This is a genomic window from Aeromonas sobria (assembly GCF_050266975.1).
GTDB lineage: Bacteria > Pseudomonadota > Gammaproteobacteria > Enterobacterales > Aeromonadaceae > Aeromonas > Aeromonas sobria_B.
Window position 1 is genome coordinate 57,128 of sequence record NZ_JBKISU010000011.1, and the last position, 57,243, is coordinate 114,370.

Annotated in this window: 50 protein-coding genes (2 of these 50 only partly in view); 32 read left to right on the forward strand and 18 right to left on the reverse strand. The window is 63.4% G+C overall.

Translation table 11 applies throughout. From position 1 onward, the window contains the following. Positions 1-455, reverse strand: the 5' portion of a protein-coding gene (locus ACLHZ1_RS08285) for an SDR family NAD(P)-dependent oxidoreductase (protein WP_427261688.1). Its footprint begins 304 nt before the window's first position; 455 of the gene's 759 nt are visible here — the first part of the coding sequence; its start codon is at positions 453-455; its stop codon lies beyond the left edge, outside the window. A gap of 521 nt (positions 456-976) precedes the next feature. Here ACLHZ1_RS08285 and nfo point away from each other — a divergent pair. Continuing rightward, positions 977-1,819 carry a deoxyribonuclease IV gene (nfo, locus tag ACLHZ1_RS08290; RefSeq protein WP_427261689.1) on the forward strand — a complete coding sequence of 281 codons (843 nt, stop codon included), beginning with the start codon at positions 977-979 and terminating at the stop codon, positions 1,817-1,819. Between the two features lie 106 nt (positions 1,820-1,925). Here nfo and mfd read toward each other — a convergent pair whose 3' ends face one another. Both mfd and ACLHZ1_RS08300 read right to left on the reverse strand, forming a co-directional pair. Continuing rightward, entirely contained in the window at positions 1,926-5,396 is a 3,471-nt protein-coding gene (gene mfd / locus ACLHZ1_RS08295; protein WP_427261690.1) for a transcription-repair coupling factor, read from the reverse strand. Positions 5,397-5,497: 101 nt separating this feature from the next. Further along, positions 5,498-6,073 carry a PilZ domain-containing protein gene (locus ACLHZ1_RS08300; RefSeq protein ID WP_408792998.1) on the reverse strand — a complete coding sequence of 192 codons (576 nt, stop codon included), beginning with the start codon at positions 6,071-6,073 and terminating at the stop codon, positions 5,498-5,500. Positions 6,074-6,435: 362 nt separating this feature from the next. On the opposite strand from ACLHZ1_RS08300, the gene ACLHZ1_RS08305 reads away from it, so the two are divergent. The 3 genes from ACLHZ1_RS08305 to lolE are packed head-to-tail and all read left to right on the forward strand — an operon-like array spanning position 6,436 to position 9,696. Next, a complete protein-coding gene (locus ACLHZ1_RS08305; protein ID WP_427261691.1) occupies positions 6,436-7,716 on the forward strand; it encodes a lipoprotein-releasing ABC transporter permease subunit in 1,281 nt (426 codons plus the stop codon). A 40-nt stretch (positions 7,717-7,756) separates the two neighbouring features. Then, a complete protein-coding gene (gene lolD, locus ACLHZ1_RS08310) occupies positions 7,757-8,455 on the forward strand; it encodes a lipoprotein-releasing ABC transporter ATP-binding protein LolD (protein WP_408793002.1) in 699 nt (232 codons plus the stop codon). Further along, positions 8,455-9,696, forward strand: a complete 1,242-nt coding sequence (gene lolE, locus ACLHZ1_RS08315) for a lipoprotein-releasing ABC transporter permease subunit LolE (RefSeq protein ID WP_427261692.1) — start codon at positions 8,455-8,457, stop codon at positions 9,694-9,696. The genes lolD and lolE overlap by 1 nt, the downstream gene beginning before the upstream one ends. A 99-nt stretch (positions 9,697-9,795) precedes the next feature. Here the strand turns inward: lolE and yfbR are convergent, their stop codons facing one another. Together yfbR and ACLHZ1_RS08325 are read right to left on the reverse strand one after the other, a co-directional pair. Further along, positions 9,796-10,386, reverse strand: a complete 591-nt coding sequence (yfbR, locus tag ACLHZ1_RS08320; RefSeq protein ID WP_041996925.1) for a 5'-deoxynucleotidase — start codon at positions 10,384-10,386, stop codon at positions 9,796-9,798. A gap of 86 nt (positions 10,387-10,472) precedes the next feature. Further along, positions 10,473-10,907 (reverse strand): YccF domain-containing protein, encoded by a 435-nt coding sequence (locus tag ACLHZ1_RS08325; RefSeq protein WP_041996928.1) that lies wholly within the window; start codon positions 10,905-10,907, stop codon positions 10,473-10,475. Between the two features lie 440 nt (positions 10,908-11,347). On the opposite strand from ACLHZ1_RS08325, the gene tig reads away from it, so the two are divergent. The 6 genes from tig to ppiD all read left to right on the forward strand — a co-directional run bounded on the left by tig (position 11,348) and on the right by ppiD (position 19,784). After that, entirely contained in the window at positions 11,348-12,658 is a 1,311-nt protein-coding gene (tig, locus tag ACLHZ1_RS08330) for a trigger factor (protein ID WP_427261693.1), read from the forward strand. Between the two features lie 86 nt (positions 12,659-12,744). Next, on the forward strand, positions 12,745-13,368 hold the full coding sequence (clpP, locus tag ACLHZ1_RS08335) for an ATP-dependent Clp endopeptidase proteolytic subunit ClpP (protein WP_041996934.1): 624 nt from the start codon (positions 12,745-12,747) through the stop codon (positions 13,366-13,368). A gap of 69 nt (positions 13,369-13,437) precedes the next feature. After that, complete coding sequence (gene clpX, locus ACLHZ1_RS08340; RefSeq protein ID WP_041996937.1) at positions 13,438-14,712, forward strand: ATP-dependent protease ATP-binding subunit ClpX; 1,275 nt, start codon at positions 13,438-13,440, stop codon at positions 14,710-14,712. A gap of 141 nt (positions 14,713-14,853) precedes the next feature. Next, positions 14,854-17,208 carry an endopeptidase La gene (lon, locus tag ACLHZ1_RS08345; protein ID WP_408793014.1) on the forward strand — a complete coding sequence of 785 codons (2,355 nt, stop codon included), beginning with the start codon at positions 14,854-14,856 and terminating at the stop codon, positions 17,206-17,208. Positions 17,209-17,448: 240 nt separating this feature from the next. After that, on the forward strand, positions 17,449-17,721 hold the full coding sequence (gene hupB, locus ACLHZ1_RS08350) for a nucleoid-associated protein HU-beta (protein WP_005315375.1): 273 nt from the start codon (positions 17,449-17,451) through the stop codon (positions 17,719-17,721). Between the two features lie 149 nt (positions 17,722-17,870). Further along, positions 17,871-19,784 carry a peptidylprolyl isomerase gene (gene ppiD / locus ACLHZ1_RS08355; protein WP_427261694.1) on the forward strand — a complete coding sequence of 638 codons (1,914 nt, stop codon included), beginning with the start codon at positions 17,871-17,873 and terminating at the stop codon, positions 19,782-19,784. Positions 19,785-19,914: 130 nt separating this feature from the next. Here the strand turns inward: ppiD and cdd are convergent, their stop codons facing one another. The 5 genes from cdd to sbcB all read right to left on the reverse strand — a co-directional run bounded on the left by cdd (position 19,915) and on the right by sbcB (position 24,257). Continuing rightward, positions 19,915-20,793, reverse strand: coding sequence for a cytidine deaminase (gene cdd / locus ACLHZ1_RS08360; RefSeq protein WP_427261695.1), 879 nt, complete (start codon positions 20,791-20,793; stop codon positions 19,915-19,917). A gap of 217 nt (positions 20,794-21,010) precedes the next feature. Next, complete coding sequence (locus ACLHZ1_RS08365; protein WP_427261696.1) at positions 21,011-21,697, reverse strand: LrgB family protein; 687 nt, start codon at positions 21,695-21,697, stop codon at positions 21,011-21,013. Beyond that, positions 21,694-22,023 carry a CidA/LrgA family protein gene (locus ACLHZ1_RS08370; protein WP_427261732.1) on the reverse strand — a complete coding sequence of 110 codons (330 nt, stop codon included), beginning with the start codon at positions 22,021-22,023 and terminating at the stop codon, positions 21,694-21,696. The genes ACLHZ1_RS08365 and ACLHZ1_RS08370 overlap by 4 nt, the downstream gene beginning before the upstream one ends. A 191-nt stretch (positions 22,024-22,214) precedes the next feature. Further along, complete coding sequence (locus tag ACLHZ1_RS08375) at positions 22,215-22,736, reverse strand: hypothetical protein (protein ID WP_427261697.1); 522 nt, start codon at positions 22,734-22,736, stop codon at positions 22,215-22,217. A gap of 114 nt (positions 22,737-22,850) precedes the next feature. Beyond that, the gene (gene sbcB / locus ACLHZ1_RS08380) at positions 22,851-24,257 is read right to left on the reverse strand and encodes an exodeoxyribonuclease I (RefSeq protein ID WP_427261698.1); all 1,407 of its coding nucleotides are present in this window, start codon (positions 24,255-24,257) and stop codon (positions 22,851-22,853) included. A gap of 226 nt (positions 24,258-24,483) precedes the next feature. Between sbcB and ACLHZ1_RS08385 the strand changes: the two genes are divergently transcribed. The 11 genes from ACLHZ1_RS08385 to ACLHZ1_RS08435 all read left to right on the forward strand — a co-directional run bounded on the left by ACLHZ1_RS08385 (position 24,484) and on the right by ACLHZ1_RS08435 (position 36,500). Further along, a complete protein-coding gene (locus tag ACLHZ1_RS08385; protein ID WP_427261699.1) occupies positions 24,484-24,978 on the forward strand; it encodes a molybdopterin-binding oxidoreductase in 495 nt (164 codons plus the stop codon). A 1-nt stretch (position 24,979) separates the two neighbouring features. Beyond that, positions 24,980-26,878, forward strand: coding sequence for a putative bifunctional diguanylate cyclase/phosphodiesterase (locus tag ACLHZ1_RS08390; protein WP_427261700.1), 1,899 nt, complete (start codon positions 24,980-24,982; stop codon positions 26,876-26,878). 57 nt (positions 26,879-26,935) lie between these two features. After that, complete coding sequence (gene recR, locus ACLHZ1_RS08395) at positions 26,936-27,538, forward strand: recombination mediator RecR (protein ID WP_427261701.1); 603 nt, start codon at positions 26,936-26,938, stop codon at positions 27,536-27,538. 258 nt (positions 27,539-27,796) lie between these two features. Next, positions 27,797-29,710 (forward strand): molecular chaperone HtpG, encoded by a 1,914-nt coding sequence (gene htpG, locus ACLHZ1_RS08400; RefSeq protein ID WP_427261702.1) that lies wholly within the window; start codon positions 27,797-27,799, stop codon positions 29,708-29,710. Positions 29,711-29,931: 221 nt separating this feature from the next. After that, complete coding sequence (gene adk / locus ACLHZ1_RS08405; protein WP_408793077.1) at positions 29,932-30,576, forward strand: adenylate kinase; 645 nt, start codon at positions 29,932-29,934, stop codon at positions 30,574-30,576. A 73-nt stretch (positions 30,577-30,649) separates the two neighbouring features. After that, positions 30,650-31,624 (forward strand): ferrochelatase, encoded by a 975-nt coding sequence (gene hemH / locus ACLHZ1_RS08410; RefSeq protein WP_427261703.1) that lies wholly within the window; start codon positions 30,650-30,652, stop codon positions 31,622-31,624. A 53-nt stretch (positions 31,625-31,677) separates the two neighbouring features. Beyond that, positions 31,678-32,073: an MAPEG family protein gene (locus ACLHZ1_RS08415; RefSeq protein ID WP_427261704.1), complete on the forward strand. Its 396-nt coding sequence runs from the start codon at positions 31,678-31,680 to the stop codon at positions 32,071-32,073. Between the two features lie 197 nt (positions 32,074-32,270). After that, positions 32,271-33,575: an inosine/guanosine kinase gene (locus tag ACLHZ1_RS08420; protein WP_408793081.1), complete on the forward strand. Its 1,305-nt coding sequence runs from the start codon at positions 32,271-32,273 to the stop codon at positions 33,573-33,575. Between the two features lie 152 nt (positions 33,576-33,727). After that, positions 33,728-35,359, forward strand: coding sequence for a methyl-accepting chemotaxis protein (locus ACLHZ1_RS08425; protein ID WP_427261705.1), 1,632 nt, complete (start codon positions 33,728-33,730; stop codon positions 35,357-35,359). Positions 35,360-35,524: 165 nt separating this feature from the next. Then, entirely contained in the window at positions 35,525-35,887 is a 363-nt protein-coding gene (locus ACLHZ1_RS08430; protein ID WP_408793085.1) for a DUF2750 domain-containing protein, read from the forward strand. A gap of 118 nt (positions 35,888-36,005) precedes the next feature. Beyond that, the gene (locus ACLHZ1_RS08435; protein ID WP_427261706.1) at positions 36,006-36,500 is read left to right on the forward strand and encodes a hypothetical protein; all 495 of its coding nucleotides are present in this window, start codon (positions 36,006-36,008) and stop codon (positions 36,498-36,500) included. Here ACLHZ1_RS08435 and ACLHZ1_RS08440 read toward each other — a convergent pair. After that, a complete protein-coding gene (locus ACLHZ1_RS08440; RefSeq protein ID WP_427261707.1) occupies positions 36,494-38,074 on the reverse strand; it encodes an EAL domain-containing protein in 1,581 nt (526 codons plus the stop codon). The genes ACLHZ1_RS08435 and ACLHZ1_RS08440 overlap by 7 nt on opposite strands. Before the next feature lie 186 nt (positions 38,075-38,260). On the opposite strand from ACLHZ1_RS08440, the gene glgC reads away from it, so the two are divergent. Next, positions 38,261-39,544, forward strand: a complete 1,284-nt coding sequence (gene glgC, locus ACLHZ1_RS08445) for a glucose-1-phosphate adenylyltransferase (RefSeq protein ID WP_427261708.1) — start codon at positions 38,261-38,263, stop codon at positions 39,542-39,544. 83 nt (positions 39,545-39,627) lie between these two features. On the opposite strand, the gene ACLHZ1_RS08450 is transcribed toward glgC, so the two are convergent. Both ACLHZ1_RS08450 and ACLHZ1_RS08455 read right to left on the reverse strand, forming a co-directional pair. After that, on the reverse strand, positions 39,628-41,625 hold the full coding sequence (locus ACLHZ1_RS08450; protein ID WP_427261709.1) for a hypothetical protein: 1,998 nt from the start codon (positions 41,623-41,625) through the stop codon (positions 39,628-39,630). A 130-nt stretch (positions 41,626-41,755) separates the two neighbouring features. Next, positions 41,756-42,340, reverse strand: coding sequence for a lipoprotein (locus ACLHZ1_RS08455; RefSeq protein ID WP_427261710.1), 585 nt, complete (start codon positions 42,338-42,340; stop codon positions 41,756-41,758). Positions 42,341-42,588: 248 nt separating this feature from the next. On the opposite strand from ACLHZ1_RS08455, the gene lpxM reads away from it, so the two are divergent. From lpxM to ACLHZ1_RS08470, 3 genes are all read left to right on the forward strand, one after another. Then, a complete protein-coding gene (gene lpxM / locus ACLHZ1_RS08460; protein ID WP_427261711.1) occupies positions 42,589-43,578 on the forward strand; it encodes a lauroyl-Kdo(2)-lipid IV(A) myristoyltransferase in 990 nt (329 codons plus the stop codon). A gap of 168 nt (positions 43,579-43,746) precedes the next feature. Then, the gene (locus ACLHZ1_RS08465) at positions 43,747-44,733 is read left to right on the forward strand and encodes a lauroyl-Kdo(2)-lipid IV(A) myristoyltransferase (RefSeq protein ID WP_427261712.1); all 987 of its coding nucleotides are present in this window, start codon (positions 43,747-43,749) and stop codon (positions 44,731-44,733) included. Positions 44,734-44,894: 161 nt separating this feature from the next. After that, positions 44,895-45,755: a PA4780 family RIO1-like protein kinase gene (locus ACLHZ1_RS08470; protein ID WP_427261713.1), complete on the forward strand. Its 861-nt coding sequence runs from the start codon at positions 44,895-44,897 to the stop codon at positions 45,753-45,755. Positions 45,756-45,842: 87 nt separating this feature from the next. On the opposite strand, the gene ACLHZ1_RS08475 is transcribed toward ACLHZ1_RS08470, so the two are convergent. Continuing rightward, positions 45,843-46,721, reverse strand: coding sequence for a pirin family protein (locus tag ACLHZ1_RS08475; RefSeq protein ID WP_427261714.1), 879 nt, complete (start codon positions 46,719-46,721; stop codon positions 45,843-45,845). A 31-nt stretch (positions 46,722-46,752) separates the two neighbouring features. After that, a complete protein-coding gene (locus ACLHZ1_RS08480) occupies positions 46,753-47,322 on the reverse strand; it encodes a hypothetical protein (protein WP_427261715.1) in 570 nt (189 codons plus the stop codon). A 158-nt stretch (positions 47,323-47,480) separates the two neighbouring features. Here ACLHZ1_RS08480 and ACLHZ1_RS08485 point away from each other — a divergent pair, with 158 nt between their 5' ends. From ACLHZ1_RS08485 to alkB, 3 genes are all read left to right on the forward strand, one after another. Continuing rightward, positions 47,481-49,871, forward strand: coding sequence for a DNA polymerase II (locus tag ACLHZ1_RS08485; RefSeq protein ID WP_427261716.1), 2,391 nt, complete (start codon positions 47,481-47,483; stop codon positions 49,869-49,871). Between the two features lie 168 nt (positions 49,872-50,039). Continuing rightward, complete coding sequence (locus ACLHZ1_RS08490) at positions 50,040-50,591, forward strand: DUF3617 domain-containing protein (protein WP_427261717.1); 552 nt, start codon at positions 50,040-50,042, stop codon at positions 50,589-50,591. 23 nt (positions 50,592-50,614) lie between these two features. Then, a complete protein-coding gene (alkB, locus tag ACLHZ1_RS08495; protein ID WP_427261718.1) occupies positions 50,615-51,289 on the forward strand; it encodes a DNA oxidative demethylase AlkB in 675 nt (224 codons plus the stop codon). Positions 51,290-51,369: 80 nt separating this feature from the next. Here alkB and pfkA read toward each other — a convergent pair whose 3' ends face one another. The 3 genes from pfkA to elyC all read right to left on the reverse strand — a co-directional run bounded on the left by pfkA (position 51,370) and on the right by elyC (position 54,140). Further along, positions 51,370-52,341: a 6-phosphofructokinase gene (gene pfkA, locus ACLHZ1_RS08500; protein ID WP_427261719.1), complete on the reverse strand. Its 972-nt coding sequence runs from the start codon at positions 52,339-52,341 to the stop codon at positions 51,370-51,372. A 122-nt stretch (positions 52,342-52,463) separates the two neighbouring features. Continuing rightward, the gene (tpiA, locus tag ACLHZ1_RS08505; RefSeq protein WP_111911896.1) at positions 52,464-53,219 is read right to left on the reverse strand and encodes a triose-phosphate isomerase; all 756 of its coding nucleotides are present in this window, start codon (positions 53,217-53,219) and stop codon (positions 52,464-52,466) included. 135 nt (positions 53,220-53,354) lie between these two features. Beyond that, complete coding sequence (gene elyC, locus ACLHZ1_RS08510; protein WP_427261733.1) at positions 53,355-54,140, reverse strand: envelope biogenesis factor ElyC; 786 nt, start codon at positions 54,138-54,140, stop codon at positions 53,355-53,357. A 128-nt stretch (positions 54,141-54,268) separates the two neighbouring features. On the opposite strand from elyC, the gene cmoM reads away from it, so the two are divergent. The 4 genes from cmoM to mukB all read left to right on the forward strand — a co-directional run. After that, positions 54,269-55,045 carry a tRNA uridine 5-oxyacetic acid(34) methyltransferase CmoM gene (gene cmoM / locus ACLHZ1_RS08515; protein ID WP_427261720.1) on the forward strand — a complete coding sequence of 259 codons (777 nt, stop codon included), beginning with the start codon at positions 54,269-54,271 and terminating at the stop codon, positions 55,043-55,045. A 114-nt stretch (positions 55,046-55,159) separates the two neighbouring features. After that, entirely contained in the window at positions 55,160-56,479 is a 1,320-nt protein-coding gene (mukF, locus tag ACLHZ1_RS08520; RefSeq protein ID WP_427261721.1) for a chromosome partition protein MukF, read from the forward strand. After that, the gene (gene mukE / locus ACLHZ1_RS08525; protein WP_427261722.1) at positions 56,460-57,197 is read left to right on the forward strand and encodes a chromosome partition protein MukE; all 738 of its coding nucleotides are present in this window, start codon (positions 56,460-56,462) and stop codon (positions 57,195-57,197) included. The genes mukF and mukE overlap by 20 nt, the downstream gene beginning before the upstream one ends. Before the next feature lie 45 nt (positions 57,198-57,242). Then, a protein-coding gene (mukB, locus tag ACLHZ1_RS08530) for a chromosome partition protein MukB (RefSeq protein ID WP_427261723.1) crosses the window boundary here: on the forward strand, position 57,243 shows a 1-nt sliver of it. The gene runs 4,427 nt beyond the window's last position; a 1-nt sliver of its 4,428-nt coding sequence is all that appears in the window; the start codon is cut by the window's right edge — 1 of its three bases falls inside, at position 57,243; its stop codon lies off the right edge, out of view.

Below are 57,243 nucleotides of genomic sequence, written 5' to 3' on the forward strand. Positions count from 1 at the left end.
GGCAGGGCGAAGCGGGTCAGGCCGGTGGAGAGGTTGACGATGCGCCCGCCATCGCGCAGCAGCGGCAGCAACTGCTGGGTCAGGAAGAAGGTGCCCTTGAGGTGGATGTTCATCAGGGTATCGAACTGCTGCTCCGTGGTCTGATCGAAGGGGGCATTGATGCCGATGCCGGCATTGTTGACCAGATAATCGAACCGGGTCTGCTGCCACTGCTGTTGCAGCAGTTGATGCACCTGCTCGGCAAAGGACTGAAAGCTGGCGCTCTCGCCCACATCCAGCATCAGGGCGTGGGCCTTGACGCCGAAGGCGCGGGCGGCCTCGACCACCGTCTGCGCTTCCTGTGCCTGGTGGCGGTAGGTGATGATGAGGTCGACCCCGCGGGCGGCCAGGGTGAGGGCCGTGTTGCGGCCAAGGCCGCGGCTGGCACCTGTGATGAGGGCAATGGGATTGGGCATGATGGACTCCTGGGTTGAGGGATGGGGGTGGTGCCTGGCCGGCCTGCACCTCCCTTGGCCGGGTCAGACGCCGCGGGCCATGGACCCTGCCTATACACCATAGCCGCGATGGGACTGCGCTGGGGGCCTCTTCGGGTTCAGTCCCGGTAGCGATGGGCGTGATATGACTTCGGGGCCCTGGATCAGACGCTGTTCGACGTCATCAGCGGCAAGGCCAGCGGCCAGCTGCCCTTCGAGCTGCCCTCCAGCTGGCAGGCGGTGCAAAACCAGCCCCCGGACGTGGCGAAGGACTCAGCGAACCCGCTCTACCCCTATGGTGCCGGTCTGGCCTATTGAGGGCGAGCCCGACATCGATGATCACCAAGGCGCCTGCGGGCGCCTTTTCCATTGCCCCCATCGACAATCCCGGTTTGGCGCCTGCGGCGGGCTTGGGCATAATGACGACCCATCAGGGGGTGGCGCCCCTCGCGACCTTGACACACTCGCGAGGCGACGCGCCCAGCAAGCGCAGAGGAGACAAGATGAAATTTATCGGAGCCCACGTCAGTGCGGCTGGCGGGGTGGAGAACACCATCGCCCGTGCCCAGGCTATCGGGGCCAACGCCTTCGCCCTGTTCACCAAGAACCAGCGCCAGTGGCAGGCGGCGCCGCTGACCGCCAAGTCCATCGACGCCTTCAAGGCGGCCTGCGACAAGGGAGGCTTTCGCCCCGAGCAGATCCTGCCCCACGACAGCTACCTCATCAACCTGGGCCACCCGGATCCCGACGCCCTCGCCAAGTCCAGGGATGCCTTCCTGGACGAGATCAGGCGCTGCGAGCAGCTCGGGCTCTGCTACCTCAACTTCCACCCCGGCAGCCACTTGAAGCAGATCCCCGAGGCGGCGAGCCTGAAACTGGTGAGCGAGTCCATCAACTGGGCGCTGGAGCGCAGTGAAGGGGTGACGGCGGTGATCGAGAACACCGCCGGCCAGGGCACCAACCTCGGCTGGTCGTTCGAGCACCTGGCCACCCTGATCGACGGGGTGGAGGACAAGAGCCGGGTCGGGGTCTGCTTCGACACCTGCCACGCCTTCGCCGCCGGTTACGATCTGCGCACCCCGGAGTCCTGCGCCGCCGTGTTCGCCGACTTCGACCGCATCGTGGGGTTCGAGTACCTCAAGGGGATGCACATCAACGGCGCCAAGTGTACCTTCGGCAGTCGGGTCGATCGCCACCACAGCCTGCGGGAGGGCAACCTCGGCGAGGCGGTGTTCCACCACATCATGAACGACGCGCGTTTCGACGGCATCCCGCTGATCCTCGAGACCATAGACGAGTCCATCTGGGGCGAGGAGATACGCTGGCTGCGCAGCCTGGCCCCTTGAGGGACCAGGGATGCAACGAAGAAGAGGCCCCAATGCGGGGCCTCTTCTTTAGGGTGGTACCGCCTTGGCGCCCCCGACGCGGGTCTCGCTGCCGGGGAGCGGGCCATCAAGCGGCGTGGGCGGCGAGATCCTTGAGCAGGCCGTCGACCCGCTGCAAACGGGTGACCCTGTCCTGAGTCGGCACCTGGAAGCGCAGCCGGGTCGGACCGTCCATCTTGAACACCCTGGGCTGTTCGCTGAGCAGCCTGACCAGGTAGGCGGGGTTGACGGGGGTCTCCTGGGTGAAATCCAGATAACCGCCGCGCTCGCTCATCTCCAGACGCCTGATGCCAAGGGCCGCCGCCCGCTGGCGGAAGCCGGCGAGGTCGAACAGGGTCTTGGTGGCGTCCGGCAGCAGGCCGAAGCGATCGATCAGCTCCACCTTGAGCTCCCGCAGCTCCTGCTCGTCCGCCGCGCTGGCGATGCGCTTGTACATGGACAGGCGCATGTTGACGTCCGGGATATAGCTGTCCGGCAAGAGCGCCGGCAGGCGCAGCTCCACCTCGGTGTGCTGGCTCATCAGCTGATCCAGGGAGGGCTCCTTGCCTGATTTGAGCGCCTCCACCGCCTGCTCCAGCATCTCCATGTAGAGGGTGAAGCCCACCGACTCTATCTGGCCGCTCTGATCGTCGCCAAGCAGCTCGCCTGCGCCGCGGATCTCCAGATCGTGGGTGGCGAGCGCAAAGCCGGCGCCGAGATCTTCGAGGGACGCGATGGCATCGAGCCGCTTGGCGGCATCCTTGGTCATCAGTTTGGGATGGGGGGTGAGCAGGTAGGCGTAGGCCTGGTGATGGGAGCGCCCGACCCGGCCCCGCAGCTGGTGCAACTGGGCTAGCCCCAGGTGATCCGCCCTGTCCATGATGATGGTGTTGGCGCTCGGCACGTCGATGCCGGTCTCTATGATGGTGGTGCACACCAGCAGGTTGAAGCGCTGGTGGTAGAAGTCCGACATGATGCGCTCAAGATCGCGCTCGCGCATCTGGCCGTGGGCGATGCCGATGCGCGCCTCCGGCACCAGCTGGGCGAGGTCATTGGCGCATTTCTCGATGCTCTCCACGTCGTTGTGCAGGTAATAGACCTGACCGCCCCGTTTGAGCTCCCGCAGCACCGCCTCCCGGGTGACGGCGGGATCCTGCTGGCGCACGAAGGTCTTGATGGCGAGGCGCTTGGCGGGCGGGGTGGCGATGATGGAGAGATCCCGCATGCCGGACATGGCCATGTTGAGGGTGCGCGGGATCGGCGTCGCCGTGAGGGTGAGGATGTCCACGTCGGCCCGCAGCGCCTTGATCTTCTCCTTCTGGCGCACCCCGAATCTGTGCTCCTCGTCGACGATGAGCAGCCCCAGATCCTTGAAGGTGAGATCGGAACCCAGCAGCTTGTGGGTGCCTATGATGATGTCCACCTTGCCCTCCGCCAGCTCCTTCAAGACGCTGCTCTGCTCCTTGGCGGAGCGAAAGCGGCTCAGCACCTCCACCCGCACCGGCCAGTTGGCGAAGCGGTCGCGGAAGTTGTCGTAGTGCTGCTGGGCCAAGAGGGTGGTGGGCACCAGCACCGCCACCTGCTTGCCGCCATGGACCGCAACAAACGCGGCCCGCATCGCCACCTCGGTCTTGCCAAAGCCCACGTCGCCGCACACCAGGCGGTCCATGCTCTTGGCCTGGCACATGTCGCCGAGCACCGCATTGATGGCATTGAGCTGATCTTCGGTCTCCTCGAACGGGAAGCCGGCGGCAAACTGGCGATAGCTCTCCTTGTCGTGCTTGAAGGCGAACCCCTTGCGCGCCGCCCGCAGGGCATAGACGTCCAGCAGCTCGGCGGCCACATCGCGCACCTTCTCCGCCGCCTTGCGCCGGGCGCGGCTCCAGGCCTCGCCGCCGAGCTTGTGGCTGGGGGGGGTGTCAGAGCCGGTGTAGCGGCTGATGAGGTGCAAACTGGTGACCGGCACGAACAGCTTGTCGCCCCCGGCGTATTCCAGGGTGAGGAACTCGGTGGGCATGCCGCCGGCGTCCAGGGTCTCGAGGCCGAGATAGCGGCCGACCCCGTGATCCAGATGCACCACGGGCTGGCCCTGGGTCAGCTCGCCGAGGTTTCGGATCACCGCCTCCGAGCTTAAGTTCTTGCTCTTCTCCCGGGCGCGTTTGCTGCGGATCTTGCCGCCCAGCAGCTCGCTCTCGGTGATGAGGGCGAGCTCCTCCTGGCCGCTCTCTCGCAGCAAGAAGCCGCGCTCCAGGGGGCCGACCAGTATGCCCTGCCGGTCGCTCCCGCCGAGGAAGGCCGCCAGGCTGGCAGACTCGGGGGGCTGCTGGCCGATGCGGGCCAGCAGGTCCCGCAGCGCCTCGCGCCGCCCCTCGGACTCGACCACGAACAGGGTGCGCCCGGCAAACCCTTGCAGAAACTGCGCCAGGGCGAGCAGGGGCTGCTCCTTGCTGTGATCCAGCTGCAGCTCGGGCAGGGGGGCGAAGGGCAGATCGAACTGACCGGCGCCGCCCTGGCAGGGGGCGCTTTGCAGGCGCACGGCGCCATACTGGCCGAGGGCCGCAAACAGCTGCGCCACCGGCAGATAGAGGCGGGCGGGCTCGAGCAGGGGGCGGCTGGTGTCCCAGCGCCGCTCCTCGTAGCGTTGCTGCACGTCGTTCCAGAAGCCCTGGGCGGCCGGGTAGATCTCCCCGACCGTGATGAGGCGGGTCTGGGGCGGCAGATAGTCAAACAGGCTGGCGGTCTGCTCGAAAAAAAGCGGCAGATAGTATTCGATCCCCGCCGGCCAGCGCCCCTTGCTCACCTCCTGATAGATGGAGCCATCGGCCCGGGACAGCTCGAACAGCTCCCGGTACTGGCCGCGAAACAGCTCGATGGCCCCCTCGTCGGTGGGGTACTCCCGGGCCGGCAGCAGGCTGACGTGCTCGACGGGCTCGCGGGAGCGTTGGCTCTCGGGGTCGAACGGGCGGATGGAGTCCACCTCGTCATCGAAGAAGTCGATGCGATAGGGGTGGTTGCTGCCCATGGGGAAGAGATCCAGCAGGGAGCCGCGGGCGGCGAACTCGCCATGTTCGAGCACCTGATCCACCGCCACATAACCCGCCGTGGCCAGGCGACTCCTCAGCTGCTGCAGATTGAGGCGCTGGCCGCTTTTGACCATCAGGCTGTATTTGTCGAGATACGCCTGGGGGGCGCAGCGCAGCATCAGGGTGGAGATGGGGACGATGAGGGCGCCCCGCTGCATCTGCGGCAGCTGATAGAGGGCCTCGAGCCGCTGGGAGATGATGTCCTGATGGGGGGAGAAGGTGTCGTAGGGCAGGGTCTCCCAGTCCGGGAACAGCAGCACGGGGCAGGGGGCATCGCCTTCCTGGGCCAGCAGGTAGCGCAGCTCCTGCTCCAGGCGCAGGGCGCTCGGGGTGTCGGCGGTGACCAGCAGGGTCGGGCCCGTGCTGCTGCGGGTGAGTTCGGCGGCCACCAGGGCCAGGGCGCTGCCATGGAGCTGGCCGAGGGTGCTCTTTTGACCCGCGGTGGCGGGCAGCTGGGGTAGGGTTAGGGATCTCATCACTCTTCGTCTTGAACCTTGTTCCGTTTGCACCTGGGCCCGGGGGCGCGGTGCCGGGATCAGCCGATCGGACTGAGGTCGCGACCGGCTGGCGGGGGTTGCTAGCCCAGTCGTTCCTGGGCGCGGGCCTTGAGCTGGCGGGACTGGACGTGGAGGCTGGCTCGCACCAGCAGCTCGCGGTCTTCCTCGCGGATGCGGACATAGTCGAGGCCCACCTGCTGGCCATGCTCGCCGGCCGTGACCTCCCGGACCCGGGCGTAGCAGTAGACGGCGGCGGCCTCGTCGCGCAGGAAGATCTTGAGGCGCACCAGCTGGCCCTGGGTGGGGGCCTGGCCATGACCCTCTGCCGGATGCAGGTAGCTGAGCTGGCCCGCGCCGAAGGTCAGGGTATGAAAGCGCTGCTCAGGGTGATCCTGGGCCGCCAGCACATAGCTCATGATCATGTCTATCTTGCGGGACTGCTGGTTGATGATCTCCACCAGATCCTGCACGGCATCGCTCTGGTTGCGAATGAGCCGGGTAGCGGCCATGTCGGCGGTGCTGATGGCACTGGCGATGCGAAAGGGTTCGGGCAGTTCCGCCTCCAGGGCCTGTTCGCTCGGCAAGGGGTAGTCGCTAGGCAGGGGGATCACATTGACCGGCGTGGCATGGGTGACGCTGAAGAACTGTTCCTGCATGTAGGCTATCCCTTGTGTTCATGGATAAGTGTTCATGGATAAGTGTTCATGGATACGTTGCCATGAACAGGTGGTCATGGCGATGGACGCCGGGTCGCTATCCCTGGTTCGGGCCTGGTTCGGGCCAGTGTCAGCCGGGCGGCCGCGAGGGGCGTCAGGTGCGGCCCTTGGCGCCCCTCGCCTGCTTGGCGAGGTCGGTACTTCCCGTTCGGCCTGCCCGCTTGCCGACGGGGGCAGACAGGGGGCCATGGCCGTGGCCGGGCGCCTCCCTCGGCATCCTGTGGCGCAGCAACGCGGCTTGCGTTGAGGCGTCAACAGACCCTATTATCCGGCATCTTATTTTGTTGGCAACGTAGATATCCTTGAAGACTGGACTTTTTCAGCCCCTTTCGCTGGCCATTGGCCTGCGTTATGCAGGGTCACGGCGCAGTAATCGCTTCGTCTCCTTCATCTCCCTGTTCTCCACCTTTGGCATCGCCATCGGGGTCGCCGCCCTGATGGTGGTGATCTCCGTCATGAACGGCTTCGAGGGACAGCTCAAGGGACGCATCCTGGGGGTCATCCCCCATGTGGTACTGACGAATCAGGCTGGCCGCATCGAGGCGGATCCCCATGTGGTACCGGCTAATCAGGACGGCCGCATCGAGGCCCATCCCGACGGTCTGCCCGACCTTGCCAAGCTGCCCCATGTGGTCGCCACGGCTCCCATGCTCGACAGCGAAGGCATGCTGCAAAGCCCGGGTCAGCTGACCGGGGTGAGCGTGCAGGGCATCGATCCCGCGCTCTGGCCGAAAGAGGACATTCTGCACTCCCAGATGCTGGGGGGACGGCTCGACTCCCTCAAGGGCGGGGAGTACCAGATAGTGCTGGGGCAGGGGGTGGCGCGCCGTCTCGGCGTGGGGCTGGGGGATCCTGTGCGTCTCATCCTGACCGAGGCGACCCGCTTCACCCCCTTTGGCCGGGTCCCGGCCCAGCGCATCTTCACCGTCTCCGGTATCTTCGGGGTGGGCGCCGACGTGGATGATCAAATCGCCCTCATCGCCCTCGCGGATGCCCAGCGCCTGCTGCGCCTGCCCCCCGAGACCATCGGCGGCCTGCGCCTCTGGCTCGATGATCCCTTCGCCGCCGACGCCGTGATCAAGACCCCCTTGCCCGCAGGTTATCAATGGCAGGATTGGCGCCGCGAGCGGGGCGAGTTGTTCCAGGCCGTGGCCATGGAGAAGCGCATGATGGGGCTGATGCTGGTGCTCATCATCGCGGTGGCCACCTTCAATATTCTCTCCGCCCTGGTGATGGTGGTGACCGACAAGGAAGGGGAGGTGGCCATACTGCGCACCATGGGCATGAACGAGGCCGGTATCGTCAAGATCTTCATGGTGCTCGGCGCCTCCAGCGGGGTGATTGGCGCCCTGTTTGGTGCCCTGGCCGGGCTGGCCCTGACCCTGGGGCTGAATCCCCTGCTCAATGGGCTTGGGCTCAATCTCTATATGGCGGCGGGGGGCAGTGGCCTGCCGGTCATCGTCGAGCCCGTCCAGGTCGTGACCATCTTGCTGGGCGCCGTGCTGCTGAGCTTCAGTGCCACCCTCTACCCGGCGGCCCGTGCGGCCCGGGTCAAACCGGCGGAGGCATTGCGTTATGAATGATTCATCTTCTGTTGTTACTGGTGCAAGTGGAGCCCCTTTTATGAATGACCCCCAGTCCCGTGAGCCTCTGCTGCGTTGCCAGGCGTTGAATCATGTCTATCAGGAGGGCGAACTCCAGACCCAGGTGCTCAAGGGGATCGATCTCAGTGTCGCCCCCGGCGAGATGCTGGCGGTGGTGGGCAGCTCGGGTTCGGGCAAGACCACCCTGCTGCACCTGATGGGGGCGCTGGACAACCCCTCCAGCGGCGCCGTGCTGTTCAAGGGGCAGGATATCCACCGCTGGGACAGCCGCACCCAGGCCCGTTTTCGCAATCAGGAGCTGGGGTTCGTCTATCAGTTCCACCACCTGCTCGCCGAGTTCACCGCCCTGGAGAACACCGCCATGCCGCTGCTCATCGCCGGTGAGTCGGTCGCCAGCGCCACCGAGAAGGCGAGCAAGATGCTGGGGCGGGTGGGGCTCTCCCATCGCCTCCATCACCGCCCCTCCGAGCTCTCCGGTGGCGAGCGCCAGCGGGTGGCCATCGCCCGGGCCCTGGTCAACGAGCCCAGCCTGGTGCTGGCGGACGAGCCCACCGGCAACCTGGATCATGCCAGCGCCACCGCCGTCTACGAGCTTTTGTGCGAGCTCAACCGCGAGCTGGGCACGGCCTTTGTGGTGGTGACCCATGACTTGAGTCTGGCCGCCAAGCTCCATCGCCGGGTGACCCTGGTGAGCGGCATCATGGCGGAGGTCGCCTGATGTTCAAGCCGCTGCCCCTGTTTCTGGGCCTGCGTTACAGCCGCTCCCGCCGTCGCAACGGTTTTATCGCCTTCATCTCCGCCTCCTCCCTCATCGGCATCGCCCTCGGGGTGATGGCGCTGATCCTGGGGCTCTCGGCCATGAACGGCTTCGAGCGGGAGCTCAAGGACAGGGTGCTCTCCGTCATCCCCCACGGGGAGCTGGACTCGGTGGAGAGGCCGCTTCCCGACTGGCCGAGGCTCAGAGACTACCTGTTGGCCCAGCCCGGCATCGAGGCCGCCGCCCCCGTCATTCGCCTCAACGGCCTGCTCGAACATGGCAGCGCCCTCAAGGGGGTGCAGCTGCGCGCCGTCCTGCCCGAGCTCGAGGCCAATCTCTCCGATGCCGGCAGCTTCATGACGGGGCGGGGCTTTCGTGAACTCAAGGGCGGTGAGCGGGGGGTGATCCTCGGCAAGGCCATCGCCGACAAGCTGGGGGTGGGGATCGGCGATCCGGTCGCCATCCTGCTGCCCCAGGGTGGGGATGCGACGGGGATCAAGAATCCCAGGCGCGAGGCGCTGCACGTGGTGGGCCTGCTCGAACTCGGCGGCCAGCTCGACGGCCTGCTCGGCTTCATGCACCTGGAAGATGCCCAGGCCATCACCGCCATGGGCAAGGATGTGGAGGGCTTCAGCCTCAAGGTGGACGATGTGCTCAAGGCGCAGTCCATCACGGTGGCCGCCGCGCAGCAATTCCCCCATCACGTCTATATCCGCAGCTGGATGAACAGCCAAGGCTATCTCTATCAGGACATCCAGATGGTGCGCACCGTCATGTACGTGGTGATGCTGATGGTGGTGGCGGTGGCCTGTTTCAACATCGTCTCCACCCTGGTGATGGCGGTGAACGAGAAGCGCAGCGAGATCGCCATCTTGAAGACCATGGGGGCGAGTCCGGGCCAGATCCGGCTCACCTTCGTCATCCAGGGCATGGTGAACGGGGTGGCGGGGGCTCTGCTTGGCGCCCTGCTCGGCAGCCTGTTGTCGAGCAAGCTGACCCAGATCCTGGGCGCCATCGAGGGGGTGATCGGTCATCGCTTCCTTAACCCGGATATCTACTTCATCGACTTCCTGCCTACCGAGCTCCATGGCCAGGACGTGGTCATCGTCACCGGCGCGGCCATCCTGATGAGCCTGGCGGCCACCCTCTACCCCGCCTGGCGGGCGAGCGGTCTGGTGCCATCCCGGGAGCTGGGTCACTGATCCGCGAGCCAGGTTTGCCAAGCCTGGCAATATGCTGAAAAAGAAGGACCCGCCGGTGCAACCGGCGGGTCCTTCTGTCTTCTGGTCATTCGGACTGGCTCAGTGGGCGTTGAGCTCGTCGAGGGGCAGGGAGAAGCTGGCCACGAACACGTCGATGAAGTAGCGCATGGCCGGGCTCATGCGCGCCTCCAGCATGGCCTCGAGTCGTTTCCTCGCCGGTTCGAACTCCCGGTTGCCTGCGTTGATCTCCTCCAGGCACTTGGTATAGGCACACAGGGTGTCGGCGTCCTTGACCAGTCGGGCGAGGGCGTCGTCCTGGGCGCCGGAGTCGAGCAGGGGGCGATAATCCTCCACCAGCTCCGCCGGCAGGAGCGCCAGCAGGCGTTGCTCGGCGGCTAACTCTATCTTCTTGTATTCCCGTGCAATTTCAGGATTGAAATACTTGACCGGGGTGGGCAGGTCCCCGGTCAGCACCTCGCTGCTGTCATGGTAGAGGGCCATGACGGCGGCGCGATCCGCATCGACGCTTCCGCCAAACAAGCGGTTGTGGATGAGCCCCAGGGCATGGGCCACCATGGCGACCTGCAGGCTGTGCTCGGCGATGTTCTCCGGCTGGACATTGCGCATCAGGGGCCAGCGGTAGATGAGCTTCATGCGGGATAGGTTGGCAAAGAAGTGGCTGGGCAGCATGGTGACCTCACAAGAGAGATGAAACGGATAATGAAAAGGGCAGACCTCAGTCTGCCCTTTTTTTCCCGTCACGGCACCTGCCGGGATCAGCGGATATAACGGCCGGATTCGGCCTCCTGATTGGTGACCACCATCTGGCCGATGGGGGCCAGGGCAATCAGCGCCAGCTTGAGGTGCTGGATGCCGAACGGAATGCCGATGATGGTGACGAAGCAGGCCAGGGCCGAAGCGATATGGCCGATGGCCAGCCAGATGCCGATCACCAGGAACCAGAGGACATTGCCTATCATCCCGAGCGTGCCCGTGCCTATGTCGCCCTGACCCGTCATGCTCTTGCGGCTCACCGCCTGCTTGCCGAACGGGAAGAAGGTGAAGGTGCCGATGACAAAGCAGGAGCGGCCCCAGGGAATGCCGATGAGGGAGACGAAACAGAGCAATCCCGCCAGCCACCAGGCCAGTCCCATGATGACACCGCCGAGCAGGAACCACAGCAGATTGAACACAAAACGAAAGAAACTCATCAGTTTGACTCCAGAACCAGATAGTTTGCCACCATAGCCGCGCGGGGCAGGGGACGCAATATGTGAATGCGGCTCCCCTTGCCTCGACGGACAGTCGCGGTCGCAGCCGGGCCCGCTCGATGCCTTTTTTATGTCCTTGACGCAAAAAAACCGGACCGAGCCCAAATTATTGGCCCCTTTGCCCTTGAAGTCGGCATCCGGGCGCCCCATATCGGTCACAGAATTGCACGATTTGCCTCTCCCGAGCGCTGTTTTGCGCCGCGAAGGGCACGGATGTGGGGCTCTGCGGCTCGACGCGACCAAAGTGCGCCGCTATAATGTCGCGTCATATTTTCTCATCACAAAGACAGTCGTTGTCTTTATAAACAGGAAGACTCCGGGTCTCGACCCAGGGGCAATAAAGGGTCAGCACACAGTGCTGAGTTGAACGAGGTAAAAGAATGCAAGTTTCTGTAGAGACAACCCAAGGTCTGGAACGCCGTCTTACCATCACTGTACCGGCTGCCACCGTTGATGCCGCCGTGCGTAAAGAATTGAATGGCCTGGCCAAGACCCGTCGCATCGACGGTTTCCGTCCTGGCAAGGCTCCGGTTGCCATCATCAAGAAGATGTTCGGCGCCATGGCCCACGCCCGCGTTGCCGACGAAATGATGCAGAGCAACTTCATCAAGGCCATCATCGAGAACAAACTGAGCCCGGCCGGTGCCCCGACCATGGATCCGAAAGAGATCAAAGAAGGCCAGGATTTCGAGTTCACCGCCACCTTCGAAGTGTACCCCGAGTTCGAAGTCGCCGGCCTGGAGTCCATCAAGGTCGAGAAGCCGGTTGCCTCCGTCAAGGACGAAGACCTGGCCAACATGATCGAGACCCTGCGCAAGCAGCACGCGACCTGGTCCGAGTCTGACACCGCTGCCGCTGCCGGCATGCGTGTGACCATGGACTTCGTTGGTTCCATCGACGGTGAAGAGTTCGACGGCGGCAAGGCCGAGGGCTTCACTCTGGAACTGGGCGCCGGCCGCATGATCCCGGGCTTCGAAGACGCCATCCTCGGCAAGAAAGCCGGTGACGAATTCAGCATCGACGTGACCTTCCCGGCCGACTACCACGCCGAAAACCTCAAAGGCAAGGCGGCCAAGTTTGCCTCCAAGCTGAACAAGGTTGAAGTCCAGGTCCTGCCCGAGCTGACCGAAGAGTTCGTCAAGCGTTTCGGCATCGAGAGCGGCAACGTGGAAGATCTGAAAGCCGAAGTGCGCAAGAACATGGAGCGCGAGCTGGCCCAGGCCCTGAAAAACAGCGTGAAAGAGCAGGTACTGAACGGCCTGGTTGAAGCCAACCAGATCGATCTGCCCAAGGCTGCCGTCGAGCAAGAGATCGACACCCTGCGTCAGCAGGCGCTGCAGCGCTTCGGTGGCTTCCAGGGCGGCAACGCGCCCGAGCTGCCGGCCGAGCTGTTCCAGGCCCAGGCCGAGCGCCGTGTTCGCGTCGGTCTGCTGCTGGGTGATGTCATCCGCACCAACGAGATCAAAGCCGACGACGCCCGCGTGACCGCACTGATCGAAGCCATGGCCACCGCCTACGAAGATCCGAAGGAAGTGATCGAGTACTACCAGAAGAACGAGCAGATGCTGAACGGCGTTCGCAACCTGGCGGTAGAAGATCAAGCCATCGACCTGATCCTGTCCAAGGCGCAAGTGACCGAAAAAGAAGTGGCCTTTGACGACGTGATCAACAAGTCCGGCGCCGCTGCCTAAGAACATTTGACTTAAGGTCAAAACTGTTAAGTATAATGGCTCGTGTGATGTCCACCCGGGCCATTTTATTTTAGGGACAATGCCTTATGTACAAAAACTATAACGACGTGACAGATTCTCCCCGTAATGCCCTGATCCCCATGGTGGTCGAACAGACCGCCAAGGGAGAGCGTTCATACGATATCTATTCCCGTCTGCTCAAAGAGCGGGTGATCTTCCTGACCGGTCAGGTCGAGGATCACATGGCCAACCTGGTGGTGGCCCAGCTGCTGTTTCTGGAGTCCGAGAGCCCGGATAAAGACATCTCCATCTATATCAACTCCCCGGGCGGCGCCGTGACCGCAGGCATGTCCATCTATGACACCATGCAGTTCATCAAGCCGGACGTGAGCACAGTGTGCATGGGGCAGGCCTGCTCCATGGGCGCCTTCCTGCTGGCCGGTGGCGCCAAGGGCAAGCGTTTCTGCCTGCCCAACGCCCGGGTGATGATCCACCAGCCCCTGGGCGGCTTCCAGGGCCAGGCATCGGACATCCAGATCCATGCCCAGGAGATCCTGAAGATCAAGAATACCCTGAACGAGCGGCTGGCTTTCCACACCGGCCAGGACATGGCCACCATAGAGCGCGACACCGACCGTGACAACTTCATGTCGGCGGAGCAGGCGATGGCCTATGGCCTGGTGGACGGCGTGTTCAACCAGCGCGGCTAAGCAGGGTACACCGGTCTGTTATAAACTCAGCAGACCGATCATCCTCTATTGATACAACGAGGTTGCTGAATGACAGAGAAACGCAAGGGTGAGGGCGACAAGCTGCTCTACTGCTCTTTTTGCGGCAAAAGCCAGCATGAAGTGCGCAAGCTGATCGCTGGCCCTTCCGTCTACATATGCGATGAGTGTGTCGAGCTGTGCAACGACATCATCCGCGAAGAGATCCGCGAGATCTCGCCCAAGCGCGATGGCGATGCCCTGCCGACCCCTCACGAGATCCGCGCGCACCTGGATGACTATGTCATCGGTCAGGAGTATGCCAAGAAGGTATTGGCCGTGGCCGTCTACAACCACTACAAGCGTCTGCGCAACAGCGGCGATGGCAGTGGCGTCGAACTCGGCAAGTCCAATATCCTGCTGATTGGCCCGACCGGCAGCGGCAAGACCCTGCTGGCCGAGACCCTGGCCCGTCTGCTGGATGTACCCTTCACCATGGCCGATGCCACTACGCTGACCGAAGCCGGTTACGTGGGCGAAGACGTGGAGAACATCATCCAGAAGCTGCTGCAAAAGTGCGACTACGACGTGGAGAAGGCCCAGCGCGGCATCGTCTACATCGATGAGATCGACAAGATCTCCCGCAAGTCGGACAACCCCTCCATCACCCGCGACGTGTCCGGGGAAGGGGTGCAGCAGGCCCTGCTCAAGCTGATCGAAGGCACCATCGCCTCCGTGCCGCCCCAGGGCGGTCGCAAGCACCCGCAGCAGGAGTTCTTGCAGGTCGATACCTCCAAGATCCTCTTCATCTGTGGCGGGGCCTTTGCCGGCCTGGACAAGGTGATCGAGCAGCGCTCCAGCAAGGGGGCCGGGATCGGCTTTGGCGCCGAGGTGAAGTCCAAGGACGCCATGGCGACCTTGAGCGAAACCTTCGCCAAGGTGGAACCGGAAGATCTCATCAAATACGGTCTGATCCCCGAGTTCATCGGCCGTCTGCCGGTGGTGGCGACCCTGACCGAGCTGGACGAGGCTGCCCTCATCCAGATCCTGAAAGAGCCGAAAAATGCGCTGACCAAGCAATATGCCGCGCTGTTCGATCTGGAAGGGGTTGAGCTGGAGTTCCGTGACGACGCCCTCAATGCCATTGCCCGCAAGGCAATGGAGCGCAAGACAGGTGCCCGCGGCCTGAGATCCATCGTCGAAGCCGTGCTGCTTGATACCATGTATGACCTGCCGTCCCTGGACGGGGTCAGCAAGGTGGTGATCGACGAGACGGTGATCAAGGGCGATTCCGCGCCCCTGATGATCTACGAAAATAATGATACCCAGGCGGCTGCATCCGAGTAACAGACTGATTTTTAATCAGATGAAAGGGGCTTTTTGCCCCTTTCTTGCTTTTTACGGCCAAGGCGATTGAATCTCATCTTTACGCCCCCATATACTCAGCCAAGCGCTTTGCCAACGGTATAACAAGCCGAGAGGACATATATGAACCTAGAGCGTTCAGAACGCATCGAGATTCCCGTCCTGCCTCTTCGTGACGTGGTGGTCTATCCCCACATGGTCATTCCACTCTTCGTGGGGCGGGAAAAATCCATTCGCTGTCTTGAAGCGGCCATGGAGCAAGACAAAAAAGTCCTGCTCATTGCCCAGAAGGATGCGTCAACCGATGAGCCAACCGTCGAGGAGATCTTCTCGGTCGGGACTGTGGCCAACATATTGCAGATGCTCAAGCTGCCCGACGGCACCGTCAAGGTGCTGGTGGAAGGTGGCCAGCGTGCCCGCCTAGAGCGGATGATCGACGATCACGACTTCTTCGTGGGGGAGGCCGAGTACATCGCCTCGACCCCGATAGCGGAGCAGGATCAGGAGGTGCTGGTACGCTCCGCCATCGGTCAGTTCGAAGGTTACATCAAGCTCAACAAGAAGATCCCGCCCGAGGTGCTCACCTCGATCTCGGCGATCGACGACGCGGCGCGCCTGGCTGACACCATGGCGGCCCACATGCCGCTCAAGCTCGAAGACAAGCAGAAGGTGCTGGAAATCGCCTCCGTGTCCGAGCGCATCGAGTTTCTGATGGCCATGATGGAGTCGGAGATTGACCTGTTGCAGGTCGAGAAACGCATCCGCTCCCGGGTCAAGAAGCAGATGGAGAAGAGCCAGCGGGAGTATTACCTCAACGAGCAGATGAAGGCCATCCAGAAAGAGCTGGGTGAGCTGGAAGACTCGCCCGATGAGTTCGAGGCCCTCAGTCGCAAGATTGAAGAGGCCGGCATGCCCGCCGATGCCCATGACAAGGCCCAGGCCGAACTCGCCAAGCTCAAGATGATGTCACCCATGTCGGCGGAGGCCACCGTGGTGCGCAGCTACGTCGACTGGATGGTGCAGGTGCCCTGGCGTGCCCGCTCCAAGGTCAAGAAGGACCTTGGCAAGGCGCAAGAGGTGCTGGACGCGGATCACTATGGCCTGGAGAAGGTCAAGGATCGCATCCTCGAGTATCTGGCGGTGCAGGCGCGGGTCAACAAGCTCAAGGGCCCCATCCTCTGTCTGGTCGGCCCTCCCGGGGTGGGCAAGACTTCGCTCGGTCAGTCCATCGCCAAGGCCACCGGCCGCAAGTATGTGCGCATGGCGCTGGGCGGGGTGCGTGACGAGGCGGAGATCCGCGGTCACCGCCGTACCTATATCGGCTCCATGCCCGGCAAGCTCATCCAGAAGATGGCGAAAGTCGGGGTGAAAAACCCGCTGTTCCTGCTCGACGAGATCGACAAGATGAGCTCGGACATGCGTGGCGATCCCGCCTCAGCCCTGCTGGAAGTGCTGGATCCCGAGCAGAACAACAGCTTCAACGATCACTATCTGGAAGTGGATTATGACCTGTCGGACGTGATGTTCGTGGCCACCTCCAACTCCATGAACATCCCGGGTCCGTTGCTGGATCGGATGGAAGTGATCCGTCTGTCCGGTTACACCGAGGACGAGAAGCTCAACATCGCCAAGCAGCACCTGGTGGCCAAGCAGATCCAGCGCAACGGCCTGAAGCCGGCGGAGATCACCATCGAAGACTCCGCCCTGGTTGGTGTCATTCGTTACTACACCCGGGAAGCCGGGGTGCGTAGCCTGGAGCGCGAGATCTCCAAGATCTGCCGCAAGGCGGTGAAGAAGATCCTGCTGGACAAGAGCATCAAGCAGGTGCTGGTCAATGGCGACAACCTCAAGGAGTTCCTGGGGGTACAGCGCTTCGACTACGGCAAGGCCACCGACCAGAACCAGATAGGTCAGGTGTGTGGTCTGGCGTGGACCGAGGTGGGGGGCGATCTGCTCACCATCGAGACCACCAACGTGCCGGGCAAGGGCAAGCTCACCTTCACCGGTTCCCTCGGTGACGTGATGCAGGAGTCCATCCAGGCCGCCATGACGGTGGTGCGGGCCCGGGCCGAGAAGCTGCGCATCAACGGCGACTTCTACGAGAAGCGCGACATCCACGTACACGTACCGGAAGGGGCGACCCCGAAAGACGGTCCGAGTGCTGGCATCGCCATGTGTACCGCCCTGGTCTCCAGCCTCACCGGCAACCCGGTGCGTGCCGACGTGGCCATGACGGGGGAGATCACCCTGCGCGGCGAAGTGTTGCCCATCGGCGGGCTCAAAGAGAAGCTGCTGGCGGCCCATCGCGGCGGCATCAAGCGGGTGCTGATCCCGAAAGAGAACGAGCGCGATCTCGAGGAGATCCCGGCCAACGTCAAACAAGACCTTGAAATCTATCCGGTTCGCTGGATTGACGAGGTGCTGGAGCTGGCGTTGCAGGAGAATCCACAGGGTTTCGAACGCGTTTCTGTCGTATAAAAGTTGATGCGCCGCAAACTTGGCGCACATGGCCGGGGGTTAAGGCTTGCAAGCGCCGGATATCGGCAGTAGCCTTGACCCCCGTTCCGGTACTCATGATCGGTCGCAATGCGTGATGTGGCGCGGGTTTGCGCCATATTGTCACTTGCAACTGACCAGGAGGCTTGTTATAAAACCTCCACTTGTTGTGGCCAGGGAAATCAGCGCCGCAGCGATGTTCGATAAAAGGGGAATATAAGAGTGAATAAATCTCAACTGATTGACAAAATTGCAGACGGCGCCGATATCTCCAAAGCCGCCGCTGGCCGTGCGCTGGATGCTTTCATTGATGCAGTGGGTGAGGCCCTGAAAGAGGGTGACCAGGTTGCGCTGGTGGGTTTCGGTACCTTCGCCGTTCGTGAGCGCGCCGCTCGTTCCGGCCGCAACCCGCAAACTGGTGCGACTATCGAGATCGCCGCAGGCAAAGTGCCTGCCTTCAAGGCTGGCAAGGCCCTGAAAGACGCTGTCAACTGAGTCGGTTGCTGATCCTGTCGGCTCCGTCCTTGGTCGCAGACCAGACAAAGTGAGAGGGCTCTCCCTCATACTGATTGACCAAGGCGCATCGCAATCGGTGCGCCTTTTCATTATTCATGCCCATCGAGTACGGGAGCATAAGTACACACATGATGTTGGATAAACTACGGGAAGGGGCGCAGGGCACGGTAGCCAAGGTAATACTGGGGCTCATCATCCTCTCCTTCGCCTTGGCCGGGGTAGGCAGCTACCTCAATGGCCCGGCTCGCAGCGCCCCCGCCACCGTCAATGGCATTGAAATCAGCCAGCAAGCGCTGGAAAACGCCTATCGCAACGAGCGTGCTCGCATGGAATCCCAGATGGGGGACGCCTTCAACCAGCTGGCCGCCAACCCGGATTACATGAAGCAGTTCCGCCGCACCGTGCTTGACCGGCTGATCGACCAGGCGCTGGTAGACGGCAAGGCCCGGGACCTGGGGCTGCGCGTCAGCGACGAGCAGATCAAGCAGGCCATCATCGCCATGCCGGAATTTGCCGAGAACGGCCAGTTCAACAACGACCGCTACCTGCAGCTCATTCGTCGCGCCAACATGACCCCGGAGATGTTCCGCGACTCCCTGCGCCAGGACATGGTGCGCCAGCAACTGGTTGGCGCCCTGCTTGGCACCGAATTCGCCCTCAAGGGCGAGGCGGAGCAGCTGGACAAGCTCTACAACCAGACCCGGGATCTGCGCCTGGTGCGCCTGGCCGCCGACCGTTACCAGGGCGAGGTCAAGGTGAGCGATGAAGAGGTGGAGCAGTTCTACAAGAGCAATGCCCCCCGCTTCATGAACGACGAGAAGGTCAAGGTCGATTACCTGCTGCTCGATGCCGCCACCATGGGCAAAGAGATCAAGGTGACCGAGCAGGAGGCCCGCGACTACTACGATCAGCACCAGGACTTGTTCCAGCGTGCCGAGCGTCGCCAGGTGGCCCACATCCTGATCCCCTTTGACAAGGATGAAAAGGCCGCCGAGCAGAAAGCCGAGGCCGTGTTGGCCAAGGCCAAGGCGGGTGACGATTTCGCCGCGCTGGCCAAGGCCAACTCCTCCGACACCTTCTCCGCCAAGAAGGGCGGCGAGCTGGACTGGTTCGAGAAGGGGGTCATGGATCCTGCCTTCGAACAGGCCGCCTTCGCCCTGAAGCAGGCAGGGGATCTCTCCAACCTGGTGAAGAGCCCGTTCGGCTTTCACATCATCAAGCTGATCGGGGTCGAGCCTGCCAAGACCAAGCCGTTCAGCGACGTGATGAGTGACACCATCGCCCGTCTGCAGGCAGACAAGGCGAAGGAGCAGTTCTTCAACCTGCAGCAGACCATGGCCGACACCAGCTTCGAGAACCCGGACTCCCTGGACATGACAGCGGATGCCCTGGGTCTCAAGGTGCAATCCGTCGACGACTTCAGCCAGGGCGATGCGCCGGCGCCGCTCAACGATGGCAAGGTGCTCAGCGCCGCCTTCTCGGAGCAGCTGCGCGACGAGAACACCAACTCGGACGTGATCGAACTGGGTGACGGCAAGGCGCTGGTGCTCCATGTGACCGGTTACCAGCCCAAGGCGGTCAAGCCCCTGGCCGAGGTGAAGGATCAGGTCGTTGCCGCTATCACCCACGACAAGGCGAGCGAGATCGCCCGTGGCAAGGCCCAGGGCCTGCTTGAGCAGATCAAGGCCGGGGATGACATCCGCGCCGAACTGGCTGCACTCGGCCTCGAGATAGAGACCCACCAGGGGGTGGCCCGTTTCGCCCAGGATCTGGATCAGTCCCTGCTGGCCGATGCCTTCCGTCTGCCCCATCCGGTCGACGGCAAGCCGAGCGTGGATCTGGTGTCCGAGGCCAATGGTGACAGGGTCATCGTCGCCCTGGACAAGGTCAATGTGCCCAAGGAAGCATCCCAGATGCTGACCATGCTGCAAGGGCAGCTGGGTCAGGGCAAGGCCCAGGCGAGCTATCAGTCCCTGGTCGAGGCGCTGCGCAAGTCCGCCAAGATCGAGTACTTCGCCGATGCCGAGGCCACGGTGGAGTGATCTCCCCCAGGCAGTGAATGACGAGGGCCCGCAATCGCGGGCCCTTTTTCATGGTGCCGGCGCACGGAAATAAAAAGAGGAGGCTGGCATGGCGCCAGCCTCCTCTCCTGTCTCATGGGCAAGGCATGGACTAGATGGCCAGGTACTCCAGCTCGACCCCGCCCAGGGCCTTGAGCACGGATCTGGCCGCATCCTGCTGGCTGATCTGGCCCTTGCCGTTCTCCACCAGCACGGCCCGGCGCAACTGGCCGAGATCGGCGCCATTGAGCACGGCGTGGGCACAGGCCATCTGCATGGGGGGGAGGCTGGGGTTGAAGGCGGCGTTTTCGGCGTAGCGGCCGCAGAAGGTACGGCCGTCGGCAAACGCCAGGGCCACGGCGGCATAGCCCTGGCTGTAGGGGGCATAGCTCTGGCGGGCGGCGGCCAGGGCGGCGCACACCAAGGGATCCTCGCTGGTGAAGGGCAGATCATGGTGCTGCGGGCTCATCAGGGCATCTGTGATGTCGAGGTCTGCCGGACCGAACGAGTGGGGCAGGAAGGCCTGCAATGTGCTGATGTCGTCCGGCAGGGAGACCTTGAGCACCTTGGCGGTGCTCAGCTCGTTCATGAACTGGCGGCAGTGGCCGCAGGGGGTGTAGTTGACCGTGATCTCCGAGATCCCGGTCTCGCCGCCGAGCCAGGCGTTGGAGATGGCGGATTGCTCGGCGTGGACCGAGTGGAACAGCCCCTGACCGGCGAATTCCATGTTGGCTCCCAGATACCAGCGACCGCTGAGGCCGCAGGCGATGGCGCCGACGAAGAACTGGGAGATTGGGGCGACCGAGCAGGCGGCGGCCAGGGGCAGCAGGGCGAGGCGCAGCTCACGCTCGCCAAGCCGGGTGGCATCCATCAGTTGCTGGATCTGTGCCGGGCTGAAGCTGGCGGAAAAATCGTCGCCGAGCATGGGGGTCACGGCGGCGCTCAGGTCCGCCGGCAGGCTGTCGAGTGTCTTGGCAAAGCGGGGATGCATCTATCTGTCCTCATGGGCCAATTGGGAGGACATTGTAGGGAGTGACTCAGCCGATTTGTGTGAACTGGCTCACAGCCTGACTGCGCTGTGTCGGCCACGCCCGAAGGGAAACGTTTGCCCTTGTCGCCCCCTGTCTGGCGGCGGACCATGGTGTCGCTCATGGCGTCACTCAAGGGCAGCGGGGCAGGGGATGGCGCCCCGATGGGCGTCATGGGGCTCAGGGGATCAGCCAGTGATAGAGGGCGAACAGCGGCGGCGCCACGGCGGCGGTGAGTATGCCGCACATCACCATGGCCAGCGAGGCGAAGGCACCCTGGCTTATCCCCCGCTCGGCGGAGGCGGCGGTGCCGATGGCGTGGGCGCAGGCCCCCATGGCGAGCCCCTGGGCCTCGGGGTCGGTCACCCGCAGCAGCCTGAGCAGGGGGTAGCCAATCAGGGCGCCCGTGATGCCCACCACCACCACCACGGCCGCCGCGATGGCAGGGATGCCGCCGATGGACTGGCTGACGCTCATGGCCAGCGGCGTGGTGATGGACTTGGTGGAGAGGGAGGCGAGCAGGGCGGGATCCGCCCCCAGCCAGTGGCCTATGGCCAAGGTGGTGCAGACCGAGATCAGGACGGAGGCCAGGGTGCAGATCAATATGGGCTTGAGCCTGGCCTGGATCTGGCGCGCCTGCTGGTAGAGGGGCAGGGCCAGGGCCACCACGGCGGGCTCCAGCAGGGCCGTGATGGGGCGAGTACCGCTCTCGTACTCCGCCAGGGGCAGATCCAGCCAGAGCAGCAGGCCGATGATCACGGCCGTGGGCACCAGCACCGGGTTGATGATGGGCCAGGGCAGCTTGCGGTAGAGGGCACGGGTCAGGAAATAGAGCGCCAGGGTGAGGGGCAGTGCCAGCCAGATCATGGTTTCATCTCCCGGTTCATGCGCTGATAGAGACGGCCGACCACGGCCAGGATCAGCACTATGCCGACGACGACGCACAGCAAGATGATCTCGATGGATTGACGCAGGGGCTCGAGCCAGGCCACCAGGCCGACGGCGACCGGCACGAACAAGACCCCCATGTGGCGCAGCAGCAGGCCTGCGCTTTGCTCGACCCAGTGCAGCTTGACGAGTTGCAGGGAGAGCAGCACGAACAGGATGAGCAGACCCAGTATGCTGCCGGGGAAGGCGAAGGGCAGCAGGGCCGCGATGGCCTTGCCTGCCAACAGACAGGCGAGGATGACCATGAAGTCGCGAAGGTAGATCAAGGTGCGTCGAACCAGCACAAGAGCCTCGTTGAATAGCTGTGAGCGGGTTCGCAGTTTATCAGAGTGACGGGGTAACAGGACAGGGCCAACTGGCCCATCACAGCCCATGGGGATGACCTGAACGACTCAGGCTCCTGCGGGAGCTTGAGTGCCCTGATGGTGGCATGGATTCAGTAGCGCCACTCGATCCCCATGGCGTAATTGGCCTGGCCATATCCTGGGATCTGGTTGGTGGAGGCGAGGGCCTTGAAAGTGAGCAGGGGACTGAGGGGGATGCCAAGGCCCATGCCGACCGCTATCTGATCGTTGGGGTTGCCTATCATGTCCGCCCGCAGCATGCGGTAGAGGGAGAGATCCTGGCTCATGTGGACATAGCTTTGGGAGGCGAGGTTGTAGAGCTGGCCGAATACCTCCAGCTGGAACCCGGCCTGGGGGGTGATGACGATGGGCAGGCCGGCAAACTTGTAGAGATCCGAATAACTGAAATAGCTGTTGGTGATGGCCGGGGTGAAATCCGTCTTGCGGTAGAGGGCGTTGAAGCTCTCCTGCATCAGCAGATAACTCTGGCGCGGCAACTGCAACAGGTAGTCAGGCAGCTCGAAGCGGGGAGCGGCGAGGGCCGCGGGGGTCAACAGGGTCAGGCCAAGCAGGTTGGCGCAGAGCAGGCTGGCGGAGAGCAGGTTGGCGCGCATCTTCTATCTGTTATCCCTCGAGGTGGGCCCTGGTCCCGGCTGATCACGACCTACCGGCATTATGGCGCCAGCAGGCCGCATTCACAGGGGTTTAACTGTGAAACTAGTCACAAGTTACAGATTTTCAAGGTAGTGATAGAGGGACTTCAGGATGGCAAAGTTCCGATCGTTCCCCTGATTCTGCTCCGCCAGCGCCTCGAGGCGGGGCACGTAGTCCGGCAGGCGGCGGCTGAAGTAGTCGCTGCAGTGCAGGCGCCAGCGTTTCTGCTCCGCTTCGCTCAAGGTGTGGGGCCAGTTGCGGGCGCGGTAGCGAAACAGCATCTCCGGCAGGCGCGGGTCGCTGAAGGCAAACTGCCGCTCTCCCAGCAGATCCGCCGGGGTGGCGCGCACCAGATCCAGGGTGGATTTGTCGCCGTGACTGAAGAAGCCGGCGTAGAGCTGGGTATCGGGGTCGCCGTCGTTGCTGCCGGCAAACTCCTGATTGAACACCTCCACCAGTTTCTCCCGCACCTCGGGGTGGGCCCGCAGCAGATCCAGGCTCTTGCGGCACTGCTCCCTGTCGATGCCAAGCTGATCGGCCCGCTCCGGCGTCAGGGTGGCGGCCGGCGCCAGCACCGGGCACTTGTTGATGTGCACCAGCTTGACCGGAATACCGGCCAGCTCCCCGAGATCCTCTTTTTTGGTGTAGAGGCGTTCCCTGATCTCCTCGCTGGAGAGCTCGATGAGGGGGGTGGGGTCGCGGGCCAGATCCACCATGATCACCGCGTTCTGGTTGCTGGGGTGCCAGGCGAGCGGCGACACCCAGCTTGCGCACCCCTGCCAGGGGGAGAACATGCCGGAGACGTGGACCAGGGGCTTCATGGTCACCACGTCGATGAGCGCCTTCACCTTGTTCTTGTTGCGCAGGGCAAACAGGTAGTCAAACAGCTTGGGCTGGGCTTTTTTGATCAGCTTGGTCATCTCAATGGTGGCCAACACGTCCGAGAGCGCATCGTGGGCATTGGCGTGGGTCACGCCGTTGGCCACCGTCAGCTTCTCCAGTCGAAAGCCCGGCTTGCCCTCGTCGTCGAAGGCCCAGGTTATCCCCTCCGGGCGCAGGGCATAGCAGGCCCGCAGCATGTCGAGGATATCCCAGCGGGAGTTGCCGTTCTGCCAGGCGTAGGCGTAGGGGTCGTAGAAGTTGCGATACAGGGTGTAGCGGGTCACCTCGTCATCGAAGCGGATGCTGTTGTAGCCCAGCACGCAGGTATCCGGCTTGGCAAACTCGCCATGGATCTGGGCGATGAAATCCGCCTCGCACAGCCCGTCCTTCATCGCCTTTTGCGGGGTGATCCCCGTGATGAGGCAAGCCTCCGGATCCGGCAGATAGTCTGCCGGCGGCTTGCAATAGATGACCAGGGGCTCGCCGATGACATTGAAATCGGCGTCGGTACGGATGCCGGCAAACTGCGCCGGTCTGTCCCGTGCCGGGCTGATGCCGAAGGTCTCGTAATCGTGGAAGTAGAAGGTGGCTTGTGTCATGGCTCTCTGTCGACGCAGGGGAAAACGGGGCCGCGAGGGCCTGGACCGCCAATGCTGGCACAGATGGGGAACCCACTGCAACGCTGCTGGCGCCTGGCGGGTGTGTCTGCCGCTTTATTGGCCGACCAGGCGTCTTGTTCGAGCCCCTGGTTGTCATTCGACTATGGTCTACTATGAGTTGGAATATCAAGTTGATAGCGTCTAATCAGGCTCGAGGGGAAACCATATGATCAATGGCATCATGACATGGGCGGCCTGCGGCCTGCTGCTGATGGCGAGTCAATCCCAGGCCCGGGAGCAGGCAGACGAGGTGCTCCTCACCGTCAGCGGCGCCGGGTGCTGTGGCGGGGCCGGGGTAGCCCATTACACGGCAGCCGATCTGGCGGCCCTGCCCCAGAGCGAGCTGGTGACCGCGACCCCCTGGACGCAAGGCAAGCACAGCTATCGCGGTGTCCTGTTCAAGACCCTGGCCGACAGCCTGGGGCTGCGGGCCGGTCAGTTCAAGGTGAGCGCCATCAATGACTACTGGACCCTGCTGCCCGGCGCCGATCTGGATGCCTATCCCGTGCTGCTGGCGACCGAGCAGGATGGCAAGGTCCTGACCCTGCGCAACAAGGGGCCAGTCTGGGTCGTCTATCCGCTGTCGGATCATCCCGAGCTGGATCGGGAGCAGTATCACAGCCAGATGGTGTGGCAGGTGAATCGCATCGAGGCGCAATGAGATGATGCGCGGCAAGTTTGTCTCCCTGACCTGTATTCTGGTGACCTTCGTGGGTGTCGCCTTCTGGTCGGCCTGGAGCTATGATCGCGCCTTCACCCAGCTGGTGCGCTACACCCAGCTCTCGGCCTGGTCCCTGGCCCAGCTTGAACTCGAGCTGCAAGGATTCCAGGAGGGCTTGACCCTCTATCGGAGCGGCCACCTCGACGGGCGTGAATTGAACAAGCGCTACGATCTGGCCTGGAACCGGCTCGATATCTTCCTCAACGGAGAGGAAGCGAGTGCCATCCGTGCCCGCTTTGGGGCGGCGGGCAAGGTGGGGCACATCTTTTCCCTCATCAGGCAGCATGAGCCGGACGTGGTGGCTCCGCACCGGGACTCTCCCGCCCTGGGTCAGCTGGCGGTGGGGCTCGGCGAGGCCATGCCGGCCATTCGCAGCCTCATGGTCGAGAACTTCACCGGCCCGAGCGCCATTCGTCAGCGGGCCTCGCTGCTGCAATCCAAACAAGACAATCTCTGGCTGCTCAGCGCCCTGCTGCTGGTGGGGCTGGTGATGCTCTACATGCTCTCCCGGGAGACCCGGCGCCATCAGTTTCTCGCCTGGAACGATCCCCTGACCCTGCTGCCCAATCGTGCCGCCTTCATTCGGCAACTGGAGCGAGAGGCCCGTCGCCACGGCAATCAGGGGCGTCCGCTCACCCTCTGCCTCATCGAGCTCAATCATTTCAAGGAGGTCAATGACAGCCTGGGCTATGCCAGCGGCGATGCCCTGCTGGTGAGGGTGGCCCGGGCCATGGAGGCCTTCATCGCCGGGCGCGCCTACCTGGCGCGGATCGGCGGCGATGAGTTTGCCCTCTACTGCTTCGATCCGCTGGAGCCAGGGTGGCCGGACAGCCTGCTGGCGCACCTGCAGCAGCTGGTGTTCGAGGCGGATCCGGCCCACAGGGTCAAGGTGAGCATGGGGCTGAGTCAGAGCCAAGTCAGTCAGCATCAGGTCGAGGAGATCATGCTGTTTGCCGACATCGCCCTCGACAACGCCCGTCAGCAAGGGGGGCGCAGCCAGCTGTTCAATCAGGCCATGTTGAGCCGCTACGAGCGCAGTCGCCAGCTGGCCGCCGAGCTGCGTGATCAGCTCAATGGGGCGGGGGCGGATCAGCTCAGCCTCCATTACCAGCCCATCATCAAGCGCGAGCGTCATGTCCTTGGTGCGGAGGCGCTGCTGCGCTGGCAGCATCCCGAGTATGGGTTCATCAATCCCGCGGACATAGTGAGCCTGGCCGATGACAATGGTCTGGGCGAGCGGCTGGGGGAGTGGATCTTCGATCGGGTCAACCGGGATCTGATGCCCATGGCGCCAGAGCGGTTGATGCAGCTGGAGGTCTCCATCAACCTCTCGGGCTCCATGTTCAACGAGGCGCTGCCCTCCCGGGTGGCGCGCATGCTGCTCGCCAGCCCCCTGTGCGCGGATCAGCTGATCCTGGAGTTGACGGAGACCATTGCCCTGGATGATCTCAAGCTGAGCCAGCACATTCTGAGCGCCTTGCAGCAGTTGAACGTGCGCATCGCCCTCGATGACTTCGGCACGGGATGGAGTTCGTTTTCCTATCTCAAGGAGCTCAACTTCAACAAGATCAAGATAGACAAGTCCTTCATCCAGCAGATAGACAGCCACCCCCGCCAGCAGCTGTTTGTCAGCAGCATCACGGATCTGGCGCACAAGTTGGGGGTTCCCGTGGTGGCCGAGGGGGTGGAGACGGCGGCCGAGCTGGCCGCGGTGTACGAGCTTGGCGCGGACGAGATCCAGGGCTATTTCTACGCCAGGCCCATGGCGGCGGTCGATTTTCGTGCCTTCTGCCAGCGTTACCTGGCCCATCAGCCCCAGGCCGTGGCACAGATGGGCTGACGCTCGCCCCCGCCTCGGGTATAGTCCTGCGCCAGGATATGCCTTGAGGAGTGCGAGATGAAATTCAGTCCCCTGCTGGACGACATGATGAAGGCCCTGCAGGTGCTGCCGGGCGTCGGTCCCAAGTCGGCCCAGCGCATGGCGTTTACCCTGCTCGAGCGCGAGCGCAGCGGCGGCCTCAAGCTGGCCCAGCTGCTCTCCCGCGCCCTGACCGAAATAGGGCATTGCAGCCAATGCCGCACCTTTACCGAGCAGGAGCGCTGCGAGATCTGCCAGAGCCCGAAGCGGGCCGAGAGCGGCATGCTGTGCGTGGTGGAGAGCCCGGCGGACGTGGCCGCCATCGAGCACACGGGCCAGTTCTCCGGCCGCTACTTCGTGCTGATGGGGCATCTGTCGCCCCTGGACGGTATCGGCCCCGAGGAGCTGGGGCTGGAGATCCTGGCGCGGCGCCTGAAAGAGGAGCAGATCCAGGAGCTGATCCTGGCCACCAACCCCACCATAGAAGGGGATGCCACCGCCTGGTACATCGCCGACATGGCCCGCAGCGCCGGGGTCAAGGTGAGCCGCATCGCCCATGGGGTGCCGGTGGGGGGCGAGCTGGAGCTGGTGGACGGCACCACCCTCTCTCACTCGCTGATGGGGCGTCAGCCCCTCAATTGAGTCAGCGTCAGCCCCTGAATTGAGTCAGCGCCAGTCTCTGAATTGAGTCAGCGCCAGCACCTGAATGGCGTCAGGCTCACTGTTTCCCAAACCCGCTTCGGCGGGTTTTTCATTGACGGCGGCGCGGCGATCTGGGCCATCCTGGCGCAAAAATCGTCATTCGCATCGGCACAGGCATTTTCCCCCTTGAAATGGGCAAGCCCGGCCCCATCTTGTATCAGGAATATGTTCAACCCGAATCGCCTGAGGATAGTGTCGATGACCCAAAGCGTTCATGCCGAAACCCACGGTTTTCAGACTGAAGTCAAACAACTGCTGAGCCTGATGGCCCACAGCCTCTACTCCAACAAAGAAGTGTTCCTGCGCGAGCTGATCTCCAACGCCTCCGATGCGGCGGACAAGCTGCGCTTCAAGGCGCTTTCCGATGCCTCTTTGTTCGAAAACGACGGCCAGTTGCGCGTGCGCCTGGTGGTGGACAAAGAGAACAAGACCCTGACCATTTCGGACAACGGCATCGGCATGACCCGGGATCAGGTGATCGAGCACCTGGGCACCATCGCCAAGTCCGGTACCGCCGAATTCTTCAAGCACCTCTCCGGTGATCAAGGCAAGGACTCCCAGCTGATCGGTCAGTTCGGGGTGGGCTTCTACTCCGCCTTCATCGTCGCCGACAAGGTGACCGTGGTCTCCCGCGCCGCCGGCACCGAGCCGAGCCAGGGCGTGCAGTGGGAATCCGAAGGGGAAGGCTCCTTCACCGTGGCTGACGTGACCAAAGAGGGTCGCGGCACCGACGTCATCCTGCACCTGCGCAGCGATGAAGAAGAGTTCCTGGACGACTGGCGCCTGCGCGCCGTGGTGAGCAAATATTCCGATCACATCAGCGTGCCGGTGGAGATGTTCAAGGAGGGCACCCCGGATCGGGAAGAGGATGGTGAAACCATCGTCGGTACGCCAGGGGAGTGGGAGCAGGTCAACCGCGCCACCGCGCTCTGGACCCGCAACCCGAAAGACATCAAGGACGAGGAGTATCAGGAGTTCTACAAGCACGTCGCCCACGACTTCGAGGATCCGCTGCTCTGGGGTCACAACCGGGTGGAAGGGGCCCAGGAGTACACCAGCCTGCTCTACATCCCGGCCCGCGCGCCGTTCGATCTCTACAACCGCGAGCAGAAGCACGGCCTGAAGCTCTACGTGCAGCGCGTCTTCATCATGGATGACGCCGAGCAGTTTATGCCGACGTATCTCCGATTTGTGAAAGGGGTGCTGGACTCCAACGATCTGCCCCTCAACGTCAGCCGCGAGATCCTGCAGGACAACAAGGTGACCGCCTCCCTGCGCAAGGCCTGCTCCAAGCGGGTGCTGACCATGCTGAACAAATTGGCCAAGGACGACGGCGAGAAGTACGCCAAGTTCTGGAGCGAGTTCGGCAATGTCTTGAAAGAAGGCCCTGCCGAGGATTACGCCAACCGGGAAGAGATCGCCAAGCTCCTGCGCTTTGCCAGCACCGCCAGCGAGGGCGAAGCCCAGACCGTGTCGCTGGAGGATTACGTGGGCCGCATGAAGGAAGGCCAGCAGAAGATTTACTACATCACTGCCGACTCCTATGCCGCGGCCAAGAACAGCCCGCATCTGGAGATCTTCCGCAAGAAGGGGGTCGAAGTGCTGCTGATGTGGGAGCGGGTGGACGAGTGGCTGATGAGCCACCTCACCGAGTTCGACGGCAAGCAGCTGGTCTCCGTCACCCGTGGCGAGCTGGACTTGGGCGAGCTGGAGGACGAGGCGTCCAAGCAGGCCCAGGAGGAGGCTGAAAAAGCCAACGCCGGTCTGGTGGCGCGGGTCAAGCAGAGCCTGGCCGATGCGGTGAAAGAGGTGCGCGTCACCCACCGCCTGACCGACTCGCCGTCTTGCATCGTCACCGACGATCACGGCATGAGCACCCAGATGATCAAGCTGATGCGCGCCGCCGGCCAGCCGGTGCCGGAGCAGAAGTACATTCTGGAGCTCAACCCCGATCACGCCCTGGTGAAGAAGCTCGGCACCATCGAAGACGAGGCGCTGTTTGGCGAGTGGGTCACCCTCTTGCACGAACAGGCCCAGCTGGCGGAGCAGGGCGGCCTCAATGATCCGGCGAGCTTCGTCTCCCGTATTAACCGTCTGTTACTCCAGGCATGATTTGCTGGCCCACTGCATGCAGTGGGCTTTTTTTCGCCAAGGCAGGGGGCGCTGCATTTTCACGCAGTTTCGGTTTCCATCTGTCACTCTGGATTGCCGGAATGGCGCAGGGAAACTGGTGGTAAAAGCGGCACTCGTTTGCGGTTTGCTTGTTAAAAAGCGTGAAACCGTGTAGTTTTTTGCCTTCTCAAGAATTGAATAACCAATCAATAGGAGCGTGTATGCGCATTGTTCTGTTGGGGGCTCCGGGCGCCGGTAAAGGCACCCAGGCTCAGTTCATCATGGAAAAACACGGTATTCCCCAGATCTCCACCGGCGACATGCTGCGGGCGGCGATCAAGGCGGGCACCGAGCTGGGCCTCAAGGCCAAGGCCGTGATGGACGCAGGTCAGCTCGTCTCCGACGACATCATCATCGGTCTGGTCAAGGAGCGTATCGCCCAGGCCGATTGCGCCAACGGCTTCCTGCTGGACGGTTTCCCCCGCACCATTCCCCAGGCGCAAGCCATGAAGGACGCCGGTGTGGTGGTGGACTTCGTGCTGGAATTCGACGTGCCGGACGAGGAGATCGTCAAGCGCATGAGCGGTCGCCGCGTTCACGCCGGCTCCGGCCGTACCTACCACGTGGTGTTCAACCCGCCGAAAGTGGAAGGCAAGGATGACGTGACCGGCGAAGATCTGGTGATCCGTGCCGACGACGAAGAGACCACGGTGCGCAAGCGTCTGGATGTCTACCATCAGCAGACCGCGCCCCTGATCGGCTTCTACGGCAAAGAGGCCGACGCCGGCAACACCCGTTACGTCAAGATCGACGGCACCCAGCCGGTCGACCAGGTGAGCCAGCAGCTGGCTGCCATTCTGGGCTGATCCCGACCTCGGGAACATAGCGCTATGAGCAGGGCCCATCGTGGGCCCTCTTTTCATGTGACAGGAAGTAAACGTGACCACCAAAACCGGGATCCTGCTCGTCAATCTTGGCACCCCTGCCGCACCCACTGCCGCCGCCGTCAGGGCCTTCCTCGGGGAGTTCCTGCGCGATCCGCGGGTCGTCGAATTGCCGCGCCTGCTGTGGCTGCCGCTGCTCAAAGGCGTCATCTTGCCGTTTCGTGCCCCCAGGGTGGCCAAGCTGTATCGCCAGATCTGGACCGAGCAGGGCTCGCCGCTGCTGGCCATCAGCCAGGGGCAGCGCATGGCGCTGGAGCAGGAGCTCAAGCGCGAAGGGGTCGATGTGCCGGTGGAGCTGGCCATGACCTATGGCTCGCCCTCCCTCGAAGAGGGGTGGCAGGCACTCAAGGGGCAAGGGGTCAATCGGGTGATACTGCTGCCGCTCTATCCCCAGTATGCCGCCAGCACCACGGCCGCCGTGTTTGACGGCTGGGCCCGGGTGATGCGCGCGGAGCGTCACCTGCCGGTGATGCGGCTCATTCGTGACTACCACGCCCATCCCGAATACATTCAGGCGCTGGCCATGAGCGTGCGTCGCCACTGGGAGCAGCACGGCCAGGGGGAGCTGCTGCTGATGTCGTTTCACGGCATTCCCCAGCGCTGCGAGGACGAGGGGGACCCTTACGGTCATCAGTGCCGCCGCACCGCCAGCCTGCTGGCGGAGGCGCTTGGCCTCTCCGCGTCCCAGTGGCGCGCCAGCTTCCAGTCCCGTTTTGGCAAGCAGGAGTGGCTCAAACCCTACACAGATGCCACCATCGCCGAGCTGGCGCAGCAGGGCGTCAAGCGGCTCGACGTCATCTGCCCCGCCTTCTCGGCCGACTGCCTCGAGACCCTGGAGGAGATCCAGGTGGAAAACCGTGAGGTGTTCATGGCCGCCGGTGGCGAGCAGTTTGAATATGTCCCGGCCCTCAACTGCGACCAGGCCCATATCCGCATGATGGTCTCCCTCATCTGCCGCGAGCTGGCCTGAGGGCGAGGGCGGCTATCGACCCGCCCCTGTGAATGACACCCAATGGAGGTCTTATGTTGTTGCCCGTTACCCTGACATACGCCGGTTTGCTCGGCCTGCTGTTTCTGCTGCTCTCCATCTGGGTCGTCAAGCGTCGGGCCCAGTTCAAGGTGGCGATAGGCGAGGGGGATGCGCCCCCGCTGCGGGCCGCCATCCGGGCCCATGGCAACTTTGCCGAATATGTGCCCCTGACCCTGCTGCTGCTCGCCCTGTGCGAGCTGGCGGGCACGGCGCCGCTCTGGCTGCACCTGGCTGGGGGCATGCTCTTGCTGGGGCGCATGCTGCACGCCATCGGCATCCAGATCCCCAAGGCCCCCAACATGCCCAGGCTGTTTGGCACCCTGCTGTTCTGGCTCTCCCTGACCTTGCTCAGCGTGCTGGCCCTGGTGGCCGGGCTCTCGGCGCCCTGATGGGGGCCCCGCTGGCCGTGGCCAATTGTTAACAACCACCCGCGCAAACGGGTGGTTTTTTTATCCCGCCAAGACAAACGTTTTCGGGCTGCAGCCCTTGTCTATACTGACTTCATATTTTAAAGGCGCGCCTTTTCGGCGCCCGGGATTGTGTTAAAATCCCGCCCCTCGTTCATCCCTGAGTCAAGGCTAGAGCCATGAAATTTCCCGGTCAGCGCAAGTCCAAACACTATTTTCCGGTCGACAGGCGCGATCCCCTCATCACCCAGAATCCGCAACTGACCGAGCTGGGTCAGGCCTATGTGGTGGGCATCGATCAGACCCTGGTGGACATAGAGGCTCATGTGGATGAGGCGTTTCTGAACCGGTACGGCCTGAGCAAGGGCCACTCCATGCTCATCTCCGACGAGGTGGCCGAGCTTATCTACGACGAGCTCAAGGCCAACAACATGGTGGTGAGCGAGTTCGCCGGCGGCACCGTCGGCAACACCATGCACAACTACTCCGTGCTGGCGGACTCCCACTCCATCCTGCTGGGGGTCATGAGCCAGGACATCCGCATCGGCAGCTATGCCTACCGCTATCTGTGCAACACCTCCTCTCGCGTCAACCTCGACTACCTGCAACCGGTCAATGGCCCGGTCGGGCGCTGCTTCACCTTCATCAGCGAGTGTGGCGAACGCAGCTTCGGCATCAATGCCGGCAAGATGGATCACCTGGACGTGGCCCACATCCCGGAAGAGGTGATCAAGGGCGCCTCGGCCCTGGTGATCACCGCCTATCTGGTGCGCGGCGCCGACGGCACCCCGATGAAGGAGGCCGCCATGGCGGCGGTGCGCTATGCCCGCGAGGCCAATGTCCCCGTGGTGCTGACCCTGGGTACCCGCTTCGTCATCGACGAGAACCCCCAGTGGTGGCGTGACTTCATCCGCGAGAACGTGACTGTGCTGGCCATGAACGAGGACGAAGGGGAGGCGCTGACCGGGTTTGCCGATCCCCTGATGGCCGCCGACAAGGCGCTGGACTGGGCCGACATGGTGCTCTGCACCGCCGGTCCCGTCGGTCTCTACATGGCAAGCTACACGGACGAGGAGAGCAAGCGCGAGACCACCCATACCCTGCTGCCCGGCCAGATCCCCGAGTTCAACATGTACGAGTTCAGCCGCCCCATGGCGCGGGCCAGCTGCCGCACGCCGATGCGGATCTACTCCCACATCTCCCCCTACATGGGTGGCCCGGAGAAGATCAAGAACACCAATGGCGCCGGGGATGGCGCCCTCTCGGCCCTGCTGCACGACATGGTGGCCAACGCCTATCACAGGATGAATGTGCCCAACTCCGCCAAGCATACGTCGGACTTCCTGACCTACTCCTCCCTGGCCCAGGTGTGCAAATACGCCAACCGGGTCAGCTACGAGGTGCTGGCCCAGAGCAGCCCGCGCCTATCGCGCGGCCTGCCGGAGAAAGAGGACAGCCTGGAAGAGGTGTACTGGGAGCGTTGATCCTGCCGAACAAAACTTGAGGCGCCCGCGGGCGCCTTTTTGCATTCTCTGGGCTGGATCATGTTTTTGCTGCCCCATTCGGGCCATCAATGGACAGGGGCGCGGGCATCGTCATACCTTGGTCACCATGACAGGAAGGCAAGGATGACGGGATGTTGAGACGATGGACCATAGGCCAGCGCCTGTTGCTGGTGACCCTGAGCGTGTTACTGATACTGGCGCTGCTGCTGGTGAGCAGCCTGCACCTCTATCGGGAAGGCCTGATGGGGGAGAAGAGCCGCCAGACCCAGGCCCAGGTGGAAACAGCCTATTCGCTGGTGGCCAGCATCGAGGCCCAGGTGCGTGCCGGTCAGCTCGAGGTGCCAGAGGCCAAGGCCCGGGCCCTGGCCGCAATCAAGGCCCTGCGCTACGGCGACAACGACTACTTCTGGATCAACGACAGCCACCCCACCATGGTGATGCACCCCATGAAGCCCGAGCTGGACGGCAAGGATCTCTCCGGGGTGGAAGACAAGCAGGGGCTCAAGCTGTTCGTGGCCTTCGTCGAGATGATCAAGGGGCAACCGGGGGGCGGCGAGGTGGCCTATTACTGGCCCAAGCCCGGGGTGGATGACCCCGTGCGCAAGCTCTCCTACGTCAAGCATTTCGCCCCCTGGGACTGGATCATCGGCACAGGGGTCTATGTGGATGACGTGGAGGCCCAGTATCAGGGGGCGCTCAAGATCCAGCTTGGCATCGGCCTGGTGCTGGCCCTGCTGCTCATCGCCCTGGTCACCCTGATAGTGCGCAGCATAGTGGCGCCCCTCGGCCAATCGGTGGCCGCCCTTGGCAACATAGCGCGAGGGGAGGGGGACTTGAGATTTCGCCTGCCCGCCGAGGGCCGCGACGAACTGGCCCAGCTCTCGACCAATTTCAACGACTTTGCCAACCAGATGGCGCAACTGGTGGGACGCACCCAGCAGATAGCCAACCAGAACCGTCAGGCCGCCGGCCAGCTTGGCCAGGTGGTGGAGCGTACCTGCGAGATAGTGACCCATCAGGAGCAGGACACCATGCGGGTGGCCAGCGCCATGGAGCAGATGACGGTGAGCAGCCGGGAGGTGGGGGAGCATGCGGCGCAGGCCGCCCTGGCCGCCGACGAGGCCAAGCGCCTGGTCGATGATGGCTGCCAGGTGGTGGATCAGACCATCAACACCATCGCCCAGCTGGCCGATGAGATGCAGGGCACGGTGCGGGCCGTGGCGCACCTGACCCAGGAGACCCAGCAGATTGGCTCGGTGCTGGAGGTGATCCGCGGCATCGCCGAGCAGACCAACCTGCTGGCCCTCAACGCCGCCATCGAGGCGGCCCGGGCCGGGGAGCAGGGAAGGGGCTTTGCCGTGGTCGCCGACGAGGTGAGGACGCTGGCCAACCGCACCCACAGCTCGACCGACGAGATCCGGCAGATGATACAGCGCCTGCAGGAGGGGGCGAGTGTGGTGACGGGGGGGATCAACCAGCTGCAACAGCTGTCGCGCACCACGGCCGACAAGGCAGGGGATGCGGGCAGCGCCATCGAGGCCATCAACCAGGTGGTGGATACCATCACCCAGATGAATGCCCAGATAGCCAATGCGGCCCATGAGCAGAGCAAGGCGGCCGACGAGATCAATCACAGGCTGGTCTCCATCTCCCAGCAGGCGGGAGAGGCCCTGGGCCAGAACCGGCAGACCGAGCAGGCGGCCCAGAGCCTGGCGCACTCGAGCGATGAGCTGAGCACCCTGGTGGCCCAATACCGTACCTGACGGGGCAGAGGGGAGGGAAGGCGCTCGCCTTTTCTCCCCGCTGGCCGGGGAAGGGCGCCTATCTCCCCTTTATTGGGGATTTGACTTGAGTCCGCTGCGCTTTTGGGACACCATTTGCCCCAACCTGGCCGGCAGTGGCCCCGGCAGTCCGAAAGAGAGAGCACCATGAGCAAGCTAACTGACAACCTTGACGCCAATTTCCAACTGTTTATCGAAGAGGTCCGTGAGTCGGGTCAGCTGTGGGGCCTGCGTTATGGCGAGGATTGGGTGGTGTGCCGCTCCGCCGAATTCGAGGACGCGGACGTGATGCCACTCTGGTCCAGCGAGGGGGATGCCCGCCTGCACTGCGTGGACGAGTGGGCGGACTATGAGCCCGAGCTCATCGATCTGGAAGAGTTCCTCGACATCTGGATAGGGGATCTGGACGAAGACGACGTGCTGGTCGGCCCGAACTGGAACGGCGAGCTGGAGGGGCAGGAGCTCGAGCCCATCGAACTGGCCAAGGCCCTGGTCGAACTGGACGCCTGATCCCGACCCCCGCTTTTCCTGACAAACCTGCGCCCCGGCGCAGGTTTTTTCATGGGCGTTTGTCTTTGCAGCGCCGCCGGCTATGGTCCATCATGAACCTTTTGCCAAGGGAGGAGCCATGTTCGTATTCGAGGTGACGGGAGAGGCGGGGGCACGGGCCGAGATCCGGGTGCAGGCGCTGGACTGGAGCCAGAGCGGCGTCGTCAGTTTCTCCTGCAACGACGATCCTCTGGCCGTGCTGCTGCTGAGCGAATGCCGCTGCGATGCCGTGGGCTTCTTCAACCTGCTGGCCGGCTGCAAGCCCCTCTATGTCGAGCAGTGGCTCACTTATTTGCAGGAGAGTGGCCGCATCGCCCGGGTGGAGTGCCACCAGCGCAGCCCTGCCGAGGCGGACTATCTCGCCGATGCCGGGCTGGAGAGCGAGGAGCTCAACGCCCTGCTCGGCCAGATCTATCGGGTGGCGGGCTTCAACCGCCTGCAGATCAACCGCTACCTCAAGCACCGCCACAATCAGACCCTGCTGGCGACCCGGTATGATCAGAAGGAGCTGGAGCGCTATCGCCAGCTCAACGATGTCATCCTCACCCTGCTGCGCTTCAAGCGGTCTCAGTGAATCGGCGTGGTCGGGGTGGCGCTCGGGTGGGCGATGAGGTGACCCTGAAGCCCATCCACGTACAGGCTCTCTAGCAGCGCCTTCTGACTCGACTGCTCGACCCCCTCTGCGATCACCTGGCTGCCCAGGCGGTGCGCCATCTCCACTATCATCCGCACGAACTTCTGGTTGGTGCCATCTTGCTCGAGATCGAGCAAGAGCGCGGGATCCAGCTTGAGATAGTCCGGTTTGATCTCCTGAAACAGGGAGAAGGAGCGGATCCCCTGGCCGAAGTTGCAGATGGCCGAGCGGCTGCCGCAGCGGCGCAGCAGCTCGAACAGGCGCCTGGCTCCGGCCAGTTGCCGGGACAGGCTCTCCTCGTCGAGTTCGAAGACCAGATGGGCGGCAATGTCGGGCTCGGCGGCGAGTTGGCGCTCCAACCAGATGAGAAAGCCGCTGTTGTGCAGCAGATGGGGAGGTAACTTGATGCCCCAGCGGCTCTGCTCTGCCCCCAGGGTCCTGTGCTCGCGCATCAGGTGACGGATCACCAACTGGGTCAGCCGCATCAGCAAGTCCAGGCGCTGAGCCATGGCGAACAGGCTGTCTGCGGCCAGCACTGAGTCATCTTCACCCTGGAAGCCCGGGTAAACGCTGTAGTAGGCGAGCCGATTGCCGTGCAGACGCGCGATGGGCTGGTAGGCGAGGGTGACCTGCTCGTGCTCCAGGATCCGCTCGATGACCTGGCGCCACTGCTGTTCCCCCAGCCCCTTTCCATCGTCATCTTCCAACTGGATGGACCAACCGTTGACCTCCCCGGTCTGTGCCCTGGCCAGGGCCAGATCGGCCCGGGAGAGGATGGCCTCGATCCGCTGGTGGCTGCAGACGGTGGTGATCCCGCTGCAGGCGACGCTCTCTATGGTCTGGCTGTGCTGATAGAGATCGAAGGTGAGTTTGAGATCCCGGCCGAGCAGGGGCAGGGGGGTGTTGTGGATGGCGTGGATCAGCACGGCGAAGTCGGTCCCCGAGATGCGATAGAGGCGATGTTCGGGCCAGCGCAGGGCCGCCCGCTGGATCAGGGTGCTCACCTCCTTGAGATAGGTGTCGCCGGAGAGAAAACCGCGCTGACGATTGATGCTCTCCAGGGCCGTGGCCCGGATCAGCACCAGGATGGCGGTGCGAGTGCCACCCTCTTCTTGCAGCAGATGGGTGATGTCATGGCGAAAGCATTGGCGATTGGCGAGCTGGGTCAGGGGATCTTGTTGCGCACTGCGCTTGAGATCGTCCAGCTGATGGTGCAGCTGCTCGCGCTCCAGGCGCTGGCGATGGAGCAGTCGCTCCAGTGCCTGCTGCTCCGGCGAGGGGGGGATCGACGCCACCGAGCCCTGCTCGAGGGCCTCGATGAGCGTCGCTCGTCTGGCCTCATCGTCCTTGTGCCAGCGATATCGGCCATAGATGAGGGCAAGCAGGGTACACATGAGTATGCTTATGGTCGCAGTCAAGGATAGATCGGTGGGGAGCAGGCTCCATTGCGCCAGCAGCACCAGCCCCGTCATCAGGGGGAAGGGTGTCATCGTCTTGGTGGGCGTTATGTGCATTTTGGTACCCCGCACCTGGTTTCTTAGCGTGAAAACATGCAGTCAGTATGGATGCAGTCAACCAGGTTTGGTCATGAGGCTTGCCATATGGGAAAGGGATCCTGTAAATGTGAGTGAAAACACTTTCAAGGACTCGGAAAAAAGGGAGTATGGAATGGAAACGCAGACAGAGACGTCGAGGTATATATGTCGTTAGAGCCCATGAATACTGCCAAGGCACGGCAGCTGTTGAACCAGAGTATGGCCTTGGTATTGGCGGGGGGGCGAGGGAGCCGTCTCAAGCAGTTGACCGATAATCGCGCCAAGCCGGCGGTGCACTTCGGTGGCCGGTTTCGGATCATCGATTTCGTCTTGTCCAACTGCATCAACTCGGGGATAAAGCGGGTCGGAGTGGTCACCCAGTACAAGTCCCACAGCCTGCTGCGCCATCTGCAATCCGGTTGGTCCTTCCTGCGCTACCAGATGAACGAGTTCATCGACCTGTTGCCCGCCCAGCAGCGGGTGGACGAGGTGCACTGGTATCGGGGCACCGCGGATGCCATCTATCAGAACGTCGACATCATTCGTGACTACGGCCCCAAATACATAGTGGTGCTGGCGGGGGATCACATCTACAAGATGGATTATGCCGCCATGCTGCTCGACCATGTGCGTCTGGAGGCCAAGGTGACCGTGGCCTGCATCGAGGTGCCTCGCTGCGAGGCGTCCGCCTTCGGGATCATGGATATCGACGAACAGCGCAAGATCCGTGATTTCGTGGAAAAACCCGCCAATCCCCCCGCCATGCCGGGGTGCGATGATACCTCTCTGGCCTCCATGGGGATCTACATCTTCGATGCGGAGTACCTCTATCAGCTGCTGGAGGAAGACATCCTCAACCAGAGCTCCAAGCACGACTTTGGCATGGACGTGATCCCGCGCATCGTCGGGGAGGGCATGGCCTACGCCCATCCGTTCAGCATGTCCTGTGTCGGCGCCCGGGAGGGCCAAAAGCCTTACTGGCGTGATGTGGGGACCCTGGATTCGTTCTGGGAGGCCAACATGGATCTCGCCTCCGTGGTGCCGGATCTCGACATCTATGACGAGAACTGGCCCATCTGGACCAGCCAGATCATGACGCCGCCCGCCAAGTTCGTGCAAGACAGGAACGGCCAGCATGGCATGACCATCAACTCGGTGTTTGCCGGCGGCACCATCGTCAGCGGCTCCTTCGTGCTCAACTCCGTGCTGTTCACCAATGTGCGGGTGCACTCCTTCTGCACCCTGGATCAGTCGGTGATCTTCCCTGGGGTGGAGGTGGGCAGCGGCTGTCGCCTGCGCCGGGTGGTGGTGGACAAGGGCTGCAAGCTGCCCGATGGCATGGTGATAGGGGAGAACGCCGATGAGGATACCCGTCGCTTCTATCGCTCCGAGAACGGCATAGTGCTGGTGACCAAGTCCATGCTGCAGGCGCTCAAGGAGAAGGGGTAAGCGCCAGACTCAGTGATCGAGCAGAGAAAATAGCAAAGGGAGCGCATGGCGCTCCCTTTGTCATGGCGGCATAAGCCGGGGGATTATTCGCTGATCAGCGCCTTGGCGGCCATCACCATGGCGGTGCCGTGCTTGCCACCGGCGGCGGTCACTTGCGGTACGCCATCCTCGTCGGTGTCACCACCGGCGCCGTCGATGACGTTCTCGCCGGAGTCACCGACCCACTCGGCCATCTGCATGCCACCGTTGACGGTGCCACGGAACCAGCGGGTGTAACGCTCGGTCAGCTTGGCCAGCTCCAGTTCGGGTGCCTTCTCGGCCCCTTCGTTACGCAGGTTCAGCATGGTGGCCCGCAGACCACCCGAGATGGCGGCCTGGGTCCAGGGGGTGTATTCACCCTGCTTGCCCGCCAGCCAGGTGCCGGCCTTGGCGTTGAAGTAGGTCTTGTCGGTATTGATGAACAGCTCGCGGGCGGCGCTGCGGTATCTGGCATCCTGGGTTGCCAGGAAGGCGGCGCTCAGACCCCGCACGGCGGCGAACTGGGCATCCACGGATTGACCCGCATCAGGCTGACCGCCGAGGGTCAGGCCGTCATGGACCAGGCCGTTCTTGCCCATCAGTTGGGTCAGGATGAAGTCGGCCTGCTTGCGGATCAGCGCCAGCGCCTCCTTGCCCTGGGGGGTATCCAGGTTCAGCTCGCCATTGTCACCGGCGGCGTAGCCCACCGGCAGGGCATCCTGGGCACGCTGGAAGATCTGCAGGGCAACCAGGGCGTAGGCGGCGTCGAAGGTGGTGACGTGCTGGCTCTGCTTGCCTGCTTGCCAGCTGTCCACCAGGGTACCGGCCTTGGCGTCGAAGTGCAGGGCGGCCAGGTTCTTGAAGGTGAGGTTGGAGAGGTTCAGGGCCAGGGAGAAGGCGTCATTGCCCGCCACCGCCTTGCCGAGATCGTTGGCCCGGTTGGTGGCCGGAGCGGCGGCAAACGGGGCACCGTCAAACACGGCGTGGAAGGCCGGGTTCTGGTTGCTGTTGGCCGTGCGTTGATCGCTGTAGGCGTAGAATTCGGACAGGGGCCACAGCATCATCCAGGCATCGCGCAGCTGGGCGGAACCATCCACCACCTCCAGCTTGCCGATGGCGCCGACGTCATGCTGGCTGGTCTCGGTCACCTTCACCTGATGGGGCAAGTAGACCACGCCCTTGGCCGGATCGTACTGGGGGCTTATCTTGGCGCCCAGCTGCTTGCCATCATAGCCGAGCTGGCCCTGCAAGATGGCCAGCTTGTCGATGGACTGCTCGGTCAGCATCATGCCGTTGAAGCCGTCGGCGGCGGAGACCCCCAGCTTGTGCTTGCCGTCCTGATCCATGGTGGCGGATGCGGCTTCCACCTCTTCATCTGTCTCGGCCACGTGCATGCCGCCGAGGAAGTCCTGGGACCACATCACCTCCTTGAGCAATATGCCGCCGACGGCCGCCGGCACCAGCAGGTTGTCACTGCCGCTCCAGCGCAGGGTGGCGTAGTCGCGGAAGTAGGCAGGCACCTGGGTCTTGACGGTTTTCTCGACCCCTTTGGCGGTCTTGATGGTCAGGGTGTCGCCGTTGACCGGGCTGGTATTGACGGCTTGCGCGAACTGCGGCTTGGCAGAGGCGTAGGGGAGGGAGAGGGGATACATGCCCTGGGGCACTTCATCGGCCGGGAAGCCGACGGCCTCGGCCATGGCCAGCACTCGCTTGCCAAGGTCGGCCAGGGTGCCGCCACGGGCCTGGTTCTGGGGCCCATTCACCAGGTGGGGACCCATGCCGGACTGGTAGTTGAGGGCGTACATGGCCTCTTCGGAATACTCATAGGACTCGATGCCGGCGGCGAAGTCGAACGGGGTCGGCTCATCGGCGCGGTTGGGATCCAGCACATCCAGATCCAGCCCCAGGGCCTCGGCCAGCGGCTCGCCCGAGAGTTCGAACTCCGTGTAGGCCAGCATGCTGGCGGCGGTATGGAAGCTCGCGTCTTCGACCTTGACGGCGGCGTGGGCGGCAGAGCCCAGCAGTGCCAGGGTGATCCCCTGTACCAGTGCGGTTTTTTTCATGTGTCCCTTCTTCTTATGGTGGCTTGTTGCGGTGACGCTTCTCATGAATCTAAATGAGAATGGTGTGCATTATGCGTCAAGGCATGCACCATGAGAAGAAAAAAGCCGCTCGGGGGAGCGGCCTAATTAATCACAGCAATTTGAAGGGGATGACCAGGCGTCCCGGCTCGACCCTGAGGGCTTCTACCTTCTCCTTGATGCGAGCCTCGTTCTGGCGATTGCCATCGAGCCGATAGATGGGGGTCTGGTTGAGGAAGAGGCCGAGGGATTGATTGAAGGTGGGCAGCAGGGGAGAGAGGGCCGTGCCTATGTCGGCGGGCTCGGTCTTGACCGAGAGCAGCTCGAGGTCGCGCAGGTAGATGGCCCCCTGCTCTGCCACGTAGTCGGGGCGGGCGCTTAGGGAGAGGCGGATCTTCATCTGCTGGCTGCCAAGGGGGCTTGCCACCTGCAGATCGCCGGCGGCATCGAGTTCTATCCGGTCGCTGCGGCTGCGGCCGATGCGGCTTTGCATCTCGTCCAGGCGGATCTTGCTCGACATGATGCCGGGGATGCCGATCTGCTTCTCGAAGGCGACCTGCTGTTTCAGGTAATCGTTGATCTCCCGCTCGCTGACGTTGTACTGGGTCAGGGAGCAGGCCGCGAGCAGCAGGGTCAGGGGAAGCAGCAACAGGGTGCGTAACGGGCGATGGGGCATGGCGTGTCCAGGGGTGATCATGAGATGGCGCCATCTTACGGGGAAACCCGGGCCGCGCCAACCCGGGGCCATCCGGCCGCTGGGGGGGGAGAGCCGCGCTGATCCGGGGGACACCGAGCCCGTCATCGGCGAGGGCGACGAGCGAAAATGTGCCCAAATGTAGCTAATGGGTGAGATTTGTCGCAACTTCGAGGGGATGTTGATGAATTAACTGGTATAACCTGTCAGTCCCTCTACAATGAGTTTCCTTTCACTGTTTGATCCGTTTCATGCCCGTGTCCGACCCTGTTTTCGATAGCGCCTTTCAAACCCGTCTGCTGCGTCCCCGTTACTGGCCGAGCTGGCTGGCCCTCGGCCTGCTGTGTGTGCTCGCCTTCGTGCCGCCGCGCATCCGCGACAAGCTGGCCGACTGGCTGGCCCCCCTGGTGCTGCGTTTTTCCAAGAAGCAAGTCTATATCGCCAATACCAACCTGGATATCTGCTTTCCCGAGCGAAGCGAGGCCGAGCGCCAGGCCATCTTGCTCAAGTCGGTACGCATCGGCCTCAAAAGCCTGCTCGGTTTTGGCGAGTTCACGGTGCGCAGCCCCGCCTACCTGATGAAGCGCATCCAGGTGATCGGCTGGCAACACATAGAGACAGAGCAGGCGGCGGGACGCCCCGTCATCCTGGTGGTGCCTCACAGCTGGCCGGTGGACGCCGCCGGTTATTTCTTCGCCCAGCGGGACATCGCCATGTGTACCATGATGAAGAGCGCCCGCAACCCGGTGTTTGACTGGCACATCAACCGTGAACGGGCCAGGAGCGGTTGCCAGGTGTATGAGCGCAAGGCAGGCATCAAGCCGGTGATCAAGGCGGTCAAGGGGGGGCGCAGCTTCTTCTATCTGCCGGATCAGGACCATGGCCGCGAGGCCAGCATCTTCGTGCCCTTCTTCGGACGGGCCAAGGCGACCCTGCCGGCCCTGCCGCGGCTGGTGAAGCTGACCGGGGCCAGGGCCGTGCCCCTGCTCGCCTGCTATGACGAGGCGCAGCACTGTTATCGCCTCGAGATAGAGGCCCCCTTCGCCGACTATCCGAGCGAGGATCTGGTGGCCGATACCGGGCGTATGAACCAGATGGTGGAGCAGCAGCTGAGGCAGCATCCGGGCCAGTACATGTGGTTTCTCAAGATCTTCGAGACCCTGGAACACCCGGTGGACAAGCACGGACTCTACGAGGCGGGGATCAAACGCATCCGCCGTGGCCTCTCGCCCCACCCCTGATGCGCTACCGCCATGAAAAACAGCCCCAATAGGGGCTGTTTTTCATGGCAAGTGGTGAGTCTTTGCCGCCCGGGGCAGCTCAGGTTCAGGTTCGGCCCGGTTACGGGCTAGAAAAATGTAGCGGGATAACTACAATAACCTCCTTGTTTAGACGACAAGAGCCGCAACATGGCCCCTCACGATCCTGTGTTCGATACCTCATTTCGCCCCGCACTGCTGCATCCCAGGCTCTGGGGCAGCTGGCTGGCCCTCGCCCTGCTCAGCCTGCTCGCCTTTGTGCCGGCCCGGCTGCGGGACGCCCTGGCCAACGGCCTGGCGCCGCTCATCCTCTCTTGTTCCAAGAAACAAGCCTATATCGCCAACACCAATCTCGACATCTGTTTTCCCGACCAGGATGAGGTGGGACGCCAGGCGCTGCTGCTCAAGTCGATCCGGGTCGGCCTCAAGACCTTCATGGCCTTCGGCGAGCTGACCTGGCGCAGCGATGCCTATCTGGCCGGACGGATCCGGGTCGACGGCTGGGAGCACATAGAGGCGGAGCGGGCCCAGGGACGCCCCGTGATCCTGGTGGTGCCGCACACCTGGGCGGTGGACGTGATAGGGCGCCTGTTCGCCCTGCGGGGCCTGCCCATGTGCACCATGATGAAGAGCCCGAAAGACGCGCTCTTTGACTGGTACATCAACCGAGAGCGGGCCAAGGGGGGGCGCGTCTACGAGCGCAGCGTCGGCATCAAGCCCGCCATCAAGGCGATCCGCGGCGGCGACAGCTTCTTCTATCTGCCGGATCAGGACCATGGTCGCGAGGCCAGCATCTTCGTGCCTTTCTTCGGTCATCCCAAGGCGACCCTGCCGGCCCTGCCCAAGCTGGTGAAGCTGACCGGCGCCAAGGCGGTGCCCATCTTCGGCAGCTATGACGAGGACGAGGGCTGCTACCGCCTCGAGATAGCCCCCCCCTTCGATCCCTATCCCACCGACAATCTGGAGCAGGATGTGGTGCGAATGAACGCCATGGTCGAGCAGCAACTCGGCCGCCGTCCGGAGCAATACATGTGGTTTCTCAAGATCTTCGAGACCCAGGCCGAATCGGACAGCCGCCAGGGGCTCTACGAGGAGGGGATCCGCCGGATCCGCCAGGGGCTGCCCCCCGAGCCCTGATCCCCCGCTGGTGATGCTGGAGCCTGATGGCGCCCGGTTTCCCGGCGAGCCGAACCCGGGTTGGCGACGGCGTGAGCAGCCGGGGTGCCGGACTCGCCAAAACGGACAGGAATGCGCGGCACCACTGGCGCCGCGCGCGCAAATAGGGTAAAAGTTCGGCCATGAAAATACCAAATCGAATCCAGCCCCTGGTGGACGACGGCCTCGTCGACGAGGTCATCAGCCGGCTGATGAGCGGCAAAGAGGCCGACGTCTATGTGGTGCGCTGCGGCGAGGACATTCGCTGCGCCAAAGTCTACAAGGAGGCGGCCAAACGCAGCTTCAAACAGGCCGTGGTCTATCAGGAGGGGCGCAAGGTGCGCAACAGCCGCAGCCAGCGTGCCATGGAGAAGGGCTCGCGCTACGGCCGCCGCCAGCATGAAGAGGTGTGGCAGAACACAGAGGTGGACGCCCTGTTCAAGCTGGCCGCCGCCGGCGTGCGGGTGCCCACTCCCTATGTCTGCCTCGATGGCGTGCTGCTGATGGAGCTCATCACCGACGGGGAGGGCAATGTGGCCCCCCGCCTCAACGACGTGGCCCTGAGCCCGGAGCAGGCGCGGGCGGATCACGACAAGGTGATAGGCTACGTGGTGCGCATGCTGTGTGCCGGCCTCATCCACGGGGATCTCTCCGAGTTCAACGTGCTGGTGGACGATCAGGGCCCCGTCATCATCGATCTGCCCCAGGTGGTCGATGCCGCCGCCAACAACCAGGCCAGGGCCATGCTGGTGCGCGATGTGGAGAACATGCGCAACTACTACGGCATGTATGCCCCCGATCTGCTGGCGACCCGCTACGCCCAGGAGATGTGGTCCTTGTACGAGGAGGGGGAGTTGACCCCGGAGACCCGCCTCAGCGGCCAGTTCACCGAGAGCACGGCCGCCATCGATCTCGACGGTGTGTTGCAGGAGATAGAGAGCGCCGAGGAAGAGGTGATGGCGCGCCGGGCCCGGGCCCGCGCCGAGCAGGAAGATCAGTACTGATCCCCGCGATATGCCATGAGACAGGGCGCCTTCGGGCGCCCTGTCTGTTTTTGCTCTGTGGGAATGAGTTCGCCCCCGGCCCGGGGCTCAGAGCCCGGCCAGGGGCGGGGCTGAGAGCCTGGGCCCCTGATAGCCGACCACGTCACCAAAGCGTGGCGCCCCCGACTGCCAATCTTCGGCGGCGTGGCGGATGGCCTCCTTGTCGAAGCTCACGAAGTTCCACCAGATCTGCAGGGGCCTTGGCAGGGGCTCACCGCCGATGACCAGCAGGCGTGCCCCCGCCTGCAGGGTGAAGGTCAGCTCCCGGTTGCCCGGCGCCAGGTAGGCGAGCTGTTCGGCAGCCAGGGGCTGGTCGGCCAGGGTCACCTCACCGGCCAGGGCAAACAGGCCGTGCTCGAACTCGGGGGCCAGGGGCAGGGTCAGGGTGCAGTCACGCTCGGCCAGCAGATCCAGCCCCAGTATGGGGGCGAAACAGAGGGTCGGCGCCTGCCTGTCCTGATGCTGGCCGATCAGCAGGGTGAAGGTGATCCCCTGTTGCTGCCAGCGGGGCAGCTCAGGATAGTGATCGAAACGGGGCCGGGTCACTTGGTGGGCCTCGGGCAGGGCTATCCAGAGCTGGGCCGCATGGACGCTCGGGTGGCCCGCCACCGACTCCTCGGTGTGGGCGATGCCCTGACCTGCGGTCATAAGGTTGACCTGGCCCGGGCGGATCACCTGCTCGCTGCCCAGGCTGTCGCGGTGCAATATCTCCCCCTCCAGCATCCAGGTGAAGGTCTGCAGACCTATGTGGGGGTGGGGTCCCACGTCCAGCCCGGGCTCCCCCGGGGCGAAGCGGGCCGGGCCTATGTGATCGAGGAAGCACCAGGGCCCTATGGTGCGTCGCTCCTTGACCGGCAGGGCGCGGGCGACCGGGATGCCGCCCACGTCCGTGGTGCGCGAATCGATGAGTTGCAACTTGTCTGTCATGGCTCTCTCCTTGACCCCTGGGGTCACCTGGTTAACGGCGCCGGATCACCGGCATGTTCATCATGTGGGCAGGACGATTGACCGGCATGGTCACCGGACGGGGTGCGGGCCGGCTGGCGGGGGGCGTGACGGCGCGCCCTGCGCCCCGACCGTCGAGATGGATGCGTCGCGCCGCCTCGTTGGCCTCTGACAGGGAGAGGCGCGGGCTCGCCGCCGGACTCAGTTTGCGCAGCACCTGCTGGCGTTCACGCAGCCCCTCTTTCTGCTCCGGGCTCAGGGCATTCCAGCGGGCGGAGAAGTCGCCGCGCAGCGCCTCTATGTCCGGCTGGTCCGTCCCTTGGTGCCACTGCTCGAACCTGTTCTTGATGTCATCGCGCCTGCCCTGGTCGAGATCCTGCCACCAGTGGCGGATCAGCTCGTCGAACTCGCCATCGCTGTTGCAACACCAGGGGTAGTAGCGATCCCAATAGTAGAAATAGTCGTCATACCACCAGGGGTAGGGCGCGGCGCCATAACCCATGCCGGCGGACACGCTGGAAGAGGCGGTGCTGCAACCGCCAAGGCCGAGGGCGGCCAGGGCGAGGATCAGGGTCAGACGCATGGCGACTCCTTGTCGGGGTGAGGGCGACACCGTCACCACTATAGGGCAAATCGCCGCCGAGGCCAGCCCCGGCTGACCCCGGTGCGCCCCAGGATTGCTCACAAACACTGTATGAACGTACAATAGGCCATCCTCAACCGCTGCCAGACGCCCGTGCCATGACCCCGACCCCAGCGCCCACCGACGGCTTTATCCTGACCCGCCACAGCCGGGATGTACGCGGCCGCAACGGGGAGAGCGGCACCGAGATCCTGCTGTGGCTCTGGAGCGCGCAGGGACCGGTGCGGCTGGTGGTGAGGGGCCAGGAGCCCCTCTTCTTCCTGCCCCTGGCCCACATGGAGGAGGCGGCCGCCCTGTTCAAGGGGGCCGGGGTGCGCGGCCGCTTTCGCCGCCTGCCCCTGCATACCTTCGACGACAGGGCCGTGGTGGCCTGCTATTTCACCACCCTGAGCGCCTATCACCGGGCGATAGAGCTGCTGCTGATCCGCGGCCTGGAACACTTCGAGGCGGATATCCGCCTGCCCGAGCGCTTCCTGATGGAGCGCTTCATCACCGCCGGGCTGCGCTTTGACGGTCAGGCCGTCAAACGGGGCGACCACTGGCAGGTGAACGAGGCGCGCTGCGCCCCCCAGGCGGTGACGCCGACCCTCTCCTGGGTCTCTCTGGACGTGGAGTGCGCCATGGACGGCGCCCTCTTCAGTGTCGGCCTCTTCAGCGAGCAGGATGCGCGGGTCATCATGATAGGAGAGGCGCCCCCGGGGGCCGAGGGGTGGGAGACCCGGGTGCAGTGGGTGGCGGACGAGCCCGCCTTGCTGGCGGCCCTCGAGGCCTGGTTCCAGCGCCAGGATCCGGATCTGGTGCTCGGCTGGAACGTGGTCAATTTCGACTTTCGCCTGCTGCTGCGCCGGGCCGAGCTGTACAAGCGGCGGCTGCGCCTCGGCCGTGGCCGGGAGCTGGCGTTCTGGCGCGCCTCCCGCAGCGATCCCCAGAGCGGCAGCGTCATCCTGCCGGGGCGCATGGTGCTGGACGGCATAGATACCCTCAAGAGCGCCACCTGGCAGTTTGCCAGCTACAGCCTGGATGCGGTGGCGAGCGAGCTGCTCGGTCGCGGCAAGGACATAGAGGACGTGGCGAACCGGGGGGAGAAGATCACCGAGCTGTTTCACTCCGACAAGGAGGCCCTGGCCCGCTACAACCTGGAAGATTGCAAGCTGGTGTGGGAGATAGTCGATCACTGCGCCCTGATCCCCTTCGCCATCGAGCGGGCCAACCTCACCGGCCTGGAGCTGGACAGGGTCGGCGGCTCGGTGGCGGCCTTCACCAACCTCTATCTGCCACGGCTGCATCGGGGCGGCTATGTGGCCCCCAACCTGCCTGCCGATGGCGGCCTGGCGAGCCCGGGGGGCTATGTGATGGACTCCAGGCCCGGCCTCTATCGTCAGGTGCTGGTGCTGGACTTCAAGAGCCTCTACCCCAGCATCATCCGCACCTTCTGCATCGATCCCATGGGGCTGGTGGAGGGACTCAAGGCTCCCGATGACGCCATCCCCGGCTTTCGTGGCGCCCTCTTCTCCCGGGACAAGCACTTCCTGCCCGGGCTCATCGCCACCCTGTGGGCGGCGCGGGACAAGGCGAAGGCCGCCCGCAACCAGGCGCTCTCCCAGGCCATCAAGATCATCATGAACTCCTTCTACGGGGTGCTGGGCTCGGGGGGGTGCCGCTTCTACGATCCCAGGCTAGCGTCATCCATCACCCTGCGCGGCCACAGCATCATGCAGCAGACCCGGGAGTGGATAGAGGCGCGGGGCTACCAGGTCATCTACGGCGACACGGACTCTACCTTCGTCCACCTGCCAGACGAGATGAGCCCGGCCCAGGCGGACGAGGTAGGCAAGGCGCTCGCCCGGGAGATCAATGAACGCTGGACTCGGCTGGTCGAGGCCGAGTTCGGCCTGCCGAGCTATCTGGAGATAGAGTACGAGACCCACTATCGCCGCTTCCTGATGCCCACCATCCGGGGGCTGGAGAAGGGCAGCAAGAAGCGTTACGCCGGTCTGGTGGGGCAGGGGGAGTCGGAGCACCTGGTGTTCAAGGGGTTGGAGACGGTGCGCACCGACTGGACCATGCTGGCCAAGCAGTTCCAGACCCGGCTCTACGAGCTGGTGTTCCACGATGAAGATCCCTGCGACTATGTGCGCACCATGGTGGACGAGACCCGCACCGGTGGCCACGACGAGCTGCTGGTCTACCGCAAGCGGCTGCGCCAGAAGCTGGAGGAGTACCAGAAAAATGTGCCGCCCCATGTGCGGGCCGCGCGTCTCGCGGACGAGGAAAACCTGCGCCGCGGGCTGCCCCAGCGCTACCAGCACAGGGGCACCATCAGCTACCTGATGACCCTGGCGGGGCCCGAGCCAGTGGAATACCGACGCAGCGCCATCGATTACGAACACTACATCGACAAGCAGCTCAAACCCATCGCCGACGCCATACTGCCCTTCATCGGCGAGTCCTTCGAGCGGATCTGCGGCCGCCAGCTGGATCTCTTCTAAGGCCCATGTGCCATCCTTGATCTGCCTGTTCTTACCATCTCAGCGGTGCGATGCGATAGCCTCGCGATTTGGTCATCAGTCCCGCCCGGATGGGGCGCAATGGCAAAGAAGTGGCAAAGAGGGCTGCCGGCAATGGCAGCTGGCACATCAAACAATGCAGGAGGCCCCATGGCCCTATCCCTTCGTCTGGCGACCCTGGCGGTCGCCATCATGCTCGGCGGTGCGGCCTGGGCTTATCCCCTCAAACCCGGCCTGTGGGAAATGCAGACCAGAATGGAGGCGGGTGACGGCGCGCTGGCGCAGGCCATGGCCGCCATGGAGAAACAGCTGGCAGCCCTGCCTGAGGGGCAGCGCAAGATGATGGAGGAGATGCTGGCCAAGCAGGGGGTTGGCATCACGGGCCTGGGGGCGGACGGGGTGCGGATGCGCCACTGCCTCAGCCCGCAGATGGTGGCCGAAGAGAGGCTGCCCTTCGAGCGCCAGGGAGAGGGATGCGAGCGAACCCTGGTCTCGCGCAGCGACAGTCAGATCCGTTTCACCCTCAGCTGCCGCGAGCCACCCGCCAGAGGGGAGGGGGAGGTGCATTTCGTCAACCCCGGCGCCTACACCAGCCGCTTTACCCTGGAGATGGAATACGAGGGCAAGCAGGAGCGGATCCAGGGCAGCAGCGAGAGCCGGTGGCTGGGGGATGAGTGTGGCGACATCAAGCCGCTGGAGTAGATCATGAGACGAGGGGAGGCGCCATGGCCAGGTTGACGGCGCTGGACAACGCCATAGGGGATCTCTTCTCCCGGGAAGAAGAGCCCGCCCGCTGGCTCGCCCCCGGCGCCTTGCATCTGCCGGGCGGGGTGGCGCGCCTCGGCCCGGGCTCGCGCTGGCTGCATGCCTGGATCCACGCCGTGAGCGCCCAGGCGCCCTTTCGCCATATGCAGACCCCGGGAGGCCAGACCATGTCGGTGGCCATGACCAATGCCGGCCCCTTTGGCTGGGTGTCGGACAGGCAGGGCTATCGCTACAGCCCCCTGGATCCCCTCAGCCACACCCCTTGGCCCCCGCTGCCGGCTGAGCTGCTTGAACTGGCTCGCCGCGGCGCCGAGGCGGCCGGGTTTGCCGGTTTCGTGCCCGATGCCTGCCTCATCAATTGCTACGAGCCCGGGGCCCGCATGTCCCTGCATCAGGACAGGGATGAGGCGGACTTGCGCCACCCCATCGTCTCCCTCTCCCTGGGGCTGGGGGCCGAGTTTCTGCTGGGGGGCCTCAGTCGGCGGGATCCGGTGCAGCGCTTGATCCTGCGCGGCGGCGATCTGCTGGTGCTGGGGGGCGAGGCGCGCCTGCGTTTTCACGGGGTGGCGCCCCTCAAGGCGGGGGCGGAGGGGGAGGTGCGTTTCAACCTCACCCTGAGGCGGGCGGCGCCCTGAGCAGAGGGCTCAGCGGGCGCCAGCAAGCCGCGGACAATAAAAAACCCTCCGCAGGGAGGGTTTTTTCATGGCAAGGGGGATCAGAACAGGGTGGAGGAGAGGTCGTACAGCTCCTGGTTGAAGGGGCGCTGCAGGTTCTCGATGCAGTCGATGATGTCGTGGTGCACCATCTGGTTGTTCTGGATGCCGACGCAGCGGCCACCGTGGCCGGCCAGCAGCTGCTCGACCGCGTAGGCACCCATGCGGCTGGACATGATGCGGTCACGGGCACTGGGCGAACCGCCGCGCTGGATGTGACCGAGGATGGTGGCGCGGGTGTCGCGACCGGTGCGCTCCTCGATGTCCCTGGCCAGGGCGTTGACGTCGGTGACGTGCTCGCAGATGGCGACGATGGCGTGACGCTTGCCCTTGGCCTCACCCTCTTCGATCTGGCGGATCAAGGCTTCCTTGTCGAAGGCCACTTCCGGCACGATCACGTACTCGGCGCCGCCGGCGACCGCGGCAGACATGGCCAGATCGCCGCAGTGGCGGCCCATGACCTCGACCACCGAGATGCGGTGGTGGGAGCTGCAGGTGTCGCGCAGGCGGTCGATGGCGTCCACCACCACGTTCAGGGCGGTGTCAAAGCCGATGGTAAAATCGGTACCGGCGATGTCGTTGTCGATGGTGCCCGGCAGGCCGATGCAGGGGAAACCCTCTTCGGTCAGCTTCTTGGCACCCATGTAGGAGCCGTCGCCGCCGATCACCACCAGGGCATCGATGCCGTGTTTTTTCAGGTTCTCGATCGCCTCGGCGCGCACCTTGGGATCCTTGAACTCGGGGAAGCGGGCAGAGCCGAGGAAGGTACCGCCGCGGTTCACCACGTCGGAGACGCTGTGACGCTCGAGCTTGGCGATCTTGTTCTGATGCAGACCCAGGTAGCCATCCTTGATGCCATAGACTTCCAGGCCGTAATGCAGGCCGGCGCGCACCACGGCGCGGATGGCTGCGTTCATACCCGGCGCATCGCCACCACTGGTCAATACACCAATACGTTTGATTTTTTTGGTCATGAGTGCCTCTGGATCTCAAGTTGTCGAATAGGTAAGCCAGTTCTTACTATATCGGCTTTCGTATCGGCTGACGCCATACGAAAGCCGGTAAAGGAGGGGGCGTGGGGCCCCCTCCTGGCTCATTACTGGGCGGCGCCAGCGATGATCTGGGAGAAGTCGTCCACTTTCAGGGACGCACCACCCACCAGGCCACCGTCGATGTCCGGCTGACCGAACAGATCGGCTGCGGTCGCGCCAGTGACGGAACCACCGTACAGGATCTGTACCTTGGCAGCCACGGCGGCGTCGAAACCGGCCAGGTACTGACGGATGTGAGCGTGCACGGATTGCGCGATCTCCGGGGTGGCAGTCTTGCCGGTGCCGATGGCCCATACCGGCTCGTAAGCCACCACGGCGTTCTCGAAGGAGGCGATGCCGCAACGGTCGATGACGGCCTTGAGCTGGGTCTCAACCACGTTCTTGGTCACGCCGGCTTCGAACTGCTCCAGGGTCTCACCGATGCACAGAACCGGCACCAGGCCGCCTTTCTGGATGGCTTCGTACTTGGCAGCCACCACGTCGTCGGTCTCTGCGTGCAGGGTGCGACGCTCGCTGTGGCCGACCAGGGAGTAGGTGCAACCGAAGGCTTTGAGCATGGAGGGGGCGTTCTCGCCGGTGAAGGCGCCGGACTCGTGAACGTCGGCGTTCTGGGCACCGTAAGCAATCTTGCTGCCAGCGGTCAGCTGTTCAACCAGACCCAAAAAGATAACCGGCGGGCAGACGGCCACTTGCACGGAAGGATGAGCGGCAGCGGCCGGGGTCAGTCCTTTGATCAGAGCTTCGACGGAAGCTTTGGTGCCGTTCAGTTTCCAGTTACCCATTACCAGGTGCTGTCTCATCTTCTATATCTCCTAGGCATTTGATTGCGCAACATTATATGAATTGAACCGAGCCCAAGATAGCTGACCCGGCGGCAAATGACGTAATTTTTTTTCGCTTTCCTGATCCAAATCAGGAATGCAAGGCGCGATTGCTCACTCGGTGACCTGCCCACGCAAACGGGCCCACCATACCCCAATCCACTCGTGAATGGCAGCCTCGGAATACATCAGGTAACGCCCCTTGGGCAGGTAGCTGTAGAGGGGCTGCGCCACCTGACTCTGCTTGGCGGTGTAGTCTGTGGGGGCCGGCACCGCATCGAGTCCCTGACTGCGATAGAGGGCCATGGCCCTGGGCAAATGGGTGGCCGAACTCACCAGTGCCACCCGCTTGCCCTTGAGGTGGGCGCTGATGCTGACCGCCTCATCATGGGTGTCTTTGTTGTTTTCAAACAACGTCATTCGGGATCTCGCTATCCCCAGGGTCGTCGCCATGCGGGCGTTGACCTCGGCATTGGACAGCGGATCCCCGGCCACGGCGCCGGAGAAGACCAGCTCGGCCTGCGGATAGGCCAGGGCCAGGCGCACCCCTTCCAGGGTTCTGGCGAGGGAGATGTTGTTCTGCCAACTGCGTTCGGGCACCGCAGGATCGCTCACATGACCGTTGCCGAGCACGACGATGGCCTGGATGTCCGGATGCTGGCTTGTCTCGAAGGGGGGATAGGTCTGCTCCAGTGAACGGGCCAACTCATAGCTGACGGGTCTCATCCCCATCAGGGCGATGATCAGAAGCGACAGGGTCGCCAGCAGCCTGCCGCTTTTTTGAAAGCGGGTGAACCAGAGCAGCACGAGCGCCAGCAGCAACAAGGAGAGAGAGAAGGGGAGCGGCATCAGCAGATGACCCAGCCATTTCTTGATGACAAAGAAGTTGAGCTCGAACACGACAGACACGTCCTTGAGTTTTCAGCAAATTCGGGATGTGACAGAATACCCCTCTTTTTTCCTGTGGCCCAATCCTGTGTGGTTCCTCCTGCGGCCCTCATGGCGGGGCGGTCGAAGATGAGTGTGTCTTGAAGCAAGATCAGAGTTTTGACGGGCGCGCGGACAAGTTCGCTCGCAACATTTACGACTCCACCAAGGGGCGCATTCGCACCACCATTGTCTGGAGCGACATCGAAGCCTGCCTGGCACGCCTGGGCAACCGGCCCCTGCGCATCCTGGATGCCGGCGGCGGCTTTGGCTACTTCGCCCAGAAGCTGGCGGCCATGGGCCATCAGGTGGAGCTGTGCGATTTGTCGGCAGAAATGCTGGATCTGGCCCGGGAGCAGATCGCCCAGAAGGGCTTGGAAGACAGAATTCGTCTCATCCATTGCCCCATTCAGGATCTCAAGCACCAGGTGACCGGCACCTTCGATCTGGTGCTCTGTCACGCGGTACTGGAGTGGCTCGCCGAGCCGCGCCAGACCTTGCTGGGTCTGTTCCCTTTCGTCAAGGCTGGGGGCATACTGTCGCTGCTTTTTTACAATCGTCACGGCCTGCTGTTCCAGAGCCTGGTGGTGGGCAATTTTGACTATGTGCGCCTGGGCCTTCGCAAGAAACGCCAGACCGCCCTGACCCCCACCAATCCCCAGCTGCCGGAGCAGGTCTACGACTGGATAGGGCGGGGGGGATTGCGGATCATCGGCAAGACGGGGGTGCGCGTCATCCACGACTACATGCGCCACAAGCAGGATCAGGTCGAGAAGTTCGAGGACCTGCTGGCCATGGAGCAGCACTATTGCCGCCAGGAGCCCTTTGTTTCCCTGGGGCGCTACATCCATGTGATGGCCCAGAAACCGGCCGGTTGAGACACACAGACGTGAATATGATGCGGGATCCAGCCGCCGGGGCGCCACCGACCTCGGCCTATATCACCACGGCGGGCGAAGACCTGCCGACTATAACAACGAGATGATAACGTCATGATGAGTACATCCCGTACCCTGCCAGAGACGGTGGGATGGGTCAGACAGGAGGGGTTGGCGCTGAACCTCCCCACCGACAGGCTGGCCTTTCTGATAGCGATCAAGACGCTCTCCGAGGACGAGTCTGATCTCTCGGAGGCCGCGCTGCACGATGCCTTTGGCTATGTCAGCAGTGCCTTCGGCCAGATGGACGAGACCCTCACAGGTCGCGCCAACAACGCCATCAACGATCTCGTCCGCCAGCAACTGCTGTCGCGTTTCACCACCGACATGGTGGCGGGGGAGAGCCTCTACCGCCTGTCGCGCCTTGGCATGAGCATCGTCGATTTCTTCATGGATCAGCGCCAGGTGGACTCCATCAAGCTCTCCATCCTGCTCGAGCACCTGGCCGCCGAGCTCGACACCGCCCGCAAGGCGGCGCTCGAGACCAACACCCGGGAGCAGTGGGACGCCGAGGTGCTGCCGCGCCTCTCCTTCTCCCTGGAAGAGACGCTTGGGCGCATCGATCTCACCCAGCGCGCCATGGACGAGCAGCAAAACCAGGTCAAGAGCGAGATCGCGGCCCTGCTGACCCAGAACTGGGTCGATGCCATCCACAGCTGCGAGAAGCTCCTGCACGAGACCGGCCAGACCCTGCGCGAGTTGCAGGACACCCTGGACGCCGCCGGCCACCGCCTGCAGGCGGGGCTGCTCAACATTCAGGAAGCGGCCCAGGGGCGTGAGGATCTGTTCCACGTGGAGGAGCTGACCCACGCCCTGCAGGGGCGTCTCGACGTCATCACCGCCTGGGGCCAGCAGTGCATCGAGCTCTGGTCCCGTTATGACAGGCACGTCCACAAGTTCATCCGCAACGCCATCGACATGGACAAGAACCGCGCCTTCAGCCAGCGGCTGCGCGAATCCATCCGCAACTTCGAGCAGCATAACTGGCTGCTTCGAGTGGCCGAGGAGCCCCGCCTGCTGGAGCTGCGGGATGAAACCATCGCCATCCACGACGAGGAGGTGACCGGCGAGGTGCCCCTCGAGATGGAGTACGTGGAGATGGTGGACATCAACCAGGAGCTGGCGGAGCGCATCGAGCGCTATCTGGCCCGCTACCCCGAACAGGGCCATCAGCTGGATCTTGCCGACGTGCTGCGGGAATACCTACTGGACTACCCGGCCCATGCCCACTTCGACGTGGCGCGCCTCCTGATCGATCAGGCCGTGCGTCTCGGCCATGCCAGCGGTGAGCGCGAGCACCACCGCCAACCCGCATGGAAACCCATCAACCAAGCTGGATCCAAGGTTCAGGCCTATGTCATCGATCAATACTGAATTCCCCTTGCCCCTGCGCCTCGCAGAGGCCATCGCCAACCCCTTGTTTCCGCGCATCGATACCGCCCTGCGCTCCGGTCGCCACATCAGTGCCGACGAATTCGAGCAGCACTCGGCCCTGGTGGAGTACCACCAGGAGCTGGAGATCTTCTACGGCCGCTATCAGGTGGAACTCATCAAGGCGCCTGAGGGCTTCTTCTACCTGCGCCCGCGCCCCAGCGCCGACATCGGCACAACAGTTTTATCCGAGCTCGACATGCTGGTGGGCAAGGTGCTCTGCTACCTGTTCCTGAGCCCAGACCGTCTCGCCTCTGAAGGGGTGTTCGCCATGGGCGAGCTGCAAGAAGAGGTGCTGGGTCTGGCGGACGAGAAGCAACTGCTGCGCATGGTCAACAGTCGCTCCGGCGGCACGGATCTGGACAAGAAGAAGCTGCTCGAGAAGATCCGCACCTCCATGCGTCGCCTCAAGCGCCTCGGGATGATCACCGCCCTTGGCAACAGCGACAAATTCCGGGTCAACGAATCCGTGTTCCGTTTTGCCGCCGACGTGCGCTCCGACGAGGATCCCCGCGCCGTGCAACTGCGGATGATCCAGGAAGGGGAGGCCATCTTCCACGACGACGAGATGCCGAGCAGCGATTCGCTGTTTGACGACATCGAGGGAGATTTGGATGAAGAGCAGCTGGAGCTGGAGGTGGAAGATGATCTGCAACGTTAATGTGCCGGCACTGATGGTGTCTGCCGGTTTGATGGAGAGTGTGGCG

Coding starts and splice junctions, on each gene's coding strand:
- mfd (WP_427261690.1), bottom strand. CDS start 5,396: ATGAGATCCCTAACCCTACCCCAGCTGCCCGCCACCGCGGGTCAAAAG.
- ACLHZ1_RS08435 (WP_427261706.1), top strand. CDS start 36,006: ATGTTCGTATTCGAGGTGACGGGAGAGGCGGGGGCACGGGCCGAGATC.
- ACLHZ1_RS08440 (WP_427261707.1), bottom strand. CDS start 38,074: ATGCACATAACGCCCACCAAGACGATGACACCCTTCCCCCTGATGACG.
- ACLHZ1_RS08385 (WP_427261699.1), top strand. CDS start 24,484: ATGATCAATGGCATCATGACATGGGCGGCCTGCGGCCTGCTGCTGATG.
- ACLHZ1_RS08365 (WP_427261696.1), bottom strand. CDS start 21,697: ATGATCTGGCTGGCACTGCCCCTCACCCTGGCGCTCTATTTCCTGACC.
- ACLHZ1_RS08485 (WP_427261716.1), top strand. CDS start 47,481: ATGACCCCGACCCCAGCGCCCACCGACGGCTTTATCCTGACCCGCCAC.
- ACLHZ1_RS08430 (WP_408793085.1), top strand. CDS start 35,525: ATGAGCAAGCTAACTGACAACCTTGACGCCAATTTCCAACTGTTTATC.
- clpX (WP_041996937.1), top strand. CDS start 13,438: ATGACAGAGAAACGCAAGGGTGAGGGCGACAAGCTGCTCTACTGCTCT.
- ACLHZ1_RS08325 (WP_041996928.1), bottom strand. CDS start 10,907: ATGAGTTTCTTTCGTTTTGTGTTCAATCTGCTGTGGTTCCTGCTCGGC.
- ACLHZ1_RS08450 (WP_427261709.1), bottom strand. CDS start 41,625: ATGAAAAAAACCGCACTGGTACAGGGGATCACCCTGGCACTGCTGGGC.
- ACLHZ1_RS08390 (WP_427261700.1), top strand. CDS start 24,980: ATGATGCGCGGCAAGTTTGTCTCCCTGACCTGTATTCTGGTGACCTTC.
- ACLHZ1_RS08415 (WP_427261704.1), top strand. CDS start 31,678: ATGTTGTTGCCCGTTACCCTGACATACGCCGGTTTGCTCGGCCTGCTG.
- clpP (WP_041996934.1), top strand. CDS start 12,745: ATGTACAAAAACTATAACGACGTGACAGATTCTCCCCGTAATGCCCTG.
- ppiD (WP_427261694.1), top strand. CDS start 17,871: ATGATGTTGGATAAACTACGGGAAGGGGCGCAGGGCACGGTAGCCAAG.
- ACLHZ1_RS08375 (WP_427261697.1), bottom strand. CDS start 22,736: ATGCGCGCCAACCTGCTCTCCGCCAGCCTGCTCTGCGCCAACCTGCTT.
- ACLHZ1_RS08370 (WP_427261732.1), bottom strand. CDS start 22,023: ATGGTCATCCTCGCCTGTCTGTTGGCAGGCAAGGCCATCGCGGCCCTG.
- tig (WP_427261693.1), top strand. CDS start 11,348: ATGCAAGTTTCTGTAGAGACAACCCAAGGTCTGGAACGCCGTCTTACC.
- ACLHZ1_RS08490 (WP_427261717.1), top strand. CDS start 50,040: ATGGCCCTATCCCTTCGTCTGGCGACCCTGGCGGTCGCCATCATGCTC.
- glgC (WP_427261708.1), top strand. CDS start 38,261: ATGTCGTTAGAGCCCATGAATACTGCCAAGGCACGGCAGCTGTTGAAC.
- ACLHZ1_RS08465 (WP_427261712.1), top strand. CDS start 43,747: ATGGCCCCTCACGATCCTGTGTTCGATACCTCATTTCGCCCCGCACTG.
- mukE (WP_427261722.1), top strand. CDS start 56,460: ATGTCATCGATCAATACTGAATTCCCCTTGCCCCTGCGCCTCGCAGAG.
- lolD (WP_408793002.1), top strand. CDS start 7,757: ATGAATGACCCCCAGTCCCGTGAGCCTCTGCTGCGTTGCCAGGCGTTG.
- recR (WP_427261701.1), top strand. CDS start 26,936: ATGAAATTCAGTCCCCTGCTGGACGACATGATGAAGGCCCTGCAGGTG.
- lpxM (WP_427261711.1), top strand. CDS start 42,589: ATGCCCGTGTCCGACCCTGTTTTCGATAGCGCCTTTCAAACCCGTCTG.
- alkB (WP_427261718.1), top strand. CDS start 50,615: ATGGCCAGGTTGACGGCGCTGGACAACGCCATAGGGGATCTCTTCTCC.
- ACLHZ1_RS08455 (WP_427261710.1), bottom strand. CDS start 42,340: ATGATCACCCCTGGACACGCCATGCCCCATCGCCCGTTACGCACCCTG.
- yfbR (WP_041996925.1), bottom strand. CDS start 10,386: ATGCTGCCCAGCCACTTCTTTGCCAACCTATCCCGCATGAAGCTCATC.
- nfo (WP_427261689.1), top strand. CDS start 977: ATGAAATTTATCGGAGCCCACGTCAGTGCGGCTGGCGGGGTGGAGAAC.
- ACLHZ1_RS08470 (WP_427261713.1), top strand. CDS start 44,895: ATGAAAATACCAAATCGAATCCAGCCCCTGGTGGACGACGGCCTCGTC.
- tpiA (WP_111911896.1), bottom strand. CDS start 53,219: ATGAGACAGCACCTGGTAATGGGTAACTGGAAACTGAACGGCACCAAA.
- pfkA (WP_427261719.1), bottom strand. CDS start 52,341: ATGACCAAAAAAATCAAACGTATTGGTGTATTGACCAGTGGTGGCGAT.
- ACLHZ1_RS08425 (WP_427261705.1), top strand. CDS start 33,728: ATGTTGAGACGATGGACCATAGGCCAGCGCCTGTTGCTGGTGACCCTG.
- ACLHZ1_RS08480 (WP_427261715.1), bottom strand. CDS start 47,322: ATGCGTCTGACCCTGATCCTCGCCCTGGCCGCCCTCGGCCTTGGCGGT.
- lon (WP_408793014.1), top strand. CDS start 14,854: ATGAACCTAGAGCGTTCAGAACGCATCGAGATTCCCGTCCTGCCTCTT.
- adk (WP_408793077.1), top strand. CDS start 29,932: ATGCGCATTGTTCTGTTGGGGGCTCCGGGCGCCGGTAAAGGCACCCAG.
- ACLHZ1_RS08300 (WP_408792998.1), bottom strand. CDS start 6,073: ATGCAGGAACAGTTCTTCAGCGTCACCCATGCCACGCCGGTCAATGTG.
- ACLHZ1_RS08420 (WP_408793081.1), top strand. CDS start 32,271: ATGAAATTTCCCGGTCAGCGCAAGTCCAAACACTATTTTCCGGTCGAC.
- lolE (WP_427261692.1), top strand. CDS start 8,455: ATGTTCAAGCCGCTGCCCCTGTTTCTGGGCCTGCGTTACAGCCGCTCC.
- cdd (WP_427261695.1), bottom strand. CDS start 20,793: ATGCATCCCCGCTTTGCCAAGACACTCGACAGCCTGCCGGCGGACCTG.
- htpG (WP_427261702.1), top strand. CDS start 27,797: ATGACCCAAAGCGTTCATGCCGAAACCCACGGTTTTCAGACTGAAGTC.
- ACLHZ1_RS08475 (WP_427261714.1), bottom strand. CDS start 46,721: ATGACAGACAAGTTGCAACTCATCGATTCGCGCACCACGGACGTGGGC.
- sbcB (WP_427261698.1), bottom strand. CDS start 24,257: ATGACACAAGCCACCTTCTACTTCCACGATTACGAGACCTTCGGCATC.
- mukF (WP_427261721.1), top strand. CDS start 55,160: ATGATGAGTACATCCCGTACCCTGCCAGAGACGGTGGGATGGGTCAGA.